This is a genomic window from Microbulbifer hydrolyticus, from assembly GCF_009931115.1.
Lineage (GTDB): Bacteria > Pseudomonadota > Gammaproteobacteria > Pseudomonadales > Cellvibrionaceae > Microbulbifer > Microbulbifer hydrolyticus.
The window spans coordinates 1,492,844-1,549,791 of sequence record NZ_CP047491.1; the positions used below are offsets into that span (position 1 = coordinate 1,492,844).

At 53.8% G+C, this 56,948-nt stretch carries 60 protein-coding genes (1 of these 60 cut by a window edge); 46 read left to right on the forward strand and 14 right to left on the reverse strand.

The genetic code is table 11. The features are described from left to right. The 7 genes from thiC to GTQ55_RS06370 form a co-directional block, all read left to right on the forward strand. Positions 1–1,661, forward strand: the 3' portion of a protein-coding gene (gene thiC / locus GTQ55_RS06340) for a phosphomethylpyrimidine synthase ThiC (protein WP_161857975.1). The gene continues 262 nt to the left of window position 1, outside the view; the window shows 1,661 of its 1,923 coding nt (coding positions 263–1,923); its start codon lies beyond the left edge, outside the window; its stop codon occupies positions 1,659–1,661. Between the two features lie 232 nt (positions 1,662–1,893). Further along, the gene (gene thiO / locus GTQ55_RS06345) at positions 1,894–2,934 is read left to right on the forward strand and encodes a glycine oxidase ThiO (RefSeq protein WP_237567856.1); all 1,041 of its coding nucleotides are present in this window, start codon (positions 1,894–1,896) and stop codon (positions 2,932–2,934) included. Next, a complete protein-coding gene (gene thiS, locus GTQ55_RS06350) occupies positions 2,934–3,134 on the forward strand; it encodes a sulfur carrier protein ThiS (RefSeq protein WP_161857977.1) in 201 nt (66 codons plus the stop codon). Before thiO ends, thiS begins: the two co-directional genes overlap by 1 nt. Positions 3,135–3,136: 2 nt before the next feature. Beyond that, on the forward strand, positions 3,137–3,946 hold the full coding sequence (locus tag GTQ55_RS06355; RefSeq protein ID WP_161857978.1) for a thiazole synthase: 810 nt from the start codon (positions 3,137–3,139) through the stop codon (positions 3,944–3,946). Next, on the forward strand, positions 3,943–5,496 hold the full coding sequence (thiE, locus tag GTQ55_RS06360; RefSeq protein ID WP_161857979.1) for a thiamine phosphate synthase: 1,554 nt from the start codon (positions 3,943–3,945) through the stop codon (positions 5,494–5,496). Before GTQ55_RS06355 ends, thiE begins: the two co-directional genes overlap by 4 nt. A 13-nt stretch (positions 5,497–5,509) precedes the next feature. Next, positions 5,510–6,274, forward strand: coding sequence for a HesA/MoeB/ThiF family protein (locus tag GTQ55_RS06365; protein ID WP_161857980.1), 765 nt, complete (start codon positions 5,510–5,512; stop codon positions 6,272–6,274). Between the two features lie 91 nt (positions 6,275–6,365). Then, a complete protein-coding gene (locus GTQ55_RS06370) occupies positions 6,366–6,746 on the forward strand; it encodes a c-type cytochrome (protein ID WP_237567857.1) in 381 nt (126 codons plus the stop codon). Positions 6,747–6,842: 96 nt separating this feature from the next. On the opposite strand, the gene GTQ55_RS06375 is transcribed toward GTQ55_RS06370, so the two are convergent. The 5 genes from GTQ55_RS06375 to GTQ55_RS06395 form a co-directional block, all read right to left on the reverse strand. Then, positions 6,843–7,667 (reverse strand): type IV pili methyl-accepting chemotaxis transducer N-terminal domain-containing protein, encoded by an 825-nt coding sequence (locus GTQ55_RS06375; RefSeq protein WP_161857981.1) that lies wholly within the window; start codon positions 7,665–7,667, stop codon positions 6,843–6,845. A gap of 109 nt (positions 7,668–7,776) precedes the next feature. Then, positions 7,777–9,021 carry an alginate export family protein gene (locus GTQ55_RS06380; RefSeq protein WP_161857982.1) on the reverse strand — a complete coding sequence of 415 codons (1,245 nt, stop codon included), beginning with the start codon at positions 9,019–9,021 and terminating at the stop codon, positions 7,777–7,779. 138 nt (positions 9,022–9,159) lie between these two features. Beyond that, a complete protein-coding gene (locus GTQ55_RS06385; protein WP_161857983.1) occupies positions 9,160–10,047 on the reverse strand; it encodes an ABC transporter ATP-binding protein in 888 nt (295 codons plus the stop codon). A gap of 52 nt (positions 10,048–10,099) precedes the next feature. Continuing rightward, positions 10,100–11,092: an ABC transporter permease gene (locus GTQ55_RS06390; protein WP_161857984.1), complete on the reverse strand. Its 993-nt coding sequence runs from the start codon at positions 11,090–11,092 to the stop codon at positions 10,100–10,102. 124 nt (positions 11,093–11,216) lie between these two features. Then, a complete protein-coding gene (locus tag GTQ55_RS06395; protein WP_161857985.1) occupies positions 11,217–12,599 on the reverse strand; it encodes a CmpA/NrtA family ABC transporter substrate-binding protein in 1,383 nt (460 codons plus the stop codon). A gap of 417 nt (positions 12,600–13,016) precedes the next feature. Between GTQ55_RS06395 and GTQ55_RS06400 the strand changes: the two genes are divergently transcribed. After that, complete coding sequence (locus GTQ55_RS06400; protein WP_161857986.1) at positions 13,017–13,322, forward strand: hypothetical protein; 306 nt, start codon at positions 13,017–13,019, stop codon at positions 13,320–13,322. Positions 13,323–13,341: 19 nt separating this feature from the next. On the opposite strand, the gene GTQ55_RS06405 is transcribed toward GTQ55_RS06400, so the two are convergent. From GTQ55_RS06405 to purM, 4 genes are all read right to left on the reverse strand, one after another. Beyond that, the gene (locus GTQ55_RS06405) at positions 13,342–14,817 is read right to left on the reverse strand and encodes an OmpP1/FadL family transporter (protein ID WP_161857987.1); all 1,476 of its coding nucleotides are present in this window, start codon (positions 14,815–14,817) and stop codon (positions 13,342–13,344) included. A 258-nt stretch (positions 14,818–15,075) separates the two neighbouring features. Then, on the reverse strand, positions 15,076–15,834 hold the full coding sequence (locus tag GTQ55_RS06410; RefSeq protein ID WP_237567858.1) for a DUF3108 domain-containing protein: 759 nt from the start codon (positions 15,832–15,834) through the stop codon (positions 15,076–15,078). 61 nt (positions 15,835–15,895) lie between these two features. After that, a complete protein-coding gene (gene purN, locus GTQ55_RS06415) occupies positions 15,896–16,570 on the reverse strand; it encodes a phosphoribosylglycinamide formyltransferase (RefSeq protein WP_161857988.1) in 675 nt (224 codons plus the stop codon). Between the two features lie 8 nt (positions 16,571–16,578). Continuing rightward, positions 16,579–17,646, reverse strand: a complete 1,068-nt coding sequence (gene purM / locus GTQ55_RS06420; protein ID WP_161857989.1) for a phosphoribosylformylglycinamidine cyclo-ligase — start codon at positions 17,644–17,646, stop codon at positions 16,579–16,581. Positions 17,647–17,892: 246 nt separating this feature from the next. On the opposite strand from purM, the gene GTQ55_RS06425 reads away from it, so the two are divergent. The 3 genes from GTQ55_RS06425 to sodC all read left to right on the forward strand — a co-directional run bounded on the left by GTQ55_RS06425 (position 17,893) and on the right by sodC (position 20,403). Beyond that, entirely contained in the window at positions 17,893–18,990 is a 1,098-nt protein-coding gene (locus GTQ55_RS06425) for a DUF2066 domain-containing protein (RefSeq protein ID WP_237567859.1), read from the forward strand. A 3-nt stretch (positions 18,991–18,993) separates the two neighbouring features. Further along, positions 18,994–19,728, forward strand: coding sequence for a DnaA regulatory inactivator Hda (gene hda, locus GTQ55_RS06430; protein WP_161857990.1), 735 nt, complete (start codon positions 18,994–18,996; stop codon positions 19,726–19,728). A gap of 165 nt (positions 19,729–19,893) precedes the next feature. Continuing rightward, positions 19,894–20,403: a superoxide dismutase family protein gene (gene sodC / locus GTQ55_RS06435; RefSeq protein WP_161857991.1), complete on the forward strand. Its 510-nt coding sequence runs from the start codon at positions 19,894–19,896 to the stop codon at positions 20,401–20,403. Here the strand turns inward: sodC and GTQ55_RS06440 are convergent. The 4 genes from GTQ55_RS06440 to GTQ55_RS06455 all read right to left on the reverse strand — a co-directional run bounded on the left by GTQ55_RS06440 (position 20,397) and on the right by GTQ55_RS06455 (position 26,642). Then, positions 20,397–21,767: a catalase family protein gene (locus GTQ55_RS06440; protein WP_161857992.1), complete on the reverse strand. Its 1,371-nt coding sequence runs from the start codon at positions 21,765–21,767 to the stop codon at positions 20,397–20,399. The genes sodC and GTQ55_RS06440 overlap by 7 nt on opposite strands. Next, the gene (locus GTQ55_RS06445; protein WP_161857993.1) at positions 21,764–23,791 is read right to left on the reverse strand and encodes a c-type cytochrome; all 2,028 of its coding nucleotides are present in this window, start codon (positions 23,789–23,791) and stop codon (positions 21,764–21,766) included. The genes GTQ55_RS06440 and GTQ55_RS06445 overlap by 4 nt, the downstream gene beginning before the upstream one ends. Before the next feature lie 161 nt (positions 23,792–23,952). Then, a complete protein-coding gene (locus GTQ55_RS06450) occupies positions 23,953–25,854 on the reverse strand; it encodes a DUF885 domain-containing protein (RefSeq protein WP_202620668.1) in 1,902 nt (633 codons plus the stop codon). A gap of 206 nt (positions 25,855–26,060) precedes the next feature. Continuing rightward, a complete protein-coding gene (locus GTQ55_RS06455) occupies positions 26,061–26,642 on the reverse strand; it encodes a superoxide dismutase (protein ID WP_161857994.1) in 582 nt (193 codons plus the stop codon). A 319-nt stretch (positions 26,643–26,961) separates the two neighbouring features. Here GTQ55_RS06455 and GTQ55_RS06460 point away from each other — a divergent pair, with 319 nt between their 5' ends. The 32 genes from GTQ55_RS06460 to GTQ55_RS06610 all read left to right on the forward strand — a co-directional run bounded on the left by GTQ55_RS06460 (position 26,962) and on the right by GTQ55_RS06610 (position 52,218). Then, positions 26,962–27,720 carry a hypothetical protein gene (locus tag GTQ55_RS06460; RefSeq protein ID WP_161857995.1) on the forward strand — a complete coding sequence of 253 codons (759 nt, stop codon included), beginning with the start codon at positions 26,962–26,964 and terminating at the stop codon, positions 27,718–27,720. A 185-nt stretch (positions 27,721–27,905) separates the two neighbouring features. Continuing rightward, positions 27,906–29,414, forward strand: coding sequence for a fumarate hydratase (locus tag GTQ55_RS06465; RefSeq protein ID WP_161857996.1), 1,509 nt, complete (start codon positions 27,906–27,908; stop codon positions 29,412–29,414). Positions 29,415–29,839: 425 nt separating this feature from the next. After that, complete coding sequence (locus GTQ55_RS06470; RefSeq protein WP_161857997.1) at positions 29,840–30,094, forward strand: hypothetical protein; 255 nt, start codon at positions 29,840–29,842, stop codon at positions 30,092–30,094. 604 nt (positions 30,095–30,698) lie between these two features. Beyond that, on the forward strand, positions 30,699–31,154 hold the full coding sequence (locus tag GTQ55_RS06475; RefSeq protein ID WP_161857998.1) for a hypothetical protein: 456 nt from the start codon (positions 30,699–30,701) through the stop codon (positions 31,152–31,154). Positions 31,155–31,287: 133 nt separating this feature from the next. Then, positions 31,288–31,698, forward strand: a complete 411-nt coding sequence (locus GTQ55_RS06480; protein ID WP_161857999.1) for a hypothetical protein — start codon at positions 31,288–31,290, stop codon at positions 31,696–31,698. Positions 31,699–31,840: 142 nt separating this feature from the next. After that, on the forward strand, positions 31,841–32,224 hold the full coding sequence (locus GTQ55_RS06485) for a hypothetical protein (protein ID WP_161858000.1): 384 nt from the start codon (positions 31,841–31,843) through the stop codon (positions 32,222–32,224). A 121-nt stretch (positions 32,225–32,345) separates the two neighbouring features. Next, positions 32,346–32,708 carry a hypothetical protein gene (locus tag GTQ55_RS06490; protein ID WP_161858001.1) on the forward strand — a complete coding sequence of 121 codons (363 nt, stop codon included), beginning with the start codon at positions 32,346–32,348 and terminating at the stop codon, positions 32,706–32,708. Between the two features lie 1,808 nt (positions 32,709–34,516). Beyond that, positions 34,517–34,876: a DUF805 domain-containing protein gene (locus GTQ55_RS06495; protein ID WP_161857829.1), complete on the forward strand. Its 360-nt coding sequence runs from the start codon at positions 34,517–34,519 to the stop codon at positions 34,874–34,876. A gap of 153 nt (positions 34,877–35,029) precedes the next feature. Beyond that, positions 35,030–35,380: a hypothetical protein gene (locus tag GTQ55_RS06500; protein ID WP_161858002.1), complete on the forward strand. Its 351-nt coding sequence runs from the start codon at positions 35,030–35,032 to the stop codon at positions 35,378–35,380. A gap of 130 nt (positions 35,381–35,510) precedes the next feature. After that, positions 35,511–36,032: a barstar family protein gene (locus GTQ55_RS06505; protein ID WP_161858003.1), complete on the forward strand. Its 522-nt coding sequence runs from the start codon at positions 35,511–35,513 to the stop codon at positions 36,030–36,032. Between the two features lie 151 nt (positions 36,033–36,183). Beyond that, positions 36,184–36,504, forward strand: a complete 321-nt coding sequence (locus tag GTQ55_RS06510) for a hypothetical protein (RefSeq protein ID WP_161858004.1) — start codon at positions 36,184–36,186, stop codon at positions 36,502–36,504. A gap of 169 nt (positions 36,505–36,673) precedes the next feature. Then, entirely contained in the window at positions 36,674–36,892 is a 219-nt protein-coding gene (locus tag GTQ55_RS06515; RefSeq protein WP_161857941.1) for a hypothetical protein, read from the forward strand. A 650-nt stretch (positions 36,893–37,542) separates the two neighbouring features. Next, a complete protein-coding gene (locus GTQ55_RS06520; protein ID WP_161858005.1) occupies positions 37,543–38,022 on the forward strand; it encodes a hypothetical protein in 480 nt (159 codons plus the stop codon). Positions 38,023–38,383: 361 nt separating this feature from the next. After that, positions 38,384–38,488 (forward strand): excalibur calcium-binding domain-containing protein, encoded by a 105-nt coding sequence (locus GTQ55_RS18075; protein WP_237567912.1) that lies wholly within the window; start codon positions 38,384–38,386, stop codon positions 38,486–38,488. 169 nt (positions 38,489–38,657) lie between these two features. Then, positions 38,658–39,011: a hypothetical protein gene (locus GTQ55_RS06530; RefSeq protein ID WP_161858006.1), complete on the forward strand. Its 354-nt coding sequence runs from the start codon at positions 38,658–38,660 to the stop codon at positions 39,009–39,011. A 966-nt stretch (positions 39,012–39,977) separates the two neighbouring features. Further along, entirely contained in the window at positions 39,978–40,415 is a 438-nt protein-coding gene (locus tag GTQ55_RS06535) for a hypothetical protein (protein ID WP_161858007.1), read from the forward strand. A gap of 120 nt (positions 40,416–40,535) precedes the next feature. Beyond that, positions 40,536–41,042, forward strand: a complete 507-nt coding sequence (locus GTQ55_RS06540) for a YcxB family protein (RefSeq protein WP_161858008.1) — start codon at positions 40,536–40,538, stop codon at positions 41,040–41,042. A gap of 153 nt (positions 41,043–41,195) precedes the next feature. Next, positions 41,196–41,612 carry a hypothetical protein gene (locus GTQ55_RS06545; RefSeq protein ID WP_161858009.1) on the forward strand — a complete coding sequence of 139 codons (417 nt, stop codon included), beginning with the start codon at positions 41,196–41,198 and terminating at the stop codon, positions 41,610–41,612. A gap of 169 nt (positions 41,613–41,781) precedes the next feature. Next, a complete protein-coding gene (locus tag GTQ55_RS06550) occupies positions 41,782–42,222 on the forward strand; it encodes a hypothetical protein (protein ID WP_161858010.1) in 441 nt (146 codons plus the stop codon). Between the two features lie 598 nt (positions 42,223–42,820). Further along, a complete protein-coding gene (locus tag GTQ55_RS06555) occupies positions 42,821–43,237 on the forward strand; it encodes a hypothetical protein (protein ID WP_161858011.1) in 417 nt (138 codons plus the stop codon). Positions 43,238–43,312: 75 nt separating this feature from the next. Then, positions 43,313–43,822: a hypothetical protein gene (locus GTQ55_RS06560; protein WP_237567861.1), complete on the forward strand. Its 510-nt coding sequence runs from the start codon at positions 43,313–43,315 to the stop codon at positions 43,820–43,822. Between the two features lie 156 nt (positions 43,823–43,978). After that, complete coding sequence (locus tag GTQ55_RS06565) at positions 43,979–44,344, forward strand: hypothetical protein (protein WP_183946576.1); 366 nt, start codon at positions 43,979–43,981, stop codon at positions 44,342–44,344. A 167-nt stretch (positions 44,345–44,511) separates the two neighbouring features. Beyond that, on the forward strand, positions 44,512–44,889 hold the full coding sequence (locus tag GTQ55_RS06570) for a hypothetical protein (RefSeq protein WP_161858013.1): 378 nt from the start codon (positions 44,512–44,514) through the stop codon (positions 44,887–44,889). Between the two features lie 156 nt (positions 44,890–45,045). Continuing rightward, the gene (locus GTQ55_RS06575) at positions 45,046–45,606 is read left to right on the forward strand and encodes a hypothetical protein (protein ID WP_161858014.1); all 561 of its coding nucleotides are present in this window, start codon (positions 45,046–45,048) and stop codon (positions 45,604–45,606) included. Positions 45,607–45,718: 112 nt separating this feature from the next. Beyond that, entirely contained in the window at positions 45,719–46,444 is a 726-nt protein-coding gene (locus GTQ55_RS06580) for an SIMPL domain-containing protein (protein WP_161858015.1), read from the forward strand. A 180-nt stretch (positions 46,445–46,624) separates the two neighbouring features. Next, a complete protein-coding gene (locus GTQ55_RS06585) occupies positions 46,625–47,509 on the forward strand; it encodes an alpha/beta hydrolase (protein ID WP_161858016.1) in 885 nt (294 codons plus the stop codon). Between the two features lie 13 nt (positions 47,510–47,522). Beyond that, positions 47,523–48,011 carry a GNAT family N-acetyltransferase gene (locus GTQ55_RS06590; protein WP_161858017.1) on the forward strand — a complete coding sequence of 163 codons (489 nt, stop codon included), beginning with the start codon at positions 47,523–47,525 and terminating at the stop codon, positions 48,009–48,011. A gap of 231 nt (positions 48,012–48,242) precedes the next feature. After that, complete coding sequence (locus GTQ55_RS17925; protein ID WP_183946574.1) at positions 48,243–48,413, forward strand: hypothetical protein; 171 nt, start codon at positions 48,243–48,245, stop codon at positions 48,411–48,413. Positions 48,414–48,764: 351 nt separating this feature from the next. Further along, positions 48,765–49,055, forward strand: a complete 291-nt coding sequence (locus GTQ55_RS06595; protein ID WP_202620669.1) for a hypothetical protein — start codon at positions 48,765–48,767, stop codon at positions 49,053–49,055. A gap of 174 nt (positions 49,056–49,229) precedes the next feature. After that, a complete protein-coding gene (locus GTQ55_RS06600; protein ID WP_161858018.1) occupies positions 49,230–50,027 on the forward strand; it encodes a CPBP family intramembrane glutamic endopeptidase in 798 nt (265 codons plus the stop codon). Positions 50,028–50,234: 207 nt separating this feature from the next. Next, positions 50,235–51,449, forward strand: coding sequence for a dipeptidase (locus tag GTQ55_RS06605; RefSeq protein WP_161858019.1), 1,215 nt, complete (start codon positions 50,235–50,237; stop codon positions 51,447–51,449). Positions 51,450–51,636: 187 nt separating this feature from the next. Continuing rightward, positions 51,637–52,218, forward strand: coding sequence for a hypothetical protein (locus tag GTQ55_RS06610; protein WP_161858020.1), 582 nt, complete (start codon positions 51,637–51,639; stop codon positions 52,216–52,218). A gap of 8 nt (positions 52,219–52,226) precedes the next feature. On the opposite strand, the gene GTQ55_RS06615 is transcribed toward GTQ55_RS06610, so the two are convergent. Continuing rightward, positions 52,227–52,967 carry a Mut7-C RNAse domain-containing protein gene (locus GTQ55_RS06615; RefSeq protein ID WP_161858021.1) on the reverse strand — a complete coding sequence of 247 codons (741 nt, stop codon included), beginning with the start codon at positions 52,965–52,967 and terminating at the stop codon, positions 52,227–52,229. 100 nt (positions 52,968–53,067) lie between these two features. On the opposite strand from GTQ55_RS06615, the gene GTQ55_RS06620 reads away from it, so the two are divergent. The 3 genes from GTQ55_RS06620 to GTQ55_RS06630 are packed head-to-tail and all read left to right on the forward strand — an operon-like array spanning position 53,068 to position 56,789. Then, a complete protein-coding gene (locus GTQ55_RS06620; RefSeq protein ID WP_161858022.1) occupies positions 53,068–54,174 on the forward strand; it encodes a carbon-nitrogen hydrolase family protein in 1,107 nt (368 codons plus the stop codon). Positions 54,175–54,202: 28 nt separating this feature from the next. Next, a complete protein-coding gene (locus tag GTQ55_RS06625; RefSeq protein WP_202620670.1) occupies positions 54,203–55,618 on the forward strand; it encodes a flavin monoamine oxidase family protein in 1,416 nt (471 codons plus the stop codon). Beyond that, positions 55,611–56,789, forward strand: coding sequence for a carcinine hydrolase/isopenicillin-N N-acyltransferase family protein (locus GTQ55_RS06630; protein ID WP_161858023.1), 1,179 nt, complete (start codon positions 55,611–55,613; stop codon positions 56,787–56,789). Before GTQ55_RS06625 ends, GTQ55_RS06630 begins: the two co-directional genes overlap by 8 nt. Positions 56,790–56,948: the final 159 nt, after the last annotated feature.

The window sequence follows — 56,948 nt, forward strand, 5'->3', positions numbered from 1 at the left end:
ACTCAGACCCCGACTACACACCCAACGTCCGCGACGGCCTGCCCAAACTGCGCCAGTCGTGGATCGAAGCCCGCAACGACACCGAAGTCCTCGACACCCGCCAGGCCACCTACAGCCAGAAACGCATGGCCGACCAGGGCCTCGACCATATTCGTTTTGAAAACCTGCCGTATCCGCGCAAGGCCAAAGCCGGAAAAAACGTCACCCAGATGCACTACGCCCGCCAAGGCATCATCACCCCGGAAATGGAATTTATCGCCATCCGCGAAAATATGGGGCGCGCGGAACTTGCCGGGCAACTGAGCGATGCCGACCTTCAATCTCAATACCAGAAAGCCCGCGACGGCATCTACATTCCGCCGCAAATTACCCCAGAATTCGTGCGCCGCGAAGTCGCGGAAGGCCGCGCGATTATTCCGGCCAACATCAACCACACAGAGCTGGAGCCGATGATCATCGGCCGCAACTTCCTGTGTAAAGTGAACGCCAACATCGGCAACTCCGCGATTACCTCCTCCATCGAGGAAGAAGTGGAAAAGCTCGTGTGGTCCATCAAGTGGGGTGGCGACACCGTCATGGACCTCTCCACCGGCCAGAACATTCACGAAACCCGCGAGTGGATCCTGCGCAACGCACCGGTACCCATCGGTACGGTACCCATCTACCAGGCGCTGGAAAAAGTGAATGGCATCGCCGAAGACCTCAACTGGGAAGTCTTCCGCGATACCCTGATCGAACAGGCCGAGCAGGGCGTCGACTACTTCACCATCCACGCCGGCGTGCTGCTGCGCTACGTACCGCTCACTGCCAAACGCGTCACCGGCATCGTGTCCCGCGGCGGTTCCATCATGGCCAAATGGTGCCTCGCGCACCACAAGGAAAACTTCCTCTACACCCACTTCGAAGACATCTGTGAAATCCTCAAAGCCTACGATGTCAGCTTCTCACTGGGCGACGGCCTGCGTCCCGGCTGTATCGCCGATGCCAACGACGAAGCCCAGTTCGGCGAACTGCGCACCCTTGGCGAACTCACCGAAATTGCCTGGAAGCACGATGTCCAGACCATGATCGAAGGCCCCGGCCATGTGCCCATGCACAAGATCAGGGAAAACATGGACGAACAGCTGGAGCACTGCCACGGAGCCCCGTTCTACACCCTCGGCCCATTGACCACTGACATCGCCCCCGGTTACGACCACATCACCTCCGGTATCGGTGCCGCCATGATCGGCAGCATGGGCTGTGCCATGTTGTGCTATGTCACACCCAAAGAGCATCTCGGCCTGCCCAACAAAGAGGACGTCAAAGAAGGCCTTATGGCCTACAAAATCGCTGCCCACGCCGCCGACCTCGCCAAGGGGCACCCGCGTGCCTACAAACGCGACGATGCTCTATCCAAGGCCCGTTTCGAATTCCGCTGGGAAGACCAGTTCAACCTCGGCCTCGACCCCGAACGCGCGCGTATTTATCACGACGAAACCCTGCCGAAAGAATCCGGCAAGGTCGCCCACTTCTGCTCCATGTGCGGGCCGAAATTCTGCTCGATGAAAATCACACAAGACGTGCGTGAGTACGCGGCGAAACAGGAAGCGGAGCAGGGAATGGAAGAGATGGCGATCAAGTTCAAGGATATGGGGGCAGAGCTTTACCACAAGGGATAAAACCGAGTCGACAGAAAGCACTAACCTTGATGCGAAGGCAGCGATGCGGGTAAGCCTTTGCCAGACCTTCTAAAACAGGGATGTTTTAGAAGAGCCCCCAGGGATGGGTTCACGGCGTGTCTGGCAAAGGCTTACCCGTAGCGCTGCCGCCCATTAACTTGCCGAGTACGGGCCACGGGAATCACAATTGGCACAAGCACAACTTAATATAGCGATAGCTGGAGCAGGCCTGATGGGCCGTTTACTGGCATGGCGTTTATCCGAAAAAGGCCTTCGTATAACCCTGTTCGAATCCGGCAGTCTCGAACAGCCGACGGGTGCCTGCCACACCGCCGCCGGTATGATTTCCCCGCTATCCGAATTGTTCCACTGCCCGCTGCGCATCTACCAACTGGGTATGCAAAGCCTGCAGTTTTGGCCTCAGTGGGTTCAGCAGCTGGAGTTGGCCACCGGCACAACCGTCGACTACCGCCAGTCCGGCAGCATCCTCATCGCCCACCCACAAGACCGCAGCGAACTCCTGCAATTCCAGCAGGAACTCATCGCAAAACTGGGTCATGAAAACCAGAGCCAATTGCAATGGCTGGACAATATCGCCCTGCATAAACTTGAACCGGAACTCGACCGCTTCGACCAGGGCTTGTACCTTGCCAGCGAAGCCGATATCGACAACAGAAAACTGCTCCCCGCCTTGCGCAAGGCACTGCAACAGAACCGCGTACAGCTCCGCGAAAATACCTCCGCCGAATGCCACCCGGGAACAGTCGAGACCGCCAATGGCTGTGAAGCATTCGATATCGTACTCGATACCCGCGGCCTCGGCGCCAGCAGTGCGGTGCCGGGGCTGCGTGGTGTGCGCGGTGAAGTCATGGTGGTGGAAACCCCGGAAGTGCAACTCAATCGTCCCGTGCGCCTGCTGCACCCCCGGTATCAACTCTACGCCGTACCCAGAGCGGACAATCACACCGTTATCGGCGCGACCGAAATCGAAAGCGAAGACCTTTCGCCGATTTCCCTGCGCTCCACCATGGAACTGTCCAGCGCACTGTATTCGATTCATCCGGCCTTCGCCGAGGCGCGGGTGATCGAAACCCGGGTCAACTGCCGCCCGGCCACCATGGACAACCTGCCCATTGTGGATAGCACGCCCGGACTCATTCGCGTGAACGGACTTTTCCGCCACGGCTACCTGCTGGCGCCCGCGCTGGTGACACAGGCCGAAGCGGCAATCACGAAACAGATACAGAATTCTCTGATAGGAGAGGTGACCTGATGCAACTACTGGTCAATGGTGAAAACGTCACCGTCAACGAATGCGACACTGTCGCCACACTACTGCAACATCTCGGCTACCGCGGTGAAACCTTTGCTGTTGCCCGCAATGGCGATTTCGTGCCCCGGGCAGATTATGCCGATACGCGGCTCAACCATGGCGACAGCCTGGATATCGTCGCACCGGTGGTAGGAGGCTGAGCATGGTCGATACATTGAAACTCTATGGCAATGCGTTCGGCAGCCGTCTTCTGGTGGGCACTGCACTCTACCCGTCGCCGGCGATCATGCGTGAATCCGTCGCCGCCTCCGGAGCGGAAATCATCACCCTGTCGCTGCGTCGCCAGAACCCCGAGCAACAGCAGGGGAGAATGCTGTGGGACTATATCCGGGAGTCCGGCTGCCAGTTATTACCGAATACCGCAGGCTGCAAAACCCCGAAGGAAGTTATTGCACTGGCGGAAATGAGCCGGGAAATTTTTGGCACCGACTGGCTCAAGCTCGAAGTAATCGGCGACGACTACAACCTGCAGCCGGATCCGTTCGGGCTGATTGAGGCAGCGCGGGAGCTGGTAAAGCGTGGCTTCAAGGTATTGCCATACTGCACCGACGACCTGGTGGTATGCCGCAAACTGCTGGACGTTGGCTGTGAGGTACTGATGCCCTGGGGCTCGCCCATCGGCACGGGTCGCGGCCTGATGAACAAATACAACCTGCAGACCCTGCGCGAACGGTTGCCGGATACACCATTGATTATTGATGCCGGTATCGGCGCGCCGTCGCAGGCTGGGGAGGCCATGGAAATGGGGTTCGATGCGGTGCTGTTGAACACCGCCATCGCCCGGGCACAGAACCCGGTGCTGATGGCCCAGGCTTTCCGGCTCGCCATCGAAGCGGGCCGCGTCGCGCGTAATGCCGGACTCATGCTGCAACGCCAGACCGCGAGCCCCAGTACACCCACGCTGGACATGCCGTTCTGGCAGCAGTCCATCAATGTCGGGGAAGAAGCATGAGCAGCATCGCCCCCCCGCGCCCAATTGTCTGGACCATTGCCGGCAGCGATTCCGGTGGCGGCGCGGGCATTCAGGCAGACCTGCTCACCCTGCACGACTTCGACGTTCACGGTTGCAGCGTCATCACCGCCAACACCGCACAGAACACCCTTGGGGTGCCGGCGATCAATGCGGTATCCGACGCGGTGTTGCAGTCCCAGCTGGACGCATTGATCGCGGACCTGAAACCGGCGGCAATCAAGATCGGCCTGCTGGCAAATGCCGGCCAGGTAAAACTGGTTGCAAAGTTTCTGCGCGGGGTGCGCGCGCAGGGTGACGCGATTCCCGTGGTCTACGACCCGGTAGCGGTGGCCACCAGCGGCGCCCACCTGACCGAAGACAGCACCGGCGCTGCCGTGCTGAATGAACTATTGCCTCTGTGTGACCTGATTACCCCCAATGGCCAGGAGCTGGCGTGGCTGGCGCAGACCGATGCGGATACCGCGGAAGCGATTCTCGCCGCCGCACGCAAGGTGCGCGGCGATTTGCCATCCGCACTGCTGGTCACCGGCGGTCACTTTGAAATCGAGCCCAGCATCACCGCGGACCTGTTGTGCAGGGGGCACGACGATACGCTGGCCGAAGACTGGCTGATAGGGGAAAAAATTGAAACCGAAAACACCCACGGCACCGGTTGTACCCTGTCGTCGGCGATCGCAGCGCTATTGGCAAAGGGCTATCCGTTAAAAGACGCGTGTGTGGTGGCCAATGCCTATGTGCGTCATGGGCTGCGCACGGGGATCAGTGATCATATCGGCGCTGGCCCGGGGCCCGTCGGCCACTGTGGCTGGCCGGGTCAGTTGCGGGATTTCCCTCAGATACTGGTCAAGGGGAGTGAGCGGGCGAAGTGCTATGGTTGTTATTCGCCGCAGCAAGCGGCGAATTTTGCCGCTGAGTTTACGCACCCGGACAGCAATCGCCTTGGGCTCTACCCGGTAGTGGATTCGGTGGAATGGATCGAGAAGCTCGCGCGGGCCGGTGTGCGCACGCTGCAGTTGCGTATCAAACACCCCGGTGAGGATCTTCACCAGCAGATCGAGCGGGCCGTTGCCATTGGGCGGGACTATGACCTGCGCCTGTTTATCAACGATCACTGGGCGCTGGCGATCGAGTGTGGTGCTTACGGCGTACACCTGGGGCAAGAGGACCTGCAAAGCGCGGACCTGAAAGCCATCCAGGCCGCAGGGCTGAAGCTCGGCATCAGTACTCATGGCTTTTTCGAGCTGTTATACGCGCACCAGTTCAGGCCGAGCTATCTCGCCATCGGTGCCATCTATGCCACCAGCACCAAGGATATGAGCGGCCAGCTGCAGGGGCCGGAGAAACTCGCGAGGATGGTGGCGTTGCTGCCGGATTATGCACTGGTGGCCATCGGCGGTATCAATAGTGAACGCGCGCCGGCGGTAGTGGCGAGCGGGGTAGGCAGTATCGCGGTGGTGACCGCGATCACCGAGGCACCGGATTACCGCCAGTCTGTGGCACAATTAACGACCCTGTTGGACGCGCAATAATCGGAGTGCCGCCATGTTGAGTCGCAAGCAGCTGCAGCGCTACAGCCGTCAGATCATGCTGCCACAGATCGGAGAAACCGGTCAGGAGAGGCTTGGGGCGGCGAAGGTCATGATTGTGGGGCTGGGCGGCCTGGGTAGCCCGGCAGCGCTGTATCTGGCCGCTGCCGGGGTCGGTGAGCTGCATCTGGTGGATGGTGACCATGTCGAAATTTCAAATCTGCAGCGACAGGTTCTGTTCAAGACCAACCACCGCGGTAAGGACAAGGCGCAGGTCGCCGCCCAGCAACTGACCGCGGCCAACCCGGAAATTCGGGTGCAGGCCCACTGCCGCATGGCGGATGCGGCATGGCTGGCGGGGTTCCTGAAAGAAGGGAACTTTGACCTGGTCCTCGACTGCACCGATAACCTGGATATCCGCCATGTCATCAATCGTGTGTGTCGGGACGCGAAGGTCCCGGTCATCATGGCATCGGTGCGCGGCTTTTCCGGACAACTGGTGAGCTTTGATTTCCGCAGCGCAGGCAGCCCCTGTTACGCCTGTCTGTTTCCTCCCCAGGATCGCGATAATGACCTGCCGGAAGCCGAGAACTGTTCCACGGTCGGCGTCATTGGCCCGGCACTCGGGATTATGGGGAGTGCCCAGGCTCTGGAGGCGATCAAATTATTGGCCGGGCTGACACTGTCCAGCCTGAACCGGCTGCAGCTGTTTGAAGCCGGGACACTTGAGTGGCGAACACTGGCGCTGCCCGTAAGCAAGACTTGCCCTGTGTGCGTATAACCAGTAAAACTGGTGCAACGATAAATCAACGCAGGGAAGTCTCTTGTCACCTTACAATCCGCCGTATAAAAAGTTTTCCGGTTTTTTTGCAGTGACCCTATTTACCTTCACGCTCCTTGGTTGTTCGGAAAGCGATCCGCGATCCGCCGCTGAGCCACAGCCCGCGGCACACGATGACGCGATCGAGGAAGTGGAAACCCAGCCGGTCACCGAGCTTGACCAGGTGCATATTTCCGAACAGTTACTGGATACCTATCGCACGACTTGTGGCAATTGCCACGAGCGCGGCGTCGTAGGTGCACCCAAAACCGGTGATGTCGCCGCATGGGCGCCTCGTATGGCGCGGGGAATGGACACTCTGGTGGTGCATGTGCGGGAGGGGTATAAGACAATGCCTCCGGCCGGGCTTTGTTACAGCTGCTCCGATGAAGATTTCGCCGAGCTTATCGGTTATATGGCGACACCGAAGTAATCGCTAGCAGTAGTCACACTTTAATACACCCATCAAACCACAAGCCGGCCTCCAGGGCCGGCCTGCTCCCTGTATTTCACTCAGCGGGTATTTCGCTTAGCGGGATGCGATTTCGACGGCGTTCAGCAATTCTGCATACTGGCCGGTAACTACATTCATATTGCGCAGCATGATATCGGTGGTGCCGGTAACCACATGAATCTGGCGTGCTTCTGACATATGCATTTCCCCATCAAAACCACGGCTCGCATAATTCAGGTGCCCCTGGGTTTTCCTGAGATTACGCGTGATTTCCGGGGTGTTCAGCGGGCTTTGCAGCAGGAATGCCAGCATCTGTTCGAACTCCGCCAGATCTTCGTACAGAAGTTTTGTTCCTTCACTGCCTGCGACGCCCCAGAACTGCGCGACATAGTTTTTGGCGATCCGTTGTGACAGCATGCGCTGACGACCCGAGACATTTACCAGTTCTGCGCTGCTGTGATTGGCCAGTGCCTGCAAGCGCATGACGTAAGTATGTGCTGCGGGTAGCAAGGTATTACTGTGCTTGAAAAGCTCCGCCGCGTTGAACTTATTGACAGGTTGCCGTGCTATTGCGGCGAAAGCCTGCCATTCGTTCTGCACCCGTTTGAGCGTACTACGTACCGGTGCTGCCGGTTCAAAGGCCAACAGCTGTCCCAGGTTGCGCTCGAATTCGGCCATCGAACGCTGGAACACCTGCTGGTGTTTTTCGCTCTGCGGTTGTATGCCACGCAGGATATACGCCTGGGTAATCCGCTGTGAGAGCATGCGTTGTCGGCCGGCCATATTGATGGCGTCGCCCATATTGAAACCGGTATGGGTTGGCGTTGCTTCCGCAGCGATTACGCTACTGTTTAATGGAAATAGCCCAAACAGCAGTATCAGGGCAAAAGCGTATTTCATCTTTACCTTCCTGAGTCTGAAAATGAGGGAGGGGAAAAAGGCCCGGCCTTGCGGCCGGGGAAGGCTCAACGAGTGGGTTGGGTTACTTCTGCTTATCCTGTGAGCAGGATCAGAATTGGGCCGCCGCTGTCAGCCACAGCTTGTTGGTATCTACGCTGAAGTCGTCCGCGCTGTAGCTGCTGTACTTCATGCTGAGGTTGACGCCGGCCAGCTTGCCCGCCACCAGGAAGCCCGCTTCACTACCCAGCTTATCCATACCGGATACGCTGCTGTCGTCGGAGCTCAGCTGGTGGTAGTTCAACGCAAGCTTGACGCCACCGAGGCTGGTGCCGGCTGTGAGATAGACATCTTCGATACCGCCGGCAATATTGCCGGTGCCGCCGCCGAGGAACTTGTCGCTCCAGCCCTGGAATTTGTGCAGGGTGGCAAGTGGCGTGATGAACTGACCATCCGCACCGTCGGCGCCCAGCAGTTCATAGCCGGCGGCGAGAGTGATTGTGCCAAGCTTATAGCTGCCCTCTGCCAGCACATAGTCGGCGTCATAGTTCGCCGGGTTATTGGCTGCGGCGGATTGGGTGGCGTATTCCAGTGCATAGCTCAGGTCGGACTTGCTGCCGGCAAAGCGCACACCATAGGTATCGGTGGAGAAGGCAGCCGCATCTTCGTTGTCGATCAGGTAGGCGTAGCCAATCAGCGCGCCGGCGGAAAGTCCCGTGTATTTCGCGTTTAGCAGGTAGGTGTCATTGGTGTGGTCACCCACAGGGCTGTCTTCGCCAAAGATACGGTTCACGTTGCGGATACGAGCGAGGAACAGGGTGGTGTCTTCGAGGCTGGTATTACTGGCACTGAAGCCGTCGTAGGTCTGTTCGTTCTGACGGAAACCGACGCCGCCGACGAAGCGCTGGTTGTCCAGCAGGATACGCTGGCGCCCATATTTGAACGTGGTCGCGCCGGTAGTGTATGCGAGGTAAGCCTGATTGACCTCGGTACCTTCGGGGTCACCCACGCCGCCTTCAAACTCGGTAATGTGGGTGACATCGTCCATCTCGATCAGGGTGCTGAAGCCCTCGTAAGCGGCGGACGCAAAGGTGAGGCGGGTTTTCACACTGGTGAGATCTACATCGTTGCCGTCGACATCGACCATCTCGGTGCGCGCCCGAAAGCTGAGGGTCGCTTCACCCTGTGCCAGTGCGTCCCCAACGCTGGTGACCGCGGGCGCTTCGGTTTCCGTCATTTCCTGCGCGAGCGCGGGGGCGGTGGCCGAGGCTGCACCGAGTGCGCCGATGGCGAGAGCCAGCGTCCGGCGTTGCAGGACAGTCTGGAAAGTTGTGGTCAGAAGCTTTTGGTTTTTCATGTTGTTTTCCTTGTATAGGAGATTCAGTTAATTCCTTCAGGCCGTCGCGTATGGAATCTGGCGCAGGCCCCCCCGATCGGCGCTGTTGGACCGGCGCCGGCCAGGCAACTTGATGATTCAAACAAAGTCGGCTTTTGATCAGGCCGCGTTGTCTACGGTTTCGGTCTCGGATGCCGTATGCTGTGTGGCAGCCGGGCGTGCGGCTTCCGCTTTTTTGTCTTTGCGTTTGCTGGTGGGGACATCCGGTTTACTATGGCGTTCGTGCAGGAACTTCAGCACCTTGGCCCGGTACTTGTTGTATAGCTGGTCATCGGCCAATTCCAGCCGATGACGCGGACGCTCCAGGTCCACGCTGAGGATTTCACCGATGGTGGCGGCGGGGCCATTGGTCATCATCACGATGCGGTCCGACAGAAGAACGGCTTCATCCACGTCGTGCGTAATCATGATCACGGTATTGTTCAGTTCGGCCTGAATTTCCATCAGCGAATCCTGCATATGCGCGCGGGTGAGTGCATCCAGTGCACCGAACGGCTCGTCCATCAGCAGTACCTTGGGCTGCATGGCGAGCGCGCGGGCAATGCCGACACGCTGCTTCATCCCGCCGGAAATTTCTCCTGGGCGTTTATGCATGGCATGGCCCATATGCACCAGCTCAAGGTTATGCTCGATCCACTGGCGCATTTCCCCTTTGGATTTACTCTTGCCAAATACCTGCTTTACCGCGAGCTCGACATTTTCATAAGCAGTGAGCCATGGCAGCAGGGAGTGATTCTGGAAGACCACTGCGCGCTCCGGCCCCGGTTCGGTCACTTCCTTTCCGTTCAGGATGACGCCGCCACGGGTGGCCTGGTAGAGGCCTGCGACCACATTCAGCACGGTGGATTTGCCGCAGCCGGAATGGCCGATCAATGAAACGAACTCGCCTTGCTGTATCTTCAGATCCACATCCCGCAGTGCAGTAAATGGCCCCTTGGGCGTGGGGAATTCCATATCAATGTGGCTGATATCCAGAAGTACACTCATTGTCCTGATCTCCGAAAAATAGTTTCGATTCTGTGCTGATGGATTTGCCGGGTTAGTGCGCAGCCGCGTTGTCCCAGGAAACCAGCTTCTGCAGCGCCAGCATGCCGCGGTCCAGCAGGAAGCCGATAAAGCCGATCACCAGTACCGCTGTCATGATGCGGGCAAGGGAGTCGGAGCTGCCGTTCTGGAATTCATCCCAGACAAACTTTCCGAGACCGGGGTTTTGCGCCAGCATTTCCGCCGCGATCAGTACCATCCAGGCCACGCCCAGTGACAGGCGCATGCCAGTAAAAATCATTGGAACCGATGCGGGCAGTACAATTTTCTGCACGTGACGCAGGGCTGGCAGGCGCAGCACCTTGCTCACATTCACCAGGTCGTTGTCGATACTGGCAACACCAACCGCGGTATTGATCACCATCGGCCACAGGCAACACAGGGTGACGGTGATCATTGAGTTAAGGAAAGATTTCGCCACCAGCGGTTCGGGGGTTGTGTACACCGCGGACACCACCATGGTCACCAGTGGTAGCCACGCCAACGGCGATACTGGCTTGAATATCTGTACGATAGGGTTGATGGCGCTGTTCAGTGACTTACTGAGACCAACGGCAATCCCCAGTGGAATCGCAAGTGCTACTGCCAGCAGGAAGCCGCTCATGACCGTGATCAGGCTGGTAAAGATCTGGTCGATAAAGGTTTCCTTGCCGGTATAGGCCCGAACCTTGGGAACGTACGCGGGGTCTTCGGCAACACGCTTCGCATTGCGTGCTTCCTGGCGCTCGTAAAAGGCCTGTTCCTTTTCTCGTGAACGCTGGTGCTCGCTGTACAGTGCATCGAACTGTTCCATGACGGCCGATGGGCCGGGAAATTTCCCCAGCGAGGTGTCGATGTTCTGCGCGGTGACAGACCACAACAGCAAGAAGGCGAGGATACCAATCAGTGGCAACGCTACCAGCCGAAAGGCTTGCCCGACCAGGGGGCTATCCAGCTGTGGCAACTTGAAGCCAGAAAATTTTCCGGCATTGGCAGTAGTGGTATTCATCTTCCGTTACCTCCGCACTCGATATGCGTATTCTCGATGAGCATGATTTTTTATTTTCACTTCCGGCTTTTGTGTATCCGGTAGTGCCGGGCCCGGTTACCGGGCCCGGTCTCCGATTGATTGATCAGAGCTTCTGGCCCGACTTCAGACCGATAGAGAACTTCTCGATGTATTCGTTCGGCTTCTGGCCGTTGTAGACGATGCCGTCGATGAAGTGTGTCTGCGGATTGCGGAAGCCATCTTCGGTGGCGAAGTCCGGGAACTGTTCTGGCTTGGCCAGCTTTTCCGCAATCAGGGACTTGGCGGCAGCTTCATAGATATCCGGGCGATAGACCTTGGATGCCAGTTCCTTGTACCACTCGTCCGGTTTGTCTTCGGAGATCTGGCCCCAGCGGCGCATCTGGGTCAGGTACCAGATCGCATCGGAGTAGTAAGGATAAGTGGCGTTGTAGCGGAAGAAGACATTGAAGTCCGGCACTTCGCGCTTGTCGCCTTTTTCGTACTCGAAGGTTCCGGTCATGCTGTTGGCGATCACGTCGTAGTCGGCACCCACGTAGTTCGACTGGGACAGGATCTTTACGGCTTCCGGGCGGTTGGCGTTGTTGTTCTCGTCCAGCCACATGGCGGCGCGGATCAGGGCGCGGGTAATACGCACGGTGGTGTTGGGGTATTTTTCGGCGAATTCTTTGGTGATCCCGAATACTTTTTCAGGGTTGTCTTTCCAGATTTCGTAGTCAGTTACGACCGGTACACCAATATCCTTGAACACCGCTTGCTGGTTCCAGGGTTCGCCGACGCAGTAGCCATAGATGGTGCCTGCTTCGAGCGTGGCTGGCATCTGCGGGGGAGGGGTGACCGACAGCAGCGCATCGGCATCGATCTGGCCAGAAGTATCGCCTTTGTGCGGCGCGTAGTAGCCGGGGTGGATGCCGCCGGCGGCGAGCCAGTAGCGCAGTTCATAATTGTGGGTAGAAACCGGGAAGACCATGCCCATGTTGAATGGCTTGCCGTCCGCCTTGTATTTTTCTACCACCGGCTTGAGCGCATCGGCTTTGATCGGGTGTACCGGTCGGCCGTCGTCCATTTTTGGAATGTTGGGCTTCATCTGTTCCCAGATGGTGTTGGAAACAGTAATACCGTTACCGTTCAGGTCCATGGAAAACGGCGTGATGATATCGGCTTTGGTTCCGAAGCCCATGGTTGCGGCAATGGGCTGACCCGCCAGCATATGCGCACCGTCGAGGCGGCCATCAATCACACCGTCGAGTAGTACTTTCCAGTTGGCCTGGGCTTCGATAGTGACGTAGAGGCCCTCATCTTCAAAAAATCCTTTTTCGTAGGCGACGGCAATTGGAGCCATATCCGTTAGTTTGATAAACCCGAAGGTCAGCTCTTCCTTTTCCGGATAACCGAGTTCTTCGGCGCTGGCAGAAACGGCGCCGGAGGAAAATCCGACAGCCAAGGCCAGCGATGCGGCTATTTTCTTGAAGGGCTTTTTCCATGACATGGTAATTTTGCTCCTGGTCTCTCTAAGTTTCAGATCGTTGAATGCGAAAAATCTTTGCCAAAAAAAAGCGCTCACCGTTTTCCTGCCTATACGGACAGGAACGGTGAGCGCCTCTGCTCAAGGGCAATCGCCAGGCGATGCCAGTCTGATTGTTATCCGGGCGACAGGTTGCCCGGCTAGTCAACGGAATTGGTCAACGTAAATTAGTGACGGAAGTTCAGCGCCTCTGTGGCAGCCTGTTCCGGTGCGGATTTGCAGTCCGCGTTTAATGGGGGCATTGCAGGCACTGTGCCAACTTTTTCCGGCGCAATGGAGCGTGGCGCGTTGAACCGAGCGGGGTGGGCGTAGGGATGCCAGAGCAGGTGATAGCCCTGGAAAAGTGCAAGCCCTTGAAATATCTAAATATTTTTTAGATTGATGGCAGAGTTTCCGCTTCTTGATTTTCGCATTGAAGCTGCCGGTAAAGACATGGGATCTATGTTTAATTGCGTGCCAGGCTATGTTTTTACACTGGAGCTCGTAACGGTTTTTCCGGTTTCACGGGTATCTAATCGGGTGCAGGGGAGGCCGGAGTGGAAAAATTCTGGTGCACGCACCAAATGGGAAGGTGCGCTTTCGGTGCGGGAAATGGAGCCGATTTGGTGCGTGCGCGTCAAAAGCGCGCATCGCCAGGAAATAAAAAAGGCCGGGCGGTGGCAATTCACCAAGCCCGGCCTCCGGTAAAGCTCTGACGAAATCGCGATCAGAAGCTATAGTTCAGGGATGCGCCGACCAGCCAGGCTTCCAGATTGGTGGTGCCACCGTCAAAGTAGGTACCAAGCCCGGCGGTCGATGTCAGCGGTAGCGCCTGGAATTCCTGGATGGGTTCATCGTCACCCCACAGGTAGGCCAGGCCGGCATCGATACTCAGCTGGTTGTTGAACTTGAAGGTGCCGCCGAACGTTACCCACTGACGGTCCGCATCCGGAATGGAAAGGGTGCGCCAGGTCACCGGGAGCCCATCGGGGACGAAACCTACTGACTGTGACTCAAGGATCGCGTCTTCATTGAAGCCATCGCGCGCAGCACCTTCGTCGTAGGCGTAGCCTACGCGCCAGGTCACCTCGTCACAGGGGTAGTACTCCAGGCCGAGGCTGTAGCGCCAGCCACTGCTGAAGTTCTCTTCCTTGATCGGGAGTGGATTGTAATCGGGAATCAGGTTACCTCCGGCTCGCTGATTCGGGAAGAAGGCCTCCAGACGCTCGAAGTCGTCCCAGTCTGTCCACATGGCGCCGAGGGCGACGCCCCATTCGTCATGGAAACGGTGGTACAGCCCGAGTTCAAGGGTGTCAGGCAGGTCGAGCGTCAGGTTCGCGCGTTCGTTGGAGAATGTACCAATTACCTGTCCCGCATTGTCGAAGGCCCGCAGAAGGTCGGAATCCACGTCGGCTTCGATCTCGGGATCCAGTTCGGACTGGTAAGAAACACCGAAGTGGGTGCGTCCATCGACACTGCGCCACAGTGCGCCAATGCTCCAGCCGTAGTCCCAGTCGTCGCCGTCGGCGTCGAGGATTCTTGCATCGGAAACAGAAGTGCCGAGTAACTGCTCTGCCGTCGGGTCAAGGATAAAGTTACTGGGAACTTTGCTCTTGAGGGTGGCGTCCGCATACAGGAAGTTTACGGATACACCGACGCTGAACTGATCGTTGAAATCGAATGCGACGGACGGCGCAATATTGACCGATAGCAGCTCGGTTTTATCCGCGATATGAGTGACGGGCCAGCTGCCATTAAAGTCGGTTTCAAGACCGTAGTCGGTGTTGACGGCGAGGCCAAACGACCAGCAATCATTGAACGGCACCGCCAGGTAAGCGTTGGGCACCCAGGCACTGCTCGCGTAATCTTTTGCCTCGTCATAGAGCGAAGCCGCGAAAACCGGGCCATCTGGCGTAAGCAGGTAGTAGTCGGTGGTCCCGGCGGCATCAATTTCCGGGTTCACATATGTTACGCCGACAGAGAAAGCCATTTCGTTGAACAGCGCCGAGCCCGCGGGGTTGCGGGCAAGAATTGCCGCATTGTCGCCAATGGCGTTTTCAGCAGCAAATGCCCGGCCGAGGCCGGAACTACTGGATTCTTGAAGGGCAAAGCCGGCGGCCGACGCGCCGCTGGAAAAGGTACCGCCATATACGGAACAGATCGCTGCGGCCAGTGCGGCTTTGCGCAGAGTTTTGATAGTCATGAGATCCCACTCTATTGCTGAAAATTATGCCAACCGGTTAAAGCTGCCCTGATGCGTAATGACGGAATTTTCTGTTTCCGAATCACAGAGAAGCTTTTCCAGAAAGTTTTTGCTTCAAGCAAACAAATTCCTAGTAGGTTGAGTCTAGCAGTGCGATTTTTACGCACGGGGAGAAAGCGACGACTTTATAGTGGTCTCGAGCGGGAAAATCTACGAGTTGTCGTAGTTTTTTTTGGGAATGTGAAAAATTTTTTCCGTCTAATCTTTTGCGCTGACTTCTTTGCCGTCAATGGATAATTTTGTCAGGGTGATTTGGTAGCTTTTGCCATTATCTTCTTGCTGCATAAGCTTTACCAATGCGTATTTCCATTTGGGCGCAAACCAGATATTGGTGACACGCTCCGCACCTTCCTCGCGCACACGCTCTACCTTGACGGTTTCGATCAAGCCCATTGGCGTTTTGATATTTTCCTTTCCGGCTACACGAAATTCGTATTCGCGAATTCTTTTGCCGTCGGCCACCTGATACTTGAGCGGTGTTTTCCCGTTCGCGACGTCAATTGCCAGTTGTAACTGGTAACTGATTTTATCCTGGATGTTTGCGGGGGCCTTTTCGATGCTGCGGGCTTTGTCGTACACATTGACCACCCGGCTGGCGTCGTCCTCGAAACTCAGCGCCGTGTGCCGGTCCCTTCCCAGGCCGGACTTCTGGTAATCGTAATGTTGTGGAATCAGGCGTTCACCCTGCTGGGCAAAGCGGGAGTACTCTTCTATTTTCGCGAACATGGAGTGTACGGAAAAATCCAGGCGCCAGCTGCTGGGAGAGCCGCTGAGTTTGCGCTCGGCGGTTACACCAAAGCCACTGAACTTGGCTTCGTAGATGGCGGAGAAGGGGAGCAGTACCTGGGGTTTGGTGGCGGCAGCCGTTTCAGCGAAGCTGAGAGGGGAGGCGAGCGCCACAACAAGGGAAAACAGGGCGCTGCCAAATATGTTGTTGAACAGTGTGTATCGAGACAAGGTTCCACCTCCGGCCTGAAATTCTGATTCCGTGATTCAGGCCGAGAGTGTAGTCGGCCTGTCAGTCGAGACGCTTGCCACTGCGTGGCAGCAGCTCGCCATCCAGCTCGGCACGATCGCCGGCCATCTTGAGTCGCCCCTGGGCAAACCAGGTGGCAACCAGCGGGTATATTTCATGTTCCTGCACCTGCACCCGCTGTGCAAGGGTTTCCGCGGTGTCGCCGGCTTCAATGGGAACGGCCGCCTGGAGTACGGGAGGCCCCCCATCCAGCTCTTCGGTCACAAAGTGCACAGTGGCACCGTGTTCACTGTCGCCGGCGTCCAGCGCACGCTGGTGCGTGTGCAGGCCCTGGTACTTGGGCAACAGAGACGGGTGAATGTTCAACATGCGGCCGCTGTAATGGCGGACAAAGTCGGGGGTGAGGATACGCATAAAGCCGGCCAGTATGATGAGATCTGGCTGGTAGGTATCGATGAGTTTCGCCATCGCCTGGTCGAAGCTGTCGCGATCCGAGAAGTCCCGGTGGCTCAATACTTCGGTGGCAACACCCGCGTTTTGCGCGCGGGTGAGGCCGTAGGCATCGGCTTTGTTGCTGATCACGGCCGCTACGGTGTAGTCGCAGTCCTCGCGGGCGGCGGCATCCAGAAAGGCCTGCAGGTTGGTGCCGCTGCCGGAGATCAGGACGACCGCGCGGCACTTGGCGGAAGATGGCCCGGACGTAGATTGGGTGGACATGGTGCGCTTTACAGTCCCGCCAGTTCGACGGCTTCAGCGTCGTCGGTGCCGGTGGCGGCTTCGATGCTACCGACGATAAAGGCGTCCTCGCCCAGCTCGCGCAGTTTGGCCACGGCCTTGTCGGCTTCCGCCGCAGGCACACAGATCACCATGCCCACGCCGCAGTTGAAGGTGCGGTACATTTCGCGGCCTTCGATATTGCCGGCTTCCTGCAGCCAGCGGAATACCGGGGGCAGCTCCCAGCTCTTGGTGTCGATGACGGCGCGGGCGTTCTCCGGCAGTACGCGCGGCAGGTTTTCCAACAGGCCGCCACCGGTGATGTGGCTCAGGGCGTTAACCTGTACCTCTTTCATCAGTGCCAGCAGATTCTTCACATAGATACGGGTGGGCGCCATCAGGGACTCGGCCAGGGTCTTGCCTTCCAGATCTTTCTGCAGATCGGCACTGCTGATTTCCAGCACCTTGCGGATCAGTGAGTAACCGTTGGAGTGGGGGCCGGAGGACCCCAGGGCGATCAGCTTGTCGCCAGCCTGGACCTTGGAGCCGTCGATGATCTCGGACTTTTCCACCACACCGACACAGAAGCCGGCCAGATCGTAGTCGTCGCCCTCATACATACCGGGCATCTCGGCGGTTTCACCACCCACCAGCGCGGCGCCGGCCAGTTCACAGCCCTTGCCAATGCCGGCGACCACGTCGGCAGCAATGTCGACATTCAGTTTGCCGGTGGCGTAGTAATCGAGGAAGAACAGCGGCTCTGCGCCCGCAACCACCAGGTCATTCACGCACATCGCGACCAGGTCGATGCCGATGGTGTCGTGGATACCCAGGTCCATGGCCAGGCGTAGCTTGGTGCCGACACCGTCGGTGCCACTGACCAGTACCGGCTGCTTGTAGCCGCTGGGCAGCTCGCACAGGGCGCCGAAACCACCGAGGCCGCCCATGACTTCCGGGCGCGCGGTGCGCTTGGCCACATGCTTGATGCGCTCAACCAGGGCATTGCCCGCGTCGATGTCGACACCGGCATCTTTGTAGCTGAGGGAGGGGCTGGAGGAGTTCGGCTTGGAGTCGCTCATGGTTCAACCTGTTAAGGGCCTGTTTGGAAGGGCGCGTATTCTAGTGGAAAATTGACTGAATGTGCGAACTGAAGGCTGGGAGAAACAGCCGACACTGATACAATAGCCGGTAATTGACCGTCGGGGCCTGTCTTCGGCGTGTGAGCGCACCATGTCAGGGGCCCAGTGGGCCGCCAAATCCGGTGTGAAACTGCGCAGGGATGTGTGTCTGTTACATATAAAAGAGGTAAAGGGGACTCCGAGCCAATGCCATTGACCATGAACCCCCGGGTGCTGCTCTGTTTTTCGCTGCTGCTGGCGGCACTGCTTCTGGCCCTGCCGGCCTCAGCGCGGGTAATGCCGGATCTGTACGAAGTAAATGAAGCGGTACCCAGCCGCGGGACCACCGACCGCGCCGAGGCCACCAGACGCGGCCTGGAGCGAGTGTTTGTGCGCGTGACCGGCAACCAGAATGTGGGCAATGACCCCAAGCTGGCACCGGTGCTGAAGCAGGCCCAGAAGTACGTGCAGGGCTACCGCTACGACACGGAAGACAACCAGCTTTATCTGCAGCTGACCTTCGACCCCCAGGCGTTGAACGACCTGGTGCACAAGTTACAGTTACCCCTGTGGCCGAACAACCGTCCCGGCACGCTGGTGTGGATGGCGGTCGATACCCTGCAGGGGGGCCGCGATACCCTGCGCCAGGAAGATTATCCGGAGCTGTTTGGCCTGCTGGATGGCCTGGCGATGGAGCGTGGCTTGCCGCTGGACTTTCCGGTCATGGACCTCAATGACCAGCGCAACATGCCTCTGGGCGCCCTCTGGGCTCAGGATGAGAGTGCCGCGCAACGCGCCGGGGTCCGCTATCACCCGGATGCCACCCTGATGGGGCGCCTGCTGCAGACCTCCGGCCAGCGCTGGCAGGCCAACTGGCTGCTGATTCACGGTGGCCGCAGCTATGCGTTTGACGCCAGCGGCGCTTCTCTGGAAGAAGTGGCCCTGCGCGGGGTCAATGAGGCGGCGAACCGGCTGGCCGAGCGCTATGCGGTACGCAGCGATGACGCCGGTGTGGCCAGTGCCGTGCTGGTCGAAATATCCGGCATCCGCAGTTTCGCCGACTACTCCAAAGCCACCGGTTATCTGCAGGGCCTGGCCCAGGTAAGCAGTGCGGATGTCCTGTCGGTAAATGGTGATCGCCTGACGCTGGCGCTTACCACCAGTACCCAGCTGGAGTCCCTGCGGGATGTACTGGCGCTGAACCGCAATCTGCAGCTGGCGAAAGACGAGGGGCTGGTGGACCTGACCGGTTACCGGGCTCCGCTCGGCAGTGCCCAGAATCCTCTGCGATACAGCTGGCAGTAACCCGTGTCTGATCGCAGTCAATCCGACGACGTACCACAGCAGCTCTCGCTGGGGGTTTCCCTGCGTGACGACGCCACCTTCGCCAACTTTTTCCAGTCCCTCGACGATGGCAATCGCCAGGTTGTGGGACTACTGCAGGCGTTCGCCAGTGGCGACAATGCAGAGCAGGCCGTTTACCTGTGGGGGGAGCCCGGCAGTGGCGTTACCCATCTGCTGCAGGCGGTCTGCCAGGTTGCGGAAAGCGCCGGGCGCAGTTTCCAGTATCTGCCCCTGGCGGACCTGATCGAGGCGGAGCCGGAGGTGATCGTCGACGGCCTCGAATACCTGGACCTGGTGTGTATCGATGACCTCGACCTGATCGAGGGGCGCCCGCACTGGCAGACAGCCCTGTTCCACCTGTACAACCGTCTGCGCGATAGCGGCCGCCAGCTGATCCTGGGGGCGCGCAAGTCTCCCCGCGGACTGGCACTGGATCTGGCAGACCTGCATTCGCGCTTGCAGTGGGGTCTCACTTTCCAGCTTCACCCGCTGAGTGATGCGGACAAGGTGGCGGCATTGCGCCAGCGCAGCCGGCTGCGTGGCTTTGATCTGCCGGAAGATGTGGCCCAGTACATTCTGCATCGCGCGCCGCGGGATACCCGTGCACTGTTCGCATGTCTGGAGCAACTGGACCGCGCCTCGCTGCAGGCCCAGCGCAAGATCACCATTCCCTTCGTCAAACAGGTTCTCAATATCTGAGTTCTGACTCTGCTTCTACACCGCTTCCGGGGACCGTCCGGAAGCGGTGAATTCCACTTCTGGCATTTACTTCTACACTGATAGCAACCGCGTGAATTTATCCGCCGCCGTGCCCGTGGTCGCGCCGGCCCACTGTGGAGAAGTCGTATGCCTGGTATCTGCAGAATGTCTATTGTTGCCGCCCTGCTGGGCTGCATGGCGCTGTCCGCCAGCGCTGAAACCGTTGTCAGCGTGCTGAAACTGGACAGCAAAGGCGTGGGCGCCATGCTGGGCACCGTGACCATTACTGAAACCCCCTATGGCCTGGTGTTCAGGCCGAGGCTCAAGGGTTTGCCGAGGGGGCTGCACGGTTTTCACCTGCACGAAAACGGCAGCTGCCTGCCGGCGATGAAAGACGGGAAAATGGTGCCGGGGTTGGCAGCCGGGAGTCACTATGACCCGAAAAAAACTGGCCGCCACGGTATGCCCTGGGGCGATGGCCACCTCGGTGACCTGCCGGCACTTTATGTCGACGCCGATGGCCAGGCCTATGAACCGGTACTGGCCCCGCGGGTGAAGCTCTCCGACCTGAAAGGCCGCGCGCTCATGGTGCACGCCGGCGGTGACAACTACTCGGACATGCCCAGTCCACTCGGTGGCGGCGGTGCCCGTATTGCCTGTGGTGTGATTCAATAACCGGCGTCCCGCTCCGCCAGAATTTCGCCGTAGTCCCCGGTACATTGGCTGCTGGCGGCACTGCCGTCCAGTGGGCGGAAGAAGCCGTCGAAGCAGCGTGGCAGCGGCCAGGTGGGTTTGTGGATATTCAGCCCCTGTTGTGGCGTGCAGGGCTCGTCTGCACCCGGTACACACCAGTTGGCCGGTTCCCGCACCGGTGCGCTGTTTTGGTGGTGGCGGAATTCCGACACCGCGTGGTACACCAGGCGGCGCGCGCGATTCAGGCTGCCGACGGGCTCCCATTGGCCCACCCCGCGCCAGGGGTTCATCGACAGGTTTTCACAAAACTCCTGCTGGGCTTCGCCAGTAAAGGTTTGCGGGGGAATATGGATGCGCGCAACCGGCACGAATGGCGCCGCGTCCTCATCCCAGATCACCGTGGCGTCGTCCAGCGGCATTTCCTTTTCTGACGCATCCGCTGGTCGCGGCTGCAGCATAAACTCAAAACACGCCGAGCCGGCTTGCAAGGTATCCGCCATTTGCCGGGTGAGAAAATCATCCGCGGTTTTGTCGACCGATGTGGTGTAGTCGGCAGCAGGGCAGGGGCGGCTGGAAAACTTGACCGTGGTGTCGCCGAGGCGATACGGCAACATGGAAAAATACTGTTCGGCGAGGGGCGTCTCGATTGTTGACGACACCGTCTGATAGGCACGGAACATTTCTTTCAGGTGCAGGCGCGGTGGCCACAGGTTGATAAACCAGCCTTTCCGATCCAGCTTTGCCAGGTGCTGCATGTTTTCCGCGTAATCGAAAATATTACGGTTAAAGAACGCCGGAGTGTTGGTCATGATGAAGTCCTGATTTACAGCATCAGGACTGACATCGCCGCCCAGTTCCGGTGCGATGACCGCGCCCTCCGCACCCAGGAGCTTCACCGCCATTCCCCGTGCATCGCCCTTGCCATCTGGCTGTACCAGCATGTCGCCATTGGAAAAGCGGATCCATGCCTGGTAGCTATGCCCGGGTGTGGCAAACACACTGTGCTGGAACTGCTCCGGGATATCGCCGTTTACTTCAAACTCCGCGCGCAGGCACCCGGTCGCCTTGGCGTGGGCATCGCGGCGGTAATGCTCTCCATACTTCGGGCTGTTGTGCTGGTGCGCGACCCTGGAGATTTCACGGGCTGATTCAATCGCCGAGACAATCGCGTTGCGCTCCGCGGGCGAAATTTCCATTGCGAGCTGTTCGATGCTGGCATCCACCGAGCGGGCGATATCCGCTTGGTCGCGCGAATGGGAATCGGCTGCCTGTGCTTGCGTCGTGCCGAGAATGGCGGCAAGCAACAGAGCAATGCGGAAGGGGAGTTTCGTGTTCGCCCGGCTCATTGGGATTCCTCCCGCGAAGCAAGTTGCGAAGCGGTCGCGTGTTGGAACTGGTTGCAGGCCTGTTCACCAATGGCGCTTTCGGGGGCTTGCGGGTACCGGGCCCAGTTTTGCGGGTCGCCGCCGAGGGCTTCGGAAAAGTCCGGGTTGCCCATCACCTTGATATATTCGATCAGCGCCATGCGCTCGACCTCGCTGAGGCGCTCGCCAATGCGTCCATCCACATCGGCGTCAGTAAACAGGTGACCGGAGTTGCTGTTGCCGGTTTGGCTGGTGTCGAACTCGAAATTCCCCGGGCGCATATCGGTTACATACCCGAGCTTTACCGGGTTGTATTCGCGGTGACCCACGCCGAAGCGTACCGGGCGTGCTTCCAGCGGCGACAGGAGGTCGTAAATGGTGGGCACGGAACCATTGTGCAGGAAGGGCGGGGTAGCCCAGACCCCGTGCAGCGGGCGAGCCTTGTAAGCGGGCTTGCTGACGATACGGAAGGGCACATTGAGCCCGTCGTAATCGGCGATGCCATTGTTGTCGCTGGAGATATCACTGTTCTCGTAGAGAACCGGCACCAGCTTGTTTAGCAGCAGTTGCAGGCCGTCACCGGCATTGACCCGGCGACGCTCGGCGTCATTGGGATCGTCGGGATTTCTTGCGACCAGCGGACCGGGGTCGAACGTGTGGTTGACGAAGTTCTTGGCTGCGGTGGGGTCGGTGCCGATCACGCTGATATCAATCCACGGAACGGCCCACATGGACTCGCGCCAGTCTTCGCGCACCGGACGGTTGTCTTCGTCGTAGGATATCTGCCCGGACATGTCCCATTGCCAGTTGATGTCGCGCTGGTTGTCCGGGTTGTCGCCGGGACCGGCGGCAACCCGCCAGGCATAGGGTTTGGACTCATGGGGACCGTGGCAATGGGCACACTGGTCGGCGAACAGGTCTTTGCCCCGGCGCGCCTGCGCTATATCGATTTTACCCAGTACCTCTTCCGGCCATTTCGGCGGTCGCAGTTTGCGCAGTGTGGTCTCAATACACTGCATGCCTTCGACATTGATCGTGGACTGGCCGAACTCCCCCTCCGGCAGCAGCTCGCCATTCTCGTCCACCAGTTTGACCGGCGCCATCACGCCCAGGCTCTCGCCCACGTTGCGCGCCATCGCCTGGTTGGTGAAGCCGGTGTACTGTACCCAGTCGAAACGCCAGATATCCCATAGGAATGGGTAGCTCACCGGTGCATCGGCTTTTTTGTAGTTCTCCTCGATTCCCAGGTTGTAGCCGAACACGACGTTGCCGATACGGCCCACCGCATCGGTGCGGCCGCGGCCTTCTGTGGTAGGAAAGTTGTCACCGTTTCCGGGGCCTTTCGCAAACGTAAAAAAGCGCTCGCGGAAAGCGGCGAAGTCCTGCTTCAGTTGCTCGCGCTGTTGCGGATCCTCGCCGGCGATGGCATCCGCAAAACGATCCCATTTGAGCGGGTTGAAGCGCATTTCAAACGTGCTTGCACCTACGGAGTGAATGAATTCCCCCGGGGCGCCGGTCGACATACCGTGAATGGCCTGACCGCCGTCCACGCGCAGCGCTACGCCGTTGTAATGCAGCTCGCCGGTATGGCACAGGGCACAGCCGAGGTCCAGGCGAACGGAGTCATCTTCCGGATTTATATGCCGGGTCATGCCAACCGGGTGAACCCCGGTATTTGCCTGCTGTTCTTGGTCGGGATCCACAATAAAGCCCCAGCCGCGCATGTTTTCCGGGCTGGCGAGCTTCTCTGTGGAAAAGGGAAGCTCCATTGCCTCCAGCCATTTGTAGTGCAGCCCCTGCAGCTCGGTGCCCTGGGGCGTGTTGTAGAACCGCTGGCGATCTTCCTCCGTCCAGCCCTGATCCAGATAGCGAACCTCGGTAATCTGCTCTTTGACGGTATTTGGCTCAAAGAACTTGTGCGCGAGCGAGCAGCCGGTCAGTGTGAGCGAGGAGGAGGCGAGAACGGCAATGGATGTTCGCAGGGCGCGAAAGTAGGGGGCCTTCATTGATGGGACTTCCGTTGTTTCTGGGTTTTTGTTTTGATTTTTTATTCTCACACGGCTCCGCCGCGATGATTTTCGTGCTTATTGTAATTTGCAGGGCCATAAAGAAAAAGCCAGGGCATTGGCCCTGGCTTTAACGTGCTGGTACGGAGAGGAAAGAAGAATCAGTCCGCTGACTTTTTCTTTGCTACCCACTCGTCAACCAGTTCTTCCAGTACGTTCAACGGCACCGCGCCATTGGCCAGTACCACGTCGTGAAATTCACGAATGTCGAACTTGTCGCCCAATTCCTCTTTTGCGCCCTCACGCAGCTCGACAATTTTCATCATGCCGATCTTGTATGCGGTCGCCTGGCCGGGCATTACGATGTAGCGCTCAATGGCCTTGACTACATCCCCCTGCGGGTTGGGGCTGTTTTCTGCAAGCCAGTCGATGGTCTCTTCGCGGGTCCACTTCTTGCTGTGCATACCGGTGTCTACCACCAGGCGGCAGGCACGCCACAGTTCCATCGCCAGGCGACCGAAGTCGGAATAAGGGTCCTGGTAGAAACCGATTTCCTTGGGCACCAGCTCGGAGTACAGGCCCCAGCCTTCGGTGTATGCGGTGTAGCCACCGAACTTGCGGAAGCTGGGCACGTTTTCCAGCTCCTGCATGATGGAGAGCTGCATATGGTGGCCCGGAATACCCTCGTGGTAAGCGAGTGCTTCCATCTGGTAGGTGGGCATGCTGCTCATCTTGTACAGGTTGGCGTAGTAGATACCGGGGCGTGAGCCGTCCGGCGCCGGGCGCTGGTAGAAGGCCTTGCCCGCGGATTTCTCGCGGAAGGGCTCCACGGCCTTGACCACCAGATCGGCCTTGGGCTTGGTGATAAACAGCTCGTCCAGGCGGCCCTTCATGGTGTCGATGATGGCAGTGGCTTCTTTCAGGTAGCGCTGCTTGCCTTCCTCGGTTTCCGGGTAATAGAACTGCTTGTCGGTGCGCATGAACTCAAAGAATTCCTGCAGGTTACCGTCGAAGTTTACCTTCTTCATGATCGCGCGCATTTCGTCGTGGATGCGCTTCACCTCGTCCAGACCCACCTGGTGAATTTCTTCGGCAGTCATGTCGGTGGTGGTGTAAACGTTCAGGCGGTGCTGGTAGAACTCGTCACCGTCAGGCAGCTTCCAGGCGCCGTCATCGGTGGTGGCTTTTTTCTCCAGCTCGCCCAGGTAGCCGATGAGCTTTTCATAGGCAGGTTTGACGTTCTCCAGCATCGCAGTCTTGGCGCTCTCGATCAGCGCGGACTTTTCGTCATCACTGATGCTGAGTTTGTCGACTTTGCCTTTGAAGTCGGCAAACAGTGTGCTGTCTTTACCGTCGTCGTAGGGCGCACCGGTGATCAGGTTCTTGCCATCGCTGATCACGTACGGGAATACGAACTTGGGCACGATAACGCCTTTGTCCGCGCGCTCCTGCAGGTTTTCGATCAGCTGGTCGAAGTGGGCGGGCAGGGCATTCAAGCGGGAGATATACGCCTCGGCATCGGAGACGTCATCTACGCGGTGCTGGTTGATCAGCAGGGAGGCAACGCTGGTGTGCCCGGCGTACATCTGGTTCACCGGGTAGGTGTGCAACCGCCATTTCCAGCCGTCGATGTCCTGCTCCAGGTTGCGGATGGCCAGTTCCAGCGACAGGCGGGTGGCGTCGTCCAATTGATCTGGATCGATTTCTTTCAATGCTGCCAGCTGGCGCTTGTTGATCTCGTAGGTTTCCTTGGCGAATTCCGGGGAAATGTCATCCCACTTGCCGTAATCCTCCTTGATGCCAAGAAACGTCTTGAATTCCGGGCTGCGCTGGACGTGGGTCTGAAACTGCTCTTCGAAAAGCGCGTTGGTCTTGGCAATCACTTCCGCGTTGCCCTGGGAGGCTTCCGCGGTGTCCTGTGCCGGGGTGCCGGCGCCAGCCTGTTGGGCGCTTTCGTTCGCGGCGGGGGCCTGCTGCTTTTCGGCGGGTTTCTGTTCCCGGTCGCATCCTGTCATGGCCAGGGTGCTTATGGCAGCGGCCAGCAGGGTAATCTTCAGCTTCATATTGTGTTCTCAGCTTTTGATGGAAAGTTACTGATGGAAAGATATGGTTCAGCGGTCAGTGTTGTAACCATAACCGGGAGATGATGCAAATTCCGTGCATTTGTGCCAATTGGCGGGGAATGAGGGCAATGCAGAAAATACCCGCATAAAAAAAGCGGGCCAGAGGCCCGCCTTTTCGCGTTTGGTGACGCTTGCCCGATTTTTGATCAGGCGAAGTTCTGGTTCACGAACTCCCAGTTGAGCAGTGCCCAGAACGCTTCCATGTACTTCGGACGCGCATTGCGGTAATCGATGTAGTAGGCGTGTTCCCAAACGTCGCAGGTCAGCAGCGGAGTGACGCTGTCGTCGGTCAGCGGGGTTTCGGCATTGGAGGTGTTCACGATAGCAACGGAACCGTCGGATTTCTTCACCAGCCAGGTCCAGCCGGAACCGAAGTTGTTGACTGCGCTCGCAGTGAACTCTTCCTTGAACTTGTCGAAGGAACCGAAAGCGGCGTTGATGGCATCGGCTACGGCACCGGTCGCGGCGCCACCGCCGTTCGGGCTCAGGCAGTTCCAGTAGAACGTGTGGTTCCAGATCTGGGCCGCGTTATTGAAAACACCGCCAGAGGAAGACTTGATGACTTCTTCCAGGCTCTTGTCGGCATCCGGAGTGCCGTCCAGCAGGCCGTTCAGCTTGTCGACGTACGTCTTGTGGTGCTTGCCGTAGTGGTACTCCAGGGTCTCCTGAGAGATGTGCGGCTGCAGTGCATCCATAGCATAGGGAAGTTCGGGGAGAACATGTGCCATGTGTCAATCCTTCCTTTTCCGGGACCTGCTCCGACCCAAGAACGGTAGCAGGTCAGTTATTGGTGGCACGCATTCTACACCCGCTTGATGTCATTATTAAGCCACTGGACAGGCCAAAAACGCGCTGATTGTGGCAAGGTTCGGCGCGACCTCCGGTCATTTTGCGCGAATGATTATCAATGACGGACCGGTCTGTGCGTATTGGTGTCCTATTCTGATAACTGAACCCGGTTACTTTTTCGTCAATTTTTGGTATAACTGCCGCAGTTTTCATCCGTACTTTCCGGTCAATACGACCGAGCCAACGCAGGACAACAGCATGCAACGCAGAGAGCCCACATTTGATGGCAGCAGCTCATCCTCTATGGACCCTCAGATCCCCAACGGCCCGGCCGGTGGCAGGCAGCGCTATAACGCGCCGCAGCCCACTGCAGCGGCGCCGGCCGAAGAGTCATCTTCCGGTGGTGGTTCTTCATTCCTCGCTATCGTCGCATTGTTGCTGGCACTGGCGGGGCTCGGCGGGGCTGGGTTCCTGTACAACCAGTGGCAGCAGACCAGGGTCGAGCTGGTCGACGCCGAAGCGCGCATCGTGCAGCTGGAAAAGCGCTTTGAAATGTCCGGAGAAGAGTCCGCGGCCTCTGTTGAAGTGCTTAACGCCAAGGTGAAGGAGAATGCCTCGGAGATCCGCAAGCTCTGGGGTGTGTCCTACGATACCAACCGCAAGGGTATCGCGGCGAACACGGCCACCGCTGCTTCCACCAAGAAGCAGGTGGATGCTCTGTCCAAGAAAGTCAGCGGTTTTGAAAGCAGCCTGAAGAAAGTGGCGGCGCTCGAGAGCGAAATCACCAAGCTGAAAGAGTCCACCGTAAGCGCCTCCCGCGACACCAAAGACAAGGTGGCAAGCCTGGAGCGCCAGCTGTCTTCGGTGCGTGCGGACCTTACCGCCCGTGTTGGTGCCAACGAGGAAGCGGTCCAGTCCATCGACAGCTACCGCCGCACCGTCAACAAGGACCTGGTACAGCTGCGCGATGCCATTCGCAGCCTGCAGTCCAGCTCCAGCACCGCGTCTGCGCCCTAACCCGGGGCAGGGATACGGTCTGAACAGGGTTGGCGACGGGGAAACCCGTCGCTAACCATTCTCATTTTCAATTTCCTCGCCCGCGGATGCGGCTTCTTCCCCGCCTTTACTTCGTCCTATCCAACACCTGCACATAATTCGTGTAAAATCGCCGCCTTCGAGACGAGAGACAACCGGAGCCGGCAATGACCATTATCCGCCAGGACGACCTGATCGACAGCGTGGCCGACGCGCTGCAGTTCATTTCCTATTACCACCCACAGGACTTTATCCAGGCCCTCAACAAGGCCTATGAGAAGGAAGCCAACCCGGCGGCGAAAGACGCCATGGCCCAGATCCTGATCAACTCGCGCATGTGCGCCCAAGGGCACCGCCCCATCTGCCAGGACACCGGCATTGTGACCGTGAAACTGAAAGTGGGCATGAACGTGCAGTGGGACGCGGAAATGAGCGTGACCGACATGGTCAATGAAGGCGTACGCCGCGCTTACAACAATCCCGATAACGTACTGCGCGCATCCATCCTGGAAGATCCGGATGGTGCCCGTAAGAATACCGGTGACAACACCCCGGCGGTTATCCACTACGAAATCGTGCCCGGTGACAACGTCGACGTCTACGTTGCGGCCAAGGGCGGCGGCAGTGAAGCCAAGAGCAAGTTCGCGATGCTGAACCCGTCCGACTCCGTGGTGGACTGGGTTCTGGATATGGTGCCGAAAATGGGCGCCGGCTGGTGCCCGCCTGGCATGCTGGGTATCGGTGTAGGCGGTACCGCGGAGAAAGCGATGCTGTTGGCCAAGGAATCCCTGCTGGACCCGATTGATATCCAGGACCTGCAGGAGCGCGGTGCATCCAATCGCGCCGAAGAGCTGCGCCTGGAGTTGTTCGACAAGGTCAACAAGCTGGGCATCGGCGCCCAGGGCCTGGGTGGTTTGACTACCGTGCTGGATGTGAAAGTCAAAGACTTCCCCACCCACGCCGCCAACAAGGCCGTGGCAATCATCCCCAACTGCGCGGCCACCCGTCACACCCACTTCACCCTCGACGGCTCCGGCGCTGCGCGCCAGACCCCGCCGAAGCTGGAAGACTGGCCGGAGATCACCCGAGAAGCCGGCGGCAACACCCGCCGTGTAAACCTGGATGAAGTGACAGCCGAAGATGTGCTCAGCTGGCAGCCCGGCGACACCCTGCTGTTAAACGGCAAAATGCTCACCGGCCGCGATGCCGCACACAAGAAAATGGTGGATATCCTCGCGAAAGGCGAAAAACTGCCCGTGGACCTCACCGGCCGATTTATCTACTACGTGGGCCCGGTAGACCCGGTACGCGAAGAAGTGGTTGGCCCCGCCGGCCCCACCACCGCCACCCGCATGGACAAGTTCACCCGCACCATGCTGGAAGAAACCGGCCTGCTGGGGATGATCGGTAAAGCCGAGCGTGGCCCAACCGCCATTGAAGCCATCCGCGACAACAAGGCCGTGTATCTGATGGCAGTTGGCGGCGCTGCGTACCTGGTTGCTCAGGCGATCAAGGACGCCAAGGTTATCGCCTTCCCGGAACTGGGTATGGAAGCCATCTACGAATTCGAGGTGGAAGACATGCCGGTAACCGTGGCCGTGGACAGCAAGGGTGAATCGGTACACAACACCGGCCCGGTGATCTGGAAGCACAAGATCGAAGAGGGTGCGGTATAAGCCTCACTATCTTTGTACGTTACCAGAAAGTAAAAAGCCGGCCCCATTTTTGGGGCCGGCTTTTTTTTGAGCGTCCAGATGACGATATGACGCGGGTCAACAGGCGACAAGTCAGAAGTTTGCTTCTATCGAGTGTCCATTGATCGTTTCTCGAGCGGCCGGATTCAGAAGCCTGTGGCTTGTGTGCACAGATTCGGATACGCTAAGTAACTGATTTATATGAAGTTGGCTAAAACAAAACTGCCACTTAAAAAATAAGAACAAAAGCCAAAGGCTTCTTTTACTTTTTGACTCCGGTGAATACCGGACGGTAAATGAATGTTTTTAAAGGGAAAATGTTTTTTGGTGTGTTTTCGCGCCAGGAAACAATGCTCTCAGGAACAGAAGCCTATGGCGTGTGAATAAAACTGTTAAGGCAAGTAACCATGAATAAAGGCTTATGCCATATATGTGATCGTCAGATTCAAAATACTGGTTTTGATAAATGCATGTATTGTGGTGCTGAGCTTTTAGAGAATCAGAAATTTACAGAATCTGAGAAAGCTTTACTCGCAGATATGAGAAAATCTGTAGAGACGGAATTGCGGCAGAAGAAAGCAGCGCAAACAGGGGCGCCAACGTCAACTGATGGTTTCGTTGGTGGCCTAGATTTTGGTTTCGGTGACTCTAGCTGTGATTAGTGGTGGCCTTAACAAGGCCGGTCAGTTTGCTCCGGGCCTTCGGCCCTCTGCGGGACAGCTTACCTTGTGCACGTTTTGCGCAGGTCGCTGCGCTCCCATTTTTGCGCAAAACGCGCACAAGGTAAGCTGCCCCTGCCGGCGGCGTTAAGAGAAAATGAGGCGATCAAATTTCCAATCAAATATTCACATACTTATTGGCGCCAACATTGGTTTGGTTGGTGATTTGTTTACCCGTATGGATTGTGTCGTGGATAGTTATGAGGCACAGGGACGTACCATTTTATATTTTATGCATAGGTAGTATTTTAAGCGCATTGGTTGGTGCTAGATACATCGGGATTTCAATACTGGTCGGCATGTCAGGGCATGGATCATCAGGAAATTTCGACATTTATGGCGGTACATTTTCCTATCTTAGTTTTTTTGTTTATCTATATGCTCTTAAGCGAAGACACTCTTAACAATCGCAAGCAGTTTACTCCGGCCCTTCGGGCCTCCGTGGGACGCCCAACGCTATGCACATTTTGTGCGGGTCGCTGCGCTCCCAGTTTTGCACAAAAAGTGCATAGCATTGGCCGCCCCTGTTGCGGGCGTTAAGGTTTCCATGAATAAGATCACCGGGATACTGCTAGCTCTGTTGTCATTTTCATTAAAAGCCGAAGTTACGGTAGAGCAACTCGAAGAATTTGATGGCTGGGTATACGGACATGCAATGCGCACCGAAGAAGAAATTTTTAATTTCGGGGAGCTTGTTGATGTATCTTCCAAAGAAACTATTACCAATGGTGGTGTGGCCGAACTAAAGGAATATACTTTTAGCAAAGGCCATATCTCAGCTATTGTGTTTTCGCCGGATAACGTCAGCGTCTTGGGTATTCGATCTAGTGCACCTGGGTATGAACTCAAGAATGGTATTTCCGTTGGAGATCCAAGTAGCATATTGCAGTCTATGCCCATATCATCTGAGGGCGGAGAGTACTGCGGAATCAACAATTGCGTAAACTTTGATCTAAATGGTGAGGTTATCGCTAGTTTCACCATCGAGTTTTACGTGGACTAAAACCTTAACAAAGTGCTGCAGCCGACGTCTTACTTTATGCACCTTGTGCGCGGTCGCTGCGCTCCCATTTTCGCGCAAAAGGTGCATAAAGTAAGCCGCCGCTGAGCACGGCGTTAATTGCCCAAGAGAAACCATGGCGTATAAAAACATTATTAGAGTTGTGGTAATTATTTGTCTGGTCGTAGCTGCTTACTTTGCTGGGGAGCAGAGGGGGCTGGAACGAGGCATAGAAATCTCAGCAGTCTTTACGCAGTCAGGGCGTTCAGCAGATCAAGCAAACATGATTGCTCTTCTCCTCGGATTTTCAAGGCGCGGAGAGGAAGAAAAAATGTATGAATGGGGTGAAAGATTTATTGTCCAAAATATAGACAATTACAATAATATCCAGAGCACCTTGGAAAAAGAATCTACCCCTATAAAAGATACTGCGATTTATGAGCTTTTAGATGTGATGGTCAATTCTTCCCCATCCACTACAACTGAAGCTTACATAGAAACATACATTGAGGGCGGTAAGAGCTTCGATGCCACACTAGGCAATTAACAAAGCCAGGCAGGTTGCTCCGGGCCTTCGGCCCTCCGCGGGACGGCTTACCTTGTGCACATTTTGCGCGGGTCGCTGCGCTCCCATTTTTGCGCAAAACGCGCACAAGGTAAGCTGCCCCTGCTGGCGGCGTTAACTGAATATGTGGAAAGAAATTATTCCTACAAGCCTGTTTCAAGCACTCAATGATCCAAGAATGGTTGGAGATTACAAACTCTCACCACAAGAAGAATGGTTTCAGCCATACGAGATTGAAGAAGTTGATACTGCTGAAGTCTTAGACTCATTCGATGGGCGCTCTACTACAAGCGAAGGAATCTTGAGCGGTGCTATTCGGATCTGTAATACAGGCTGCGAGGGGTATCATATTTACGTATTTAGCGGGCCTGAAGCAGGAAGTATATGGTCGGATCAGCGCTATCCTTTTGGCCGTCTCTCAAAAATTTGTCCGTCTTTAGATGTTTACTTGGCCAATTTGAAGAAGTTCGGAGCAGGGCACATAGCGCAATACGAGGACCTCAGTTAACAAGCAGCGGCAGAGCGACAGCCAACGCTACGCACCTTTTGTGTTACTCGCTGGCGCTCAAACATTAACACAAAATGCGCACCGCGCTGGCTGCGCCTGCGCTGGGCGTTAGCAATACGATATGAAAATCGAAGATAAAATGGATTTTGAAAAAAAGCATGCAAGTTTTCTTTTTCACTTGTCTGAAAACTTTTTGAAATCAAAAGATGCAGTGGCTTTGTTTCCAGGAAATGAATATTTGGATGAAATTAGTCTCGAAGAGATCAGGTTGCTTTCTCTACTATGTATGTATGAAAATTATCGATCTGCGAAGTCAATTTCAAACGACACGGGAGAGGAGCTAAGTTTCATCGAAAGTAATCTCCAGCTTCTCTGTGAGCTTGGTTTTGCGGCATCAAATATTTTTGGTTTTTTTGCGACAAAAAAAGGACTTAAAATTATCAGTGATCTCACTATTGAGGTAAAGAATTTTGATGATCCTTAATATCAATAAGGTTGTTTGTTAACCTGGGCCTTGGACAAGTTTCTTTGGGTAATTGCTAACAAAGCCGGGCAGTTTGCTTCAGGCCTCTGGCCCTCCGCGGGACAGCTTACCTTGTGCACATTTAGCGCGGGTCGCTGCGCTCCCGTTTTCGCGCAAAACGCGCACAAGGTAAGCTGCCCCTGCCGGCGGCGTTATGAATCTCGGAGAGTCCAAAGTTTGAATAGAGCTACTGTGTTCCGACATCTAATTTGGTGTTTCTGGATTCTGATAGCGGTTAATTACGTATATAAGTCCGTCGTGGAAGGCTTCACGCTTGATGAGGTTCTATGGTTTGGTGCCTTTCTTAGTGCATTTACGTTGCTCTACTTGCTCTTCATAAAGGTGTTTAAAGTCCAAAAATCTGGTCCAATTCCCTGGTATGCTTCACCAGTATTGTGGCTGGGATTACCGGTAGTTTTGGTGATTGTGTACACGTTTGTGGGTCAAAATTCATAACAAGGCCGGGCAATTTGCTCCGGGCCTTCGGCCCTCCGCGGGACAGCTTACCCTGTGCACGTTTTGCGCGGGTCGCTGCGCTCCCATTTTCGCGCAAAACGCGCACAAGGTAAGCTGCCCCTGCCGGCGGCGTTATGTGTAATTACTGATGAGTGAAGCACTAGAAGCATTGCAATATTTATTCAGTTTCTGGCGGTTCGTCTTCAATAGGCCGTTTAGGAATGAGCGAATTCACAAATTCAAAAGCATGGGGTTTCCTAGAAAGCTTTTAGAGATAGCGGGTGTGTTGGTAGCAATCGCGGTAGGGATTGGATTGCCAATTTTGATTATGTACTTGCTATTTAAGTTAACTTTCAATTTGTAGAAGTTGGCCAGTGCAAGAATCAACACATAACAATCACAGGCAGTTTGCTACGGCCCTTTGGGCCTCCGCGGGACGGCCTACGCTACGCTTCGGCCGCCCCTGCTGTGGGCGTTATGCATAGAGACGAATTATGAACCTTGCTCTAATAGTCATCTGTATAGCTGCGAGTCATTTTGTTGCACTATTCTCGGAAAAAAAACAAAAGACGAGGTTGGTGCATCGATCCTAAGTGTTTCTATTGGGGCACTTTTTGCTGTTGTCGTAATGGCGATTGCCGTAGCAGTTGGTTACAGTGATTCTAGCGAAGTGCTGAACGATGACCTTGCTGGTACTTTAGGCACGCTGCTCTTGGTGGCTGCTGCTTTTGGCATTCGTGGATGGCAAGTATCATTGAAGCAGGCGACGAGCCAATAATGCATAACAAGGCGAGGCATTTCGTTCCGGCCCTGCGGGCCTCCACCGGACAGCTTACTTTGTGCACTTTATGCGCAGGTCGCTTCGCTCCCATTTTCGCGCATAAAGCGCCCAAAGCAAGCTGCCGCTGCTCGCGGCGTTATGGTGCCGGTCGGTAAAAATTAAAATTTGTTCCGCTGCAAGTTTTGCGCACAGTTTTGGCATCCAGCATTTGGCTTTTTGCCACGGCACATTTAAGTAGTTTCGTTCCTAGAGTGTTCGCTCGGGATCGGTAAAATGGGGCAATTCCGCAGCAGTATCGTGGCGTGCCAATAAGATAAAAACAGGTTGGGGAAACTGCGGTATTCTTTCCTCGTAATTTTCGGGCGGTGGCCAGCCAAGCCGTGGCTGGCAAGGTGCTAGTGGTTGGTCCAGAGCGCGTCAGCCATAACCAGGCTAGGCAGGCTCGCCCATCCCCTTCGGGGCTGGGCTGGACGTCCAACGCTACGCGTCGGCCGCCCCTGCTAGCAACGTTAGAGTTTCATGGAGTACTTTTATGGATTCACCCTACTTTAGTCTTAAGGGTAAAATAAATCGTAGGTCCTATGCTTTATTCGGGGTCGTTGTTCCAAGTATATTTTTTTTCGCATCGTATACTTCAACCCTGCTTGTGAATAATCACCTATTTTCCCTGAGTGCCGGAATTGGAGAAATTGCAGATTATTTGATTCTTTTTTTAACTGCTGGTTTAGTTTTGGCGCCAACTGTAAAAAGACTTCATGATGTTGGACTAAGCGGTTGGTTTTGTGTGTCTGTCTTCATCCCGAATCTCGGGTTAATTCCAATGGTGCTTTTAGTTTTTTGGCCCGGTAAGTCAACGGAGTGTTCGGAAAGTGCGGAGGGCGGTAAACTCTAACAATCGCAGGCAGTTTGCTACGGCCCCTGACGGGGCCTCCGCGGGACGCCCAACGCTATGCACATTTTGTGCGGGTCGCTGCGCTCCCAATTTCGCACAAAATGTGCATAGCATTGGTCGCCCCTGCTGCGGGCGTTAACTAAGAAAAGTCGCATGATCCAAAGAATAATAATTCTCTCTTTAATTGTTCCGGTATTTTCATTCGCGCATGAACTCCCTGATATCTCCAAAGAGTGGAATCATCGCGTAGAAAAGTTTCAAGAATATGTGGTGAGCAATAATTGCTCAGATGCGATTGAAGAGTCGAAGGTGCTACTGGAAATAGACCCAGCAAGTACTGAAGCTATGTTTTACTTGTACTACTCCAGTAAGAAATGTGGAAGTGAGTTACCTGAATGGCTCGGCGAGCCATCTAGCTGGCCGAATGGCGCAGTTGAGGAACGGTACTACATTGGTCTGGCCCAGACACTTGGCAGTGAAAAAGTTAACAAAGCCAGGCAGTAAAGCTCCGGGCCTTCGGCCCTCCGCGGGACAGCTTACCCTGTGCACATTTTACGCGGGTCGCTGCGCTCCCAGTTTCGCGCAAAAGGCGCACAAGGTAAGCTGCCCCTGCTGGCGGCGTTAGGCAGCAGCTATGGCCTTCGAAAATTTTCCGCCAGAACAAAAGAATCAATGGTGTAATTTGGATGCGAGCGGCAAAACTAAATGGCTTGATCTTGCAAGGAAGAGATGGTTTCGAGAATCCAAAAACCACTATATCGCTGAAAAAGGCCGTACTATCGAGCTACCTGGGGAGTTAATCCGTTGTGAGCTTGATTTTTACTGCGCGATTGGTGAGGCTGTAAATGGCCCGGGAGGCTATTTTGGGGCATGGTTTCATGGCTTTGATGATTGTCTTTTTGGTGGATTTGGTTTGGAGATTCCATATGAAATCATTTGGAAGAATTCCAAATTATCGAAGCGACATTTGGACTCAAATGCCCTCGAGGCTTGGCTCCAGGAAGATATGGATCAAGATGATGAGGAATGGGCGAGGGAGGTCAGAGAGTCATGGCAGGGCGCTGAAACACTCTTTGATGTCTTAGTTGAGGCTATAGGATCTGTTCCTGTGCGCTTTAGGAAGCCTGAAGAGGCTGTGAAGCTTACCTTGCGGTAACGTGGCTTGCCTAACAATGCGCTGCAGGCCGACGGCTAACTCTGAGCACTTTATGCGCGGTCGCTTCGCTCCGATTTTTGCGCATAAAGCGCCCAAAGTTAGCCGCGGCTGAGCGCGGCGTTATGTTTCCGCTGTAATGAGTAAGTAGTAAATGGAAAACAGTCTTTTTTATTTTGCAATTGCCGGTTTTTTCGGGCTTGCCGTTTGGCAACTTTTCACAAAAAACGGTAGGGGCAAGGCCTTAGGCGGCTCAATAGTCGAGACTCTATCAGAGCAAGTTGTGTACAAAAAAGGAGCAAAAACAACAGAAATCACAGTTCATGTAATTGCTCATGGTATGCCTCAGAAGTTAGTCGGCATTGAGATAAAAGAAAAAGCATTCGCAGGGTTTAGTCTGAAACCCGTTTCTTTATCCAAGGCTGAAGCCCTTCGTCTCGCTAAACTATTGACCGAAGCGGCACAAAAAACATAACAATCGCAGGCAGTTTGCTACGGCCCTTCGGGCCTCCGCGGGACGCCCAACGCTATGCACATTTTGTGCGGGTCGCTGTGCTCCCAGTTTCGCACAAAATGTGCATAGCATTGGTCGCCCCTGCTGCGGGCGTTATAAACCAAAGTCACAAGAATAAAGAGGTACTTCAATGAATATAAGTTTGACGGTCATCGGGCAATTCATAACCATATTTGCGGTAGTGATAGCTGCTGTCAGCTACTACCTTGGTAGACGTAAAACCGAGACTCCAGTATTAGCTGCGTTGCTTGGAGCAGTGTTCTCTATCATTCCAATTTTTGGTCTAGTTTATGTTGTTTTTTTAATGTTCAAAAAAGACCTGCCGCGAGATAGTGAGACTCCAGCGTAATTCGGTTTATAACAAGGCGAGGCATTTCGTTTCGGCCCAGCGGGCCTTCACCGGACAGCTTACTTTGTGCACTTTATGCGCAGGTCGCTTCGCTCCCATTTTTGCGCATAAAGCGCCTAAAGCAAGCTGCCGCTGCTCGCGGCGTTATGCCTTAGAGCAGAAATTCTGGCATCCAAATTGAAAAAAATATTTATTTATACCGGTACTTTGCTACTTGCGCTTTTAGCCTACTTCGTAACATTCTCATCATTTTATGAGTCATGGTTTCCCTATTACTATGAAGATTACCTTTCATACTTCTTCATGGTGGGCATTGGGGTTGTCTTAGCGGCGCCATTCGTGATTACTTTGGTAGTAGAATCAAAAAATGAGGAAAGCTACTTTTCCAAGTACGTCAGTTCAGCCATCAAGGTGCATGTATTCATAATGGCTCTATCTGTCTTAACGTTCACTTACATGATGGCCAATGGTATTTTGATCAATGGTTCCGGTGTCTACCAGGTCGTTCCAGCGAGTGAATAGGCATAACAAACAGCGGCAGAGCGACAGCCAACGCTACGCACTTTTTGTGTTACTCGCTGGCGCTCAAACATTAACACAAAAAGCGCTCCGCGCTGGCTGCGCCTGCGCTGGGCGTTATGTTCAGAACCATGAATAAAATTCTTCTTATACTCCTAGCCCTCCCAGGCCTTGCTCAAGCATGCTTTTCTCCTCCAGATAGACATTTTATAGCCATTGATAGACTGTATTATCAAATAGACAAGATTGTTCTTGCTGAAGCCATTGAAGAGAAGCCGTCTTTCAAAGCTCAAGGAATGGCAAAGTTTACCTTTCAAACAAAGGAAGTGTTAAAAGGAGAAAGTGGCAAAGCAAAATTTTCACTTGATGGGTTTCTCTATGAAGTGGGTCCTGTCGATTTCTCTAAGCATGAAGATGTCGAGTTTTGGGCTAATTCATATATAGGAAACTTTGTTGCACCCGGTGATTGCAATGTCTATGGAAAATTTACGGTTGGAGAAACATACCTTCTAATCATGGGTATTGATCACCCAAAGGCCTTTGAGGTAGTTCGATCTACCGAAGATAGGTGGTATAAAACGGTGAAATTTATGACGCAGAGGCACAAATGAACATAACAATGCGCTGCAGGCCGACGGCCAGCTTTGTGCACTTTATGCACGGTCGCTGTGCTCCCATTATCGCGCATAAAGCGCCCAAAATTGTCCGCGGCTGAGCGCGGCGTTAGAGTTTCGAGTAGTTATAGTGAAGAAAATAATAATTTTTGGCCTATTGGCATTCGCTGGGTGGAAAATCTACGAGCAAAATTTCGCTGCTGACGGAGGTCGGTGGGGAGACTACGGCGTCGAAAAGGTTGGTCGCTCCGTAGATGGCATGGAAATGATAAAGCTCTCTCCACCAAAAGAGCCAGCCCAAGCTAGCAAAGTCTCGAGTCAAAGATTTAAATGTGATGGGCGGCAACACTGTAGTCAAATGACGTCCAGAGAAGAGGCCGTTTTCTTTATAAGAAACTGCCCAAATACAAAAATGGACGGTGATAATGATGGGGTTCCTTGCGAGAACGATTCCAGGTTCTAGCTCCGCCAGCTCTAACAATCACAGGCAGTTTGCTACGGCCCTTCGGGCCTCCGCGGGACGGCTTACCTTGCGCACCTTTCGCGCGGTTCGCTACGCTCCTATTTTCGCGCAAAAGGCGCACAAGGTAAGCCGCCCCTGCTGTGGGCGTTAGTGCTACTAAGGATTCGAGATGGAACATTTCATAAGCGCGATCAGTTTCTTTCTCATCGCTTTCTTGACTCCTCTTTTAACCAAAAAGTTAAATGGGAAAAAGTATGAAAATATTGAGAAGAGAATTTTTCGAGATCTCGGAGATAGAATAGAAATTACAACCTCACTGGGTACTTGGCCGTTCGGTCCGAAGAGTTTACGAGTGAAAAAAGGAAGTGTCGCTATCATTCAGGAAGACGCAGTAATTAGCCTCTTTTTGAAAAACAAGGGCGTTATAGATTTATTCTTCGGTGGCATAAATTCAGAAGAAATTGCCCAAGAAGCGGCTAAGGTTTTTCCTGAAGCTGAAATTGTTAAGATACCCAGGCACTAACAAGGTGCGGCAGACCGACGGCTTACTTTGTGCATTTTTCGCGCAGTCGTTACACTCCTATTTTCGCGCAAAAAATACACAAAGTAAGCCGCCGCTGCGCACGGCGTTATGAATCTTGGAGAGTCCAAAGTTTGAATAGAGCTACTGTGTTCCGGTATCTGATTTGGTGTTTCTGGATTCTGATAGCGGTTAATTACGTATATAAGTCCGTCGTGGAAGGCTTCACGATTGATGAGGTTTTATGGTTTGGTGCCTTTCTTAGTGCATTTACGTTGCTCTACTTGCTCTTCATAAAGGTGTTTAAAGTCCAAAAATCTGGTCCAATTCCTTGGTATGCTTCACCAGTATTGTGGCTGGGGTTACCGGTAGTTTTGGTGATTGTGTACACGTTTGTGGGTCAAAATTCATAACAAGCAGCGGCAGAGCGACAGCCAACGCTACGCACCTTTTGTGTTACTCGCTGGCGCTCAAACATTAACACAAAACGCGCTCCGCGCTGGCTGCGCCTGCGCTGGGCGTTATGTTGCTCTAGCCGGAGAGTAGTGCATGTTTGGAATGATCTTTTATAAATTAAAAGAGATTCGTGATCACAAGTACTTCTTTAGGAAATGCAAGCGTTGTGGTCTCTACTCTGATGTAGCTGATTATCCATGTGGTCACTGTGGAAAAATGGATGAGAAAGAGCTAATCGAATTTTTAAAATTACGAGAACGAGAAGTAGAAGGAAACAATAATCTCGGGTTGGTTTTCGGCGTTGTCGCTGTTGTAATATCTTTGCTAATCATGAGCACGTTTTTCTAAATGGGGTACGTTTAACATAACAATCGCAGGCAGAAATGCTCCGGCCCTTCGGGCCTCCGCGGGACGCCCAACGCTATGCACATTTTATGCGGGTCGCTGCGCTCCCAGTTTCGCACAAAATGTGCATAGCATTGGTCGCCCCTGCTGCGGGCGTTAGGCACCTGTATGAATCAAAGAGATTTTAAGCGCAATGAAGAATTGCACTCTAAAACTCGCGACTCAATTGCCGCACTTGAAGATAAGATTGCCCAGGTTTTACTTGAGTCGTCAGGCTCTGAATACGGGTATAGTGTAGCGGTGTATTATTTCTTCGGAGTCTTGGCGGCGCTATTTCGATTTTTGGATCGAGAAAGTAAATTTAAGCGGTCGGCAATTGACGACTTTGAACTAGAAACCGTGTCGGAAACCACAAAGAAAATTCACCTCGAAGGGCGCTGTTATTGGCTTGGCGGAGGCCGCAGCTATGATACCTTTAAGATCGACTACGCAAAGAATACCGATCCTAAGCTCTATTCCTTTAAATTTAGAGCAAATGATCCTTGCGCATCTGAGACGCTATATGTGGGTAAAACCTATACGGGCTGGGAGATAGGAGATGCCTAACAAAGTGCTGCAGCCGACGCCTTACTTTATCCACCTTTTGCGCAGTCGCTACGCTCTCAATCTTGCGCAAAACGCGTATAAAGAAAGCCGCTGCTGAGCACGGCGTTACATTTTAAGATCATGATCATAGAAACTAAATTAGAAGAAAAAGATTGGAAGGTCTTTAGTCACTACATCCGGGCCAAAGCATTGGAAGATGCCAAGTCTTGGATTGATTCCCCTTTGTTCAATGTTTTCATTTGGCTGATGATTGCGGTCGTAATTTTGGGTGTTACACGGCCCGAGATGGGGTTGCACTGGCAGTCGGCAGCATTCTCCGCTGTCGTCTGCGCAGTTCTATTCTTCTCGATATATTCTAAAGAAGTTAAATTTCTAAAAAATCTACTACCGACTGCAGATAACTCAATCTATGAAAAGCGAGTAATAGAGGTGTCGGAGAGCGGCATTAGAAGTAAAAATTGTAAACATGATGTTTTTCTCAGCTGGGATAATTTTACTTCCATAGAATACGAGCGCGGATTGATAATGTTTTTTATAAGCCGGGCGAACGCAATTGTAATACCAGAAGCACAGGTGCCAGAACCCATGGAGCTCGTGGAGAAAGTTCGTGCCCTCGTCAAAATGTAACAAGGCCGGGCAGTTTGCTACGGGCCTACGGCCCTCCGCGGGACAGCTTACCTTGTGCGCGTTTTGCGCAGGTCGCTACGCTCCCATTTTTGCGCAAAACGCGCACAAGGTAAGCTGCCCCTGCCGGCGGCGTTATGTGCAGGAAATCCGAGAATGAATAGGGTCATTTTTTTCGTCCTCATTTTGATGTCATTTGGTGTGAATGCGCTTTCTATTAGCTGTGATAACGGGCCAAAAATAGACAGAAATCAACTGTCTGACGCGGTAAAGAACTGGCATGTATCTAGAGAGCAGACAGAAGAAGATGGAATCTGGCTAGTATTTGACGGGGAAATTCAAACTAAGATAAGTGGCTTGGTTATAGCAGAGGCTCTCGCCAACATTACTGACGGCCTGTCTACCGAATACAGCTTTAATTTGGCTGTTCATGAGGCTGGCGACGTATCTTTTACAAGCTTCGCTGCTCGAGAGAGCAACTATAAAAACATAAGCATAATCCTACGTTACTCCGAAGAAGGGGCATGTCCTAGTAAAATGGCGTTTTACCAAGGGCAGGTTACCGCGCTGTGAGGCAGCACATAACAAAGCCGGGCAATATGCTTCGGGCCTGCGGCCCTCCGCGGGACAGCTTACCTTGTGCACATTTTGCGCAGGTCGCTACGCTCCCATTTTTGCACAAAACGCGCACAAGGTAAGCTGCCCCTGCCGGCGGCGTTAGCTGCCGCAAGAGAATAGCTCTGTGAATAGAATCAACTTAGATGGGCAGGACTTAATATTCTTAAGCCAAGATGACATTTCAAATATTTTGGAAACAAAGACATTTGAAGGGTTTTCGCTTTCCCACTATGACATTCTTGCACCAGTGCTACAGGAGTATCGTGAATATAGTGGAGTTGAAATCGCTCTTATGGGGGCGAGAGGCCGATTTCAGTTAATCTGCTTCGTAAGCGTATCTGGTAAAAAATATAGAGTTCATATTGAGGATGTTATTTGCGAGCACTGTGAAAAAAGGAGCGGAATATCGGGCACACCTGGAGTATGGGACCTCTATCAATTCTGCAAAGATCCGCATGCGGTTCATAGTAGAGCAATGGCCTTGCCTGTAAAAAAATGCATTCACTGCTCAAGGTCGCTAAACCGCAGGCATACAATCTGGTTTGAGCACGAGCAATGCAGCTAACAAACGCAGGCAGTTTGCTACGGCCCTTCGGGCCTCCGCGGGACGCCCAACGCTGTGCACATATTGTGCTGGTCGCTGCGCTCCCTTTTTCGCACAATATGTGCACAGCATTGGTCGCCCCTGCTGCGGGCGTTATGCATTGTTGGCGTAAAGTATGGATTTTTGGCCGGTCATTTTGATACTTGTACTTTTCACGGCTTGGTTGTGTGAGTATCCATTACCAAATGGAAACAATAGCCCGAGAACATTTCGATCCAAAAGTAGATATATGCTTCTTGGGAAGTGGTTTATATTCCTCGCTTTTGGTGCTCTGGGTATTTGGGCTAGCCCAGTCTTTTTCTTCGTTTCCGGTATATTTTTTGTTCTTTTTGGGATTCAGTTGCAGAGCGCTCACTTTAAGCTAAGAGGGTAGCGTCATGCATAACAAACGCAAGCAGTATGCTGCGGCCCTTCGGGCCTCCGCGGGACGCCCAACGCTATGCACCTTTTGTGCGGGTCGCTGCGCTCCCAGTTTCGCACAAAAGGTGTATAGCATTGGTCGCCCCTGTTGCGGGCGTTACATTTCAGCGGCCTTCGATGCAGGCTTAGGAATCAGAATATGAAGCTATCAGTAGCGGCTCTCTGTTTGGTTACAATTTTCTCTGGGTGTGTTGGTGTAAATAGAAGCAGTTTGTCGGAGTTTTCTTACAAGCCCTACAAAAGTAATGAATCTCGGAAAAAGCATATTAGAGAAGAGAAAGGGGCGCCAGATGAAATAATCCAAGTTTCTGAAAGCTCAGAAAAATGGGTTTACCAAAGTGGCACTCATTTTGAAGGTGTCGTTTTGTGGCTGGTTGTACCGATTCCGTTTGTTTTCCCGTCTGGATTACATAGTGAAGAATATCTATTTAAAGGGGAGCAATTATTAACCATTTCAAAAAGAGATCATTCTTCTGAGGGGCTAGTTTACGGCTGCTACCCTTCGGGTGTTCATGGTGTGGTATTTGTTGACTGTGGAAAGGTTCCATTTAAGTGAGAGGCAATGTAACAAGGCCATGAACTTCGCGCCTGATGGTGCCGGACAGCCTACGCTGCGCTCCGGCTGCCGGTTATGGCAACGTTAGCACCCATTATGAATCGAGCACTATTAACAATAATCACAATATTTCTGGCTACAAGCACTATGGCAGGCTCTTATACCTACGACATCCAACAAGCAGGCTATGACTTTGACCAATATGACCTCAAAGGTGAAGCTTCCTATGAAATCTTCATAGAAGAATTTCGCAGGTTTCCATGGAAAGAGCAGGTAGGAAAAAATACTGGTGGATCAGAACCAACCATCTCTGTTAAAAACAAAGAAAGTAAAATTGATTATTGGGTTTCAGTTATTGGAAAGCCCAATGAGTATGCCTACTTAGTCGGTATTGTTCAGCCCAAAATGGTTAAAACCATGTTTGGCTTCGGCAAAGAAAAAGAGGTTCGGTGGCTATCCATTTATATTGCAGAGCAACAGCAAACAGTAGAGGGTACTTTTCAACTCTACTTCGCGGGTAAAATCGAAGAACTCCACAAAGAGCTTTCCGGGCTCCCTCTATTCACCGAGCAGGAGGTCAGGTAAAGTGCTGACAAAGCCAGGCACAATCGCCCCTTCGGGGCTGGACCTCCGCACTGCGTGCTCCGCCTGTGCTGGCGGCGTTAAGCTACGATGAAAAAAATACTACAAGCATTAATTTGTACATCAATAATATTGTTCTTCGGTTGCGCAGAGGACTTAGTGATTGAAGTTGAGCCACGCTATGGTTTCACTTTTGCTCCAGCAACTCACCTTACGGAAAATGACGAAATTTCAATCGAAATTTTAAGGCTTGGCAAGGAAGAAAGGCTCCGGTTCCATAAATGCGGTCCAGATTGTAATACGGCTGTTGAAGTTTCATCAGTTGGTGTAGAAAGCGTAAAAGGGAGCAATATAGTAACTTTTCATGCAAATGAAAATGGTAAATACTATTTCTGGTTAAACAATACCAAAGCCAAAGGACAGAAATCAGCTGTGAAAGTTAAGCGTGTAAAAAATACTTTAAAAGGCGTATTTCTCGAATTTGAATCAGGCTCGGAGATATTCATAATCCGAGGCAAAGCTTAACAAACGCAAGCAGGATGCTCCGGCCCTTCGGGCCTCCGCGGGACGCCCAACGCTATGCACATTTTGTGCGCGTCGCTGCGCTCCTAATTTCGCACAAAACGTGCACAGCATTGGTCGCCCCTGTTGCGGGCGTTAACTGTCAGTGTTACTGAAACAATGTAGGTAGAATGGAAGTTCAAGAATTTGAGTTACAAGTAAGTTCGCTGAGAATAGCCGTATTGGCTTTCCTCATGATATCGCCTGTAATCTACTCGTCGTTTTTGGCGGCACTAAAAATCGAGCCAGATTTTAGAGCTAAGTATGTTCTTTGGTCTGCCATGAAGACTTACGGGGTATGGTTCATAATTTTTCTGGTGCTTATTTTTACACCTGCATTACTTTGGGGGCTGGAAGGAAAGATCAGTGAGCGTGTATTTATTCAGCTAACGCATCCGCAAAGTATCTTTACAACGTTCTTTAATTATTTCTTGGGCTTAATCGCAATTTGCGCATCAATTCTCGTTCCAATATGGGAGCTTCGTAGGTGCGAAAATCAGCGTGTATAAAAACAGTTAACAAACGCAAGCAGGATACTCCGGCCCTTCGTGCCTCCGCGGGACGCCCAACGCTATGCACATTTTGTGCGGGTCGCTGCGCTCCCAGTTTCGCACAAAATGTGCATAGCATTGGTCGCCCCTGTTGCGGGCGTCAGGTTTTGAAGCGTGAATCAAAATATTTTATCTACTGGTGCAGTTCCTATTTCGCTAGCTTTGATTGGTATATATTCACAAGATCTTGGTAATCAAAGCAATGGGTTTGCTCGTAAGCCTGAAAATAACGAATCTATCGCCAATAGAGCGAAACTTTTTCGTTCAAATAGCATATACAAACAAAAAGATAAGAACTTAGTACGCTTTTCGCTCTCACGATCATTTGATCCCACTGTTCAGATCACCGTATCCATTGATGATGGAAATATGCAGATAGAGTCTTTATCAATAGGTATGTCTCAAGCGAACGAGATAGGTAAGTCAAAAATCGTAAATGTGGACAGGGAATATTTAAGTCAGATACGAACTCTAATTAAAACTGAGTATCTAACCTCTGAGAAGGAAGAATCGGACGCGGGGCTAGACGGAGCCATTTGGGAAATCGAAGTTACTTGGGAAGGCGAGTACTATTTCCATAGTGTATGGAGCCCTAGCTCTGGACCTGAGTACAAACTTGGCTACGCCTTGTTTAGCCGTGCATCAAGATACGTGTCTCTTGGAGAGCTGTACTAAAACCTAACAATCGGCTGTTATCGCACCTGCGGGCCCGGGGCGGCCTTACCGCCGCTACGCGGCTGCAAGTCCGCCCCAAATCCGGGCGTTACAATTTATAATAAGGAAAATCGTGAAATATTTAGCTCTGATAATTTTAATGATTGTGCCGATATTTTCGGTAGCAAACCCAGTCCCAGAATTTCCATTCGTTATTGTTACTGAAAGTATTGATAAGCGTGTAAAGCCGGATTTAGTCAAAATTCGATTTAATCTGGTTTCTTTTGATAAATCTTCGGAGAAATCTTTGGCTAATGTGAAAGGGGCCGGCTCTCAGCTTTTAAGTGTTATGAAAAAGTTTCAATTGCCGGTTTCAGCGCTAGAGTCCACCCAGATCGACAAAAAAACCAAAAGAGCTCGAAGAGATGGTGCATATAACCTTGAAATCTTAGGATATGAAACCAGTCAGAATTTCAAGCTAACTCTTAGCCAGCTAGAAAAATATCCAGAACTTATGGCTGACTTGGTTGCGATGGATGGCCTGGAAGGGGTAGAAGCATTTTTTGAAACAACTAAGGAAGAGCAGTATCAAAGTGAACTTATTAATGAGCTGAGCCAAAAGGCGCGGACCAAAGCCGAGTCTCTTGCCTCAGCTCAGTCGAGAAAAATCAAAAATGTGTTCGGCATTACCACAGAAGGTAGTTTTGGACAGGCTTACGCGATATTCGCATTAGAATTTGAACCATCGACTCACGCTCTTGCAATGGATGTCAGCTCCTATGATATGGATCTCACTATGATGGTTCCGGAGTTCATTGAAGTAAGGCAGAGAATCACTGCAATTTATGAGCTTCGCTGATGACCACAAAATTGTAACAAGGCCGGGCAATTCACTACGGGCTCCGCGGCCCTCCGCGGGACGGCATATCTTGTGCGCGTGTGCGCAGGTCGCTGTGCTCCCAGTTTCGCGCAAAAGGCGCACAAGGTAAGCCGCCCCTGCTCTGGGCGTTATTTTGCTCTCTAAATTAGGATTTTTATTTTGCTAAGAATATTACCCAGCTTTTTTCTATTAATATTTTCCTGCTTGGCAGTTAGTGAAGAGTTACCTGCGCCTCAGGAATTTATACTAACTTCCACCGACTCAGACAAATTCGCAGTTTACGTCTTTGAGCCCAGTGAAAGCAATCGATCTGGCAGCGCCATCATAACTGTGCATGGTGGTGGTTGGAGGTGGGGGAAAGCTGAATGGACTTTTAGAGCTGCTAGAATGTTTGCAAATTCTGGTATGTTGGCAGTAGCTGTAGACTATCGGCTTTCGAATGACAAAATTACGCCAGTGGATGCATTTCTTGATGTTTGTAAAACTTTAAATTGGGTTCGAGATCGAGCGAAGAAATATTCAATAGATTCTAATAAGGTGGCGGCTTACGGTGTATCTGCAGGCGGCCATTTAAGTTCGTTGGCTGCGACTAAAGGGTGCAATAATAATTTAGGTTCAAAAGAAAATGGCGGACCCGACCTTCTACTATTATGGTCACCAGCCTTGGATATGGAAAAGGACGGTTGGTTTAAAAAGCTATTGCTCGATAAGAGCACCGCAATTGATAACTCTCCAGTTGCTAATGTGAACAAAAATATGCCCCCTGTATCAATTGTACAAGGCGAGCTTGATACGCTGACTCCTACTTCTGGCGCTATCAAGTTTTGTGAAAAAGTTAAGTCTGAAAATGGTATTTGCGAATTGAATGTTTATCCTGGAGTTGGCCACTTGCTCACCAGAAACTTGGAAAACCAAGAGAGCAATTTTGATCCTGAACCAAAATTTGTAAAGGATGGCAATGAAAAGCTATTGAGTTTTCTAATCAAAAGTGGATTTGCCAATACGCTAGATAAAAAAGCAATCCAGCGACAAGCCGCTGATTAAGGCGTTATGGGGCATGAAAAATTTACCGACAATCAGAGAAGCGAGATCTAACGAAGCTGAAATGCTAACTGCCTTAGCCATTCGTTCAAAAGCCTATTGGGGATATTCGCAATCATTTATGGAGGCTTGTCGTAATGAGCTAACCGTCACAGGGAATTCTTTGAGATCGGCGGAGCTTCATTACTACGTTGCCGAAAGCGAATCTGGACTACTGGGATATTACGCAATTGAAAGGCTCTCTGATCGAGAATTCGAATTGGAAGCCTTGTTTGTCGAACCAGAATTTATTGGAAACGGAGTGGGTAGAGCGTTAATCGGCCACGCAAAGAATCTGGTGAAAAAACTAGGTGGTATAGCATTAATCATTCAAGGCGATCCCAACGCTGAAAAGTTTTATCGCGCAGCAGGTGGCGTGCTAAATGGTATGAGAGAATCAGCTAGTATTTCTGGTCGTCGATTGCCTTTGTTCACAATAGATTTGGCGAGCGACGATGTCGCATAACAAGCGCAAACAGAATGCTCTGGCCCTTCGGGGCCCCCAATGCTATGCACATTTTGCGCGAGTCGTAGCGCTTCCATTTTCCCACAAAATGTGCTTAACATTGGGCATCCCTGCTGGCGGCGTTATGTATAAGTGAGTCGTATAGTGAATCTAGGTGCCATAGGTGCAAAAGCAGCTTCCTTGAGGAGCCATAAATTAACTGATCCTTGTCGGCGTTGTGGTCTCCATTACGTGATTGAAGATAATGAAAGTTGTCCCCACTGCGGATCGCTAACAGATTCTGAATTGCTTCAGCTTTTAGAAGAGATTGAAAAGCAGCAATCTGGTAATCGACGCATAGGTATTATATTCGGGTTTGCCGCAGCGATTGTTTTAGCAATTTTGTTGGCATCGGCCCTGTAGTGCCAACATAGCAATGCGCTGTAGGCCGATGCCTAACTTTGTACATTTTATGTGCGGCTGCTTTGCGTCCATTCTCGTGCATAGAGCGCAAGGTTAGTCACGGCTGAGCGCGGCGTTAGGTGGGCAATGAACTAAGAGAAATGGCCCTTATACATAGAGATTTCAACGATGGATATGAGTATCTCAGTCCGGGAGAAAAATTGGTTATACGTAGTTTTTCCAAGGGTCTAGCTTGAGAGCGCAGCGTCACCTAACAAGCGGTTTTAGTGGCTGCGAAATACACGGCTGGGGCAGGTTCCGCAACACTCCAGCCGCACCTAAACCGAGCGTTAAGCGATAAGGAATAGATCCTTGAAAAAAATACTACAAAGAAAAACCGCCTTTGTTTGTCTCGTCGCTGCCACTTGCTTGATTTTGCTAGTTCCTTTGGCCGCCATGCAGTTCAGCAGTGAAGTTCGATGGACATTCTTTGACTTCATGGTTATGGGAGCTTTGTTACTATCAGCAGGCAGCCTGCTGATACTCCTATCTCGGAAAATTTCCTCAAGGCATTTTCCATTTTTAGCGACAGTCGTTTTGATAGGTTTTCTCTATGTTTGGGCCGAGCTTTCCGTTGGTATATTTTTTTCTTTCGGTAATTGAGATCCAATAGCGCTTAACAAGGCCGGGCAGTTGGCTCCAGGCCTTCGCCTCTCCACCGGGCGGTTTACCAGGTGCGCATTTTGCGTGGGTCGCTGCGGCCCATTTTCGTGTAAAGCGCACATAGAGCGGGCCGTCACTGAGTGCGGGGTTATCCATTTAATAGGATAGGTGTTAGTGATCAAGAGAAACCAAGTATTAATTTTTACAATAGTAGTTTTATTTTTCAGTAGCTTAATCGCTTTGGCAGCAAAGAAGGCCGGGAATACAAACTTAAGCATTTTGTTAGTGTTCACGCCCAGCTTGGTCGCCCTGCTAATGGTTTTGCTGGTAGATGGTGGGAAAGGCGCCAAAGCCTTGTTTGTTGACCAGTTGATCAAGCCATTTGGTTTGGGTTGGTTTCTGACCGCACTGCTGGTGTTCCCGTTGGTGGGTGTTGCAGCCGTGACGCTGCACAGTATGTTTGGTGGGCCATCCTTGGGGCTGCGGACAACTCAGTTGTTACCGCAGTTGATCGTTATTTTAGTAATTTCGCTAGGCGAGGAGTTTGGCTGGCGTGGCTATTTATTACCAAAGTTACAGGAGAAATACTCGGCATTGACGGCCAGCCTGATTTTGGGTGCGGTGTGGGGTTTTTGGCATTTCCCGGCTTCATTAATAGGTACTGGTGTTCCGCAGGAGATGCCATTTTTTGTGTTCCTGGTCTGGGTGTTGTTGGCAACGTTGTTGATGACGTGGGTATATAACAATACGGGCAGCGTGCTTTTGGCGATTCTCATGCACTCGATGGCAAACGCGACATTTAACTACTTGCCACTTTTGCCCGAATTTGTTGGTCAATTAAATACGTTTTTTGTATTCCTGGCGGCGGTCGGGTTGTTGACCTCGGTGGTGATATGGCGCTACGGACCGCGCTGTTTAGTCCGCGCCCCAAATCGGGCGGTGACAATTACTCAGACCGGATTCGGCGCGTGAATGCGCCGCCGTCAAGCTAACGGTTAGCCTTATTTGCATACGGAAGACACATGGAAAATTTAAGTTGCCGGATCAACGTGGCATCAAAGCAATAAAAAAATTATCAGGAATTTACAGGTGTGGTAGGGACAGTGGGTTTCGATCCCATAAGCCTGGAGGGGTGTACAGGTTTGCCGGGACAAAAAGTTAAAAAAGGGAGCGAGAACTATGAACAGGTTGACCATTATGCTACTGGGCGGAGCCCTACTAGGGGGCTGTGGCGCGGATCAGCAGGGAGCTGTGGACTTGGCGGGGTATGAGCCATACCGGCAGCAGGCACTTGAAATTGCCCAAACCACGATTATTGCTGATACCCATATTGATGTGCCCTACCGGCTGGTCGAAGACTACGAGGATGTCAGCAAGGCAACCGAGCGGGGCGATTTTGATTATCCGCGGGCCGTGGCCGGTGGGCTGAATGCTCCGTTTATGTCGATCTATACCCCGGCAGAGCTCGAGCAGGAAGGTGGAGCAAAGGCCAAGGCCGAGGAGTTGATCGGGCTTGTGGAGCAAATGGTAGCCGGGGCGCCAGACAAGTTCGCCATTGCCACCTCCTGGGCCGATATTGAGGCACACTTTGAACAGGGTCTCATTTCACTGCCCCTGGGGATGGAAAACGGCTCGCCCCTGGAGGGTGAGCTGGCCAACGTGGAGTATTTCTACAAGCGCGGGGTGCGCTATATCACACTGGCGCATTCGCTTAGTAATCATCTCTCAGATTCCAGCTATGACGAGGCACGGCCGGCCGGTGGGCTTACTGAATTCGGTCGCGAGGTGGTGACCGAGATGAACCGCTTGGGCATGATGGTGGATGTTTCCCACCTGTCCGACGAGGCGTTCTACGATGTGCTGGAAGTGACCAGCAAGCCGGTTATTGCCAGCCATTCCTCCGCCCGTCACTTTATCCCGGGCTTCGAGCGCAACATGAGTGATGAGATGATCGTGGCGCTGGCGGAGCAGGGTGGTGTGGTGTTCGTGAATTTCGGCAGTACCTTTATCAGTCGAGATTCTTATCACAGCCGCGGGGTGCTGCGCGAGGAGCGCCTGCGCTTTATGCAGGAAAAGGGTATAGAGGACCGGGACGACCCCCGCGTAAGGGATCATATGGAGGCCTTTGGGGCCGGGCAGCCACCTTTCCCTTTTGCCAGTCTGCAGCAGGTGCTCGACCATATTGACCATATTCGCGATATCGCCGGTATTGACGCCATTGGCATAGGGTCCGATTACGATGGCGTGGGCGATACCCTGCCGGTTGGCCTGAAGGATGTTGCCAGCTACCCGAACCTGATCGCTGGTCTGTTGGCCCGCGACTACAGCGAGGCGGAGATTCGCAAAATCCTGTCCGGCAACTTGAAAAGAGTATGGCAGGTGGTAGAAGCTTGATCGTACACCAGTAAATCAATGTGGGAGCGGCCATAAGCAACTCCCATGGTGACATGAGCAGCAATCAACGCAATCCAGCTCGGTAATTAGGCGGTGTGTGTAAAAGTCGGTTAGGTTTTATCTTGGTTTTGTGGTTTGTACCGACGCTCTAGTGTAATCAGAAATATATTTAATCGAGATCAATCCAATGAAGTGGTCAATTCCCTTGCCCGTAGTTCGCTCCGCTATAACTGAGATACTGTCGATTGTTATCGGTGTTTTACTTGCATTGGCAGTCAATGAATGGAATCAAAATAGGATTGAGAAAATTAGGGCTGCTGAGGCAATTGAGAATGTCGTTCAAGAGATCCGATCGAATATAAAATTCATGAATGTTGTGCATTCCAATAACCGGGCAGTCGTCGAGTTATTGAAGAATGAGAGTGTCCATCAAGATGATGCAGACGAAAAGCAATTTGTGCCAGGGCTGCAAATCCAAGATGCGGCATGGAAAATGCTGAACTCCACTGGGGTTTCTGAATTCATTGACTATGAAACCCTCTACGATATATCTGCGATTTATTCTCTGCAGGATATTTACAAGTCTCTGGGGTATCAGCTGGTAGAGACCACAATGAGTAATCGTGCGTTAGTGGCTGCGCTTTCGCCAGATGCGTCAAAAACACTCGGTGGTGATTTGTTCATGGAGGATATGCTTCTTATTGATAGCGTGGAAGAGGCCCTGCTAAGTAGTTATGCTAAAACGTTAGAAAAATTGGAGCGTCGGTAGCCCTCTGTTTAATCACCTTTCACGGTCGCTATGAGCCTGTGCATTCGTTTGTAGTGGCTGCCTTTCCAGTAAACTCTCCCGCAGCCCTCACAGCGGCAATATTCGGTGAACTTGCGCCGGCTTGTGGGGGGGATTTGCGACCAGACTTCCTCCCGGGTGACCTTCGTCAATGTGCCATTGCACACCGTGCAGCGGGAAAAGGGTGCGAAGCTATTCTGTAATTGCAGTCTATGTACGACCTCGGCGAGCTGCTTGAGTGGACGGATGGCGCGAACGTAGTAGGCATGGGTCAGGGCCTTGCGCTTTAGCAGGTCCAGGTCGCGAGTGAGTAGAATCCGTTCTTGTTGCACCGAAATCTCGACCAGCCTCTGGTCTGCGCAATGGCCGGAGAACACACAGTCGAAGCCCAGCATCCGCAGGTAGCGGGCCAGGCGCCCCAGGTGACAGTCGAGCACAAAGCGTGATTCGCGCAGAGGCCGAGGGCGCAGGCGGGTGATGCTGGAAATGTCCAGTGCCTCAAACAGCGGGTACACGCTGATGCGGTCACCGTCTTCAGGGTGATAATCGAAAGCCGCTGACTGCCCGTTCACTAAAATCAGGTCGACTTCCGTATGTGGCACGCCCACGGCTTCGATGATGTTCTTGACTGCACCCAATACGACAAAGTCCCGCGTGAAATCGCGCTGTTGTAGCGGTTTGGGCAGGAAGTCGTTGAGTTCCCGGTAGAAACGTAGGGTCAGTCTGGGCATTGCGCACCCGTGTGCGATGGTGGCCTGTTTGTGTGGGTGATTCCGATCCCGTTGAATCACCGTTATAGTAGACGGGTAAACACAAACTCAGTGCAAAACAATGATAAAAAAGCTGTTGTGGTCCCTGTTTCTGTTCGGCGCGGTGTTGGTGGTTCTGCTACAGATTCCGCCCTCCCAGCCTACTGCCTCTCAGCCGGCTTCGGTGCTGGAACTTCTCAATGAGCCAGTGCCCGGCCACGCGAACCTGATTTCCATCCAGCCGTTTATGACGGTGTACGATTATTCCGACGCAGACCTTTTCGCGCGCAAGCTGCGAGGCTATTTACTGCAGGCGCAGCAGGCCGACTGGCTGACTGAGAATAGCCTGGTGGTTTTGCCCGAACATATCGGTACCTGGCTCGTGGCTGAGGGTGAAGGCTTCCCGGTTTTTGCATCCGAACGCGCCGATGTTGCCCTGCTGTGGGCGGCGCTGGGTAACCTGCCGGGGTTTGTAAAGAGCCTCTGGGGTGAAAGTGCCCGCGATCCTTTTGCTGCGGCCCTGTTCAAGAGCAAGTCTGTTGCCATGGCGGCACAGTACCAACAGGTTTTTACCCGTCTGGCGCAGGATTTCGGCGTGACACTGGTAGCTGGGTCCATCGTGCTGCCGGATCCGCGGATTCAGGACGGACAGATTTTACCGGGGAAGGGGCCTCTGTATAACAGCAGCTTTCTCTTTTATCCCGATGGTGCCGTTGCCGGTCCGGTACGCAAGGTTTACCCGATCGACAGCGAGCTGCCGTTTACCCAGGCGGCATCACAGGAACTTCCGGTTTTTGATACGCGCCTGGGGCGGCTTGCGATATTGATCTGCGCGGATAGCTGGTACCCGGATACCTGGCAGCAGGTTGCCACTGCGGATCTGGTAGCCGTTCCTTCATTTGCCTCCCCGGATGGTATCTGGGAAATGCCCTGGGGTGGCTATAACGGCGCTGCGGCGCCGGCCGATGTTGACCCGGCGGATGTCGGCAAATTGCGTGAAGGGGCAGCCTGGCGCAAGTACGCACTGGCGGGCCGTGGCGGCAGCCTGCGCGCAGGAATCAATACCTTTATGCGTGGTGACCTCTGGGATCTCGGCGATGATGGTCGCACCACGGCGGTACTACAGGGCGCAGTCATCCAGGGCCAGCGTCGCGACGGAGCGGTCATTTCCAGCCTCTGGTTACCGTAGATGTTGGTAAAAGCAGGATACAAACACAATGCATGAGAGCGGCAGTATGGAGCGGGTGCAGGTAGTGGTGATAGGCGCCGGCATTGCGGGGCTGAATGCAGCGCGCCTGCTTGCGGGGCAGCAATACTCGGTAAGGGTGTTGGAGGCCCGGGAGCGGGTGGGTGGACGCTTGCTGAATCATCAATTTGGCAATGGCGACACGGTCGATATCGGCGGCCAGTGGGTGGGGCCCGGGCAAGACCGCATGTACCGGCTGATCGACTCGCTGCATGCACAGACCTGGCCGCTGTACGACCATGGCGATAACCAGTTGCAACTTAACGGCAAGTTGCGCCGATACCGGGGCACCATTCCCAAGATCAATCCCATTGCACTTGCCGATCTCGGGCTCGCGATGGCCCGCTTTGAATCCATGGCCAAACAGTTGGATCCATCGGCGCCCTGGCAGCACAGGAAAGCCGGGCTGTGGGATGCCATGACGCTCGACAGCTGGCTGCAAAAAAACTGCCGCACCCGCCTGGCCCGGCAGTTATTTGCTATCGGTATCGGTGCGGTATTTGCCGCAGAACCCGCAGAAATTTCCCTGTTACATGCACTGTTCTATGCGCGTTCGGGCAATTCACTGGAAACACTTCTGGCTGTCACCGGTGGTGCGCAGCAGGACAGAGTGCACGGTGGTACTGCCGGGTTGTGCGATGCCATGGCTGCGCAACTGGGGGCGCGTGTGCAGCTCGGTGCGCCGGTGGCCAGTGTCGAGCAATTGCCGGATGGCCGCATGCAGGTTCGGCATGCACTGGGCAGCATCCAGTGTGACCGCGTGATCATGGCCGTGCCGCCGAACCAGGCATTGCGTATTGACTTTGCGCCTGCGTTACCGGCCTGGAGGGACAAACTGCTGCAACGTATGCCGGCGGGTTCCTGTATCAAATGCATTGCCCGTTACGACAAGCCGTTCTGGCGTGAAAGCGGCCTCTCCGGGCAGGTGGCGAGCCCGGCCGGTCCCGTGCGCGTCACCTTCGACAACTCCGAGAGTGGCAAGTCTTCCGGGTTGCTGATGGGCTTTCTGGAAGGCGATGTGGCGCGGCACTACAGCAATGTCAGCGCGGATGAACGTCGTAACGCGGTACTGGATTGTTTTGCCCGCTACTTCGGCGAGGCCGCGCGCCATCCGCTGGAGTACGTGGACAAGGACTGGAGCAGCGAGCCGTGGACGCGGGGCTGCTATGCCGGTCTGATGGCTCCCGGAACCTGGACCGGTGGCGGCGAACGGCTGCGTGAAGCCAACGACCGCATACACTGGGCGGGCACGGAGTTTGCGGTGGAATGGTTCGGCTATATGGAAGGGGCGCTGGAATCTGCCGAGCGTGCGGTGGCGGAAGTTACGCGCGCGCTCGAGCCGGAAAAACCCTCCTTTGCGGAAGCAGGGGAGGCACCCCGTGTGTGACACTCTCGCCCTGCGCAGCACAGGAGCCACGTGGCTGGCAAAAAATAGCGACCGCGATCCGTTGGAAGCGCAGCGGGTGGAGTTCATCCCCGCGGTAAAAGGAGACAGTACCAGGCAGCTGCGCTGTACCTGGATTGAGATACCCCAGGTGCCTGATCGTCACGCGTGCATTATCGGTCGTCCGGCGTGGATGTGGGGCGCCGAGATGGGGGTTAATGAGTGTGGGGTTGCCATTGGCAACGAAGCGGTATTTTCACGCAAGGTCAAACGCCGCGGTGCGGCGCTACTGGGGATGGACCTGCTGCGGCTGGCTCTGGAGCGTGCGGATAGCGCGGATGCGGCATTGCAGGTGATTGTCGAGCTGCTGCGACAGTACGGGCAGGGTGGTCCTGCAGGCTATACCCACAAAGAATTTCGATACGACAACAGTTTCCTGATTGCGGATCGCGCCACTATCTGGAAGCTCGAAACTGCCGGTGCACAGTGGGTGGCCAAAAAGGTGGCGTCTGTGGACAGTATCTCCAATGCCCTCACCATTGGCGACGACTACCAGCTGAGCACCGCGGAGCTGGCGGCAAAGCCGGTAGACTTCCGGCGCCAGTTCGACACCTGGCTGGTGCCATTGGTCGGTGCCAGCCGCATGCGGCGTGAATGCAGCCTCAACCAGCTGCGCGCGCTGGATGCGGATACCGCTGGCTTTGCCGACTTTGCCCGCATACTGCGCACGCACCGACGCGGTAAACCCAGCGGTAACAGCGACCTGTGTATGCATGCCGCGCCATCACGCTCCCCATTCGCGTTTTTGCGCCCCTCACACACCGTGAACAGCATGATTGTGCGTATCGATGATGGTGGGCCGCGCGTGGCATTTACCGGTACCGCCAGCCCCTGCATGAGCCTGTTCAGGCCCGCCGGGTTTTCTCCTGACTGGAGCGTGTATCAGCGGGACCTGTGGGAAAAGCACCGGGTGTGGCTGGACAATGTACGCCGCGGCAGCCGAGGCCGTTTCCAGGCAAGCGTGGCGAACCTGGAAATGGAAATGTTTGGGGCGCTGGAAACACTTGACCCGGAAGCGGCTGAAAAGCCGGTCACAGATCGGGTGGAGGCTGTCTTTCGGGATGCAGTCGGTGACTGCCAGCCGGGGGTGAAAGCGGGCTCACTTAATTTTTAGCCGGAGTTGCTAGCCGGAGTTGTGTATCCGCGCCGATACGCAGGTGTGTATTAAAAAGGCGCACGATTTCGCCTCTTTTTCCAGCGTCCTCTTGAAATGAAAGTGCGGCGGCGTATAGTGCGCATTCTTCTAATCAACCCAACCAATGGAGGCTTACAT

Excerpts from the sequence above, each read along its gene's own strand:
- thiO (WP_237567856.1), top strand. The coding sequence starts at position 1,894 with ATGGGCCGTTTACTGGCATGGCGTTTATCCGAAAAAGGCCTTCGTATA.
- thiS (WP_161857977.1), top strand. The coding sequence starts at position 2,934 with ATGCAACTACTGGTCAATGGTGAAAACGTCACCGTCAACGAATGCGAC.
- GTQ55_RS06355 (WP_161857978.1), top strand. The coding sequence starts at position 3,137 with ATGGTCGATACATTGAAACTCTATGGCAATGCGTTCGGCAGCCGTCTT.
- thiE (WP_161857979.1), top strand. The coding sequence starts at position 3,943 with ATGAGCAGCATCGCCCCCCCGCGCCCAATTGTCTGGACCATTGCCGGC.
- GTQ55_RS06365 (WP_161857980.1), top strand. The coding sequence starts at position 5,510 with ATGTTGAGTCGCAAGCAGCTGCAGCGCTACAGCCGTCAGATCATGCTG.
- GTQ55_RS06375 (WP_161857981.1), bottom strand. The coding sequence starts at position 7,667 with ATGAAATACGCTTTTGCCCTGATACTGCTGTTTGGGCTATTTCCATTA.
- GTQ55_RS06380 (WP_161857982.1), bottom strand. The coding sequence starts at position 9,021 with ATGAAAAACCAAAAGCTTCTGACCACAACTTTCCAGACTGTCCTGCAA.
- GTQ55_RS06385 (WP_161857983.1), bottom strand. The coding sequence starts at position 10,047 with ATGAGTGTACTTCTGGATATCAGCCACATTGATATGGAATTCCCCACG.
- GTQ55_RS06390 (WP_161857984.1), bottom strand. The coding sequence starts at position 11,092 with ATGAATACCACTACTGCCAATGCCGGAAAATTTTCTGGCTTCAAGTTG.
- GTQ55_RS06395 (WP_161857985.1), bottom strand. The coding sequence starts at position 12,599 with ATGTCATGGAAAAAGCCCTTCAAGAAAATAGCCGCATCGCTGGCCTTG.
- GTQ55_RS06400 (WP_161857986.1), top strand. The coding sequence starts at position 13,017 with ATGGCAGAGTTTCCGCTTCTTGATTTTCGCATTGAAGCTGCCGGTAAA.
- GTQ55_RS06405 (WP_161857987.1), bottom strand. The coding sequence starts at position 14,817 with ATGACTATCAAAACTCTGCGCAAAGCCGCACTGGCCGCAGCGATCTGT.
- purN (WP_161857988.1), bottom strand. The coding sequence starts at position 16,570 with ATGTCCACCCAATCTACGTCCGGGCCATCTTCCGCCAAGTGCCGCGCG.
- purM (WP_161857989.1), bottom strand. The coding sequence starts at position 17,646 with ATGAGCGACTCCAAGCCGAACTCCTCCAGCCCCTCCCTCAGCTACAAA.
- GTQ55_RS06425 (WP_237567859.1), top strand. The coding sequence starts at position 17,893 with ATGCCATTGACCATGAACCCCCGGGTGCTGCTCTGTTTTTCGCTGCTG.
- sodC (WP_161857991.1), top strand. The coding sequence starts at position 19,894 with ATGTCTATTGTTGCCGCCCTGCTGGGCTGCATGGCGCTGTCCGCCAGC.
- GTQ55_RS06440 (WP_161857992.1), bottom strand. The coding sequence starts at position 21,767 with ATGAGCCGGGCGAACACGAAACTCCCCTTCCGCATTGCTCTGTTGCTT.
- GTQ55_RS06445 (WP_161857993.1), bottom strand. The coding sequence starts at position 23,791 with ATGAAGGCCCCCTACTTTCGCGCCCTGCGAACATCCATTGCCGTTCTC.
- GTQ55_RS06450 (WP_202620668.1), bottom strand. The coding sequence starts at position 25,854 with ATGAAGCTGAAGATTACCCTGCTGGCCGCTGCCATAAGCACCCTGGCC.
- GTQ55_RS06455 (WP_161857994.1), bottom strand. The coding sequence starts at position 26,642 with ATGGCACATGTTCTCCCCGAACTTCCCTATGCTATGGATGCACTGCAG.
- GTQ55_RS06460 (WP_161857995.1), top strand. The coding sequence starts at position 26,962 with ATGCAACGCAGAGAGCCCACATTTGATGGCAGCAGCTCATCCTCTATG.
- GTQ55_RS06465 (WP_161857996.1), top strand. The coding sequence starts at position 27,906 with ATGACCATTATCCGCCAGGACGACCTGATCGACAGCGTGGCCGACGCG.
- GTQ55_RS06470 (WP_161857997.1), top strand. The coding sequence starts at position 29,840 with ATGAATAAAGGCTTATGCCATATATGTGATCGTCAGATTCAAAATACT.
- GTQ55_RS06475 (WP_161857998.1), top strand. The coding sequence starts at position 30,699 with ATGAATAAGATCACCGGGATACTGCTAGCTCTGTTGTCATTTTCATTA.
- GTQ55_RS06480 (WP_161857999.1), top strand. The coding sequence starts at position 31,288 with ATGGCGTATAAAAACATTATTAGAGTTGTGGTAATTATTTGTCTGGTC.
- GTQ55_RS06485 (WP_161858000.1), top strand. The coding sequence starts at position 31,841 with ATGTGGAAAGAAATTATTCCTACAAGCCTGTTTCAAGCACTCAATGAT.
- GTQ55_RS06490 (WP_161858001.1), top strand. The coding sequence starts at position 32,346 with ATGAAAATCGAAGATAAAATGGATTTTGAAAAAAAGCATGCAAGTTTT.
- GTQ55_RS06495 (WP_161857829.1), top strand. The coding sequence starts at position 34,517 with ATGGATTCACCCTACTTTAGTCTTAAGGGTAAAATAAATCGTAGGTCC.
- GTQ55_RS06500 (WP_161858002.1), top strand. The coding sequence starts at position 35,030 with ATGATCCAAAGAATAATAATTCTCTCTTTAATTGTTCCGGTATTTTCA.
- GTQ55_RS06505 (WP_161858003.1), top strand. The coding sequence starts at position 35,511 with ATGGCCTTCGAAAATTTTCCGCCAGAACAAAAGAATCAATGGTGTAAT.
- GTQ55_RS06510 (WP_161858004.1), top strand. The coding sequence starts at position 36,184 with ATGGAAAACAGTCTTTTTTATTTTGCAATTGCCGGTTTTTTCGGGCTT.
- GTQ55_RS06515 (WP_161857941.1), top strand. The coding sequence starts at position 36,674 with ATGAATATAAGTTTGACGGTCATCGGGCAATTCATAACCATATTTGCG.
- GTQ55_RS06520 (WP_161858005.1), top strand. The coding sequence starts at position 37,543 with ATGAATAAAATTCTTCTTATACTCCTAGCCCTCCCAGGCCTTGCTCAA.
- GTQ55_RS18075 (WP_237567912.1), top strand. The coding sequence starts at position 38,384 with ATGACGTCCAGAGAAGAGGCCGTTTTCTTTATAAGAAACTGCCCAAAT.
- GTQ55_RS06530 (WP_161858006.1), top strand. The coding sequence starts at position 38,658 with ATGGAACATTTCATAAGCGCGATCAGTTTCTTTCTCATCGCTTTCTTG.
- GTQ55_RS06535 (WP_161858007.1), top strand. The coding sequence starts at position 39,978 with ATGAATCAAAGAGATTTTAAGCGCAATGAAGAATTGCACTCTAAAACT.
- GTQ55_RS06540 (WP_161858008.1), top strand. The coding sequence starts at position 40,536 with ATGATCATAGAAACTAAATTAGAAGAAAAAGATTGGAAGGTCTTTAGT.
- GTQ55_RS06545 (WP_161858009.1), top strand. The coding sequence starts at position 41,196 with ATGAATAGGGTCATTTTTTTCGTCCTCATTTTGATGTCATTTGGTGTG.
- GTQ55_RS06555 (WP_161858011.1), top strand. The coding sequence starts at position 42,821 with ATGAAGCTATCAGTAGCGGCTCTCTGTTTGGTTACAATTTTCTCTGGG.
- GTQ55_RS06560 (WP_237567861.1), top strand. The coding sequence starts at position 43,313 with ATGGCAACGTTAGCACCCATTATGAATCGAGCACTATTAACAATAATC.
- GTQ55_RS06570 (WP_161858013.1), top strand. The coding sequence starts at position 44,512 with ATGGAAGTTCAAGAATTTGAGTTACAAGTAAGTTCGCTGAGAATAGCC.
- GTQ55_RS06590 (WP_161858017.1), top strand. The coding sequence starts at position 47,523 with ATGAAAAATTTACCGACAATCAGAGAAGCGAGATCTAACGAAGCTGAA.
- GTQ55_RS06605 (WP_161858019.1), top strand. The coding sequence starts at position 50,235 with ATGAACAGGTTGACCATTATGCTACTGGGCGGAGCCCTACTAGGGGGC.
- GTQ55_RS06610 (WP_161858020.1), top strand. The coding sequence starts at position 51,637 with ATGAAGTGGTCAATTCCCTTGCCCGTAGTTCGCTCCGCTATAACTGAG.
- GTQ55_RS06615 (WP_161858021.1), bottom strand. The coding sequence starts at position 52,967 with ATGCCCAGACTGACCCTACGTTTCTACCGGGAACTCAACGACTTCCTG.
- GTQ55_RS06620 (WP_161858022.1), top strand. The coding sequence starts at position 53,068 with ATGATAAAAAAGCTGTTGTGGTCCCTGTTTCTGTTCGGCGCGGTGTTG.
- GTQ55_RS06625 (WP_202620670.1), top strand. The coding sequence starts at position 54,203 with ATGCATGAGAGCGGCAGTATGGAGCGGGTGCAGGTAGTGGTGATAGGC.